50 protein-coding genes and 1 pseudogene (1 of these 51 running past the window's edge) are annotated in these 55,826 nt (G+C 71.0%); 24 read left to right on the top strand and 27 right to left on the bottom strand.

The genetic code is table 11. The features are described from left to right. Both ACTOQ3_RS10020 and ACTOQ3_RS10025 read left to right on the top strand, forming a co-directional pair. Positions 1–431 carry the 3' portion of a VOC family protein gene (locus ACTOQ3_RS10020; protein ID WP_440083067.1) on the top strand. The gene continues 58 nt to the left of window position 1, outside the view, so the window shows 431 of its 489 coding nt (coding positions 59–489); the start codon falls outside the window, past its left edge; its stop codon occupies positions 429–431. A 223-nt stretch (positions 432–654) separates the two neighbouring features. Then, a complete protein-coding gene (locus ACTOQ3_RS10025; protein WP_350972642.1) occupies positions 655–849 on the top strand; it encodes a DUF3046 domain-containing protein in 195 nt (64 codons plus the stop codon). 82 nt (positions 850–931) lie between these two features. On the opposite strand, the gene ACTOQ3_RS10030 is transcribed toward ACTOQ3_RS10025, so the two are convergent. Beyond that, positions 932–1,210, bottom strand: coding sequence for a hypothetical protein (locus tag ACTOQ3_RS10030; RefSeq protein ID WP_440083068.1), 279 nt, complete (start codon positions 1,208–1,210; stop codon positions 932–934). Between the two features lie 335 nt (positions 1,211–1,545). Between ACTOQ3_RS10030 and recA the strand changes: the two genes are divergently transcribed. From recA to rny, 3 genes are all read left to right on the top strand, one after another. Next, the gene (recA, locus tag ACTOQ3_RS10035) at positions 1,546–2,688 is read left to right on the top strand and encodes a recombinase RecA (RefSeq protein ID WP_440083069.1); all 1,143 of its coding nucleotides are present in this window, start codon (positions 1,546–1,548) and stop codon (positions 2,686–2,688) included. Positions 2,689–2,702: 14 nt separating this feature from the next. Beyond that, the gene (gene recX, locus ACTOQ3_RS10040; protein ID WP_440083070.1) at positions 2,703–3,623 is read left to right on the top strand and encodes a recombination regulator RecX; all 921 of its coding nucleotides are present in this window, start codon (positions 2,703–2,705) and stop codon (positions 3,621–3,623) included. A gap of 287 nt (positions 3,624–3,910) precedes the next feature. Next, on the top strand, positions 3,911–5,524 hold the full coding sequence (rny, locus tag ACTOQ3_RS10045) for a ribonuclease Y (protein ID WP_440083071.1): 1,614 nt from the start codon (positions 3,911–3,913) through the stop codon (positions 5,522–5,524). Between the two features lie 126 nt (positions 5,525–5,650). On the opposite strand, the gene ACTOQ3_RS10050 is transcribed toward rny, so the two are convergent. The 6 genes from ACTOQ3_RS10050 to ACTOQ3_RS10075 form a co-directional block, all read right to left on the bottom strand. Next, positions 5,651–7,528: a S9 family peptidase gene (locus tag ACTOQ3_RS10050; protein ID WP_440083072.1), complete on the bottom strand. Its 1,878-nt coding sequence runs from the start codon at positions 7,526–7,528 to the stop codon at positions 5,651–5,653. A 224-nt stretch (positions 7,529–7,752) separates the two neighbouring features. Continuing rightward, positions 7,753–8,703 carry an amino acid ABC transporter permease gene (locus tag ACTOQ3_RS10055; RefSeq protein ID WP_440083073.1) on the bottom strand — a complete coding sequence of 317 codons (951 nt, stop codon included), beginning with the start codon at positions 8,701–8,703 and terminating at the stop codon, positions 7,753–7,755. Further along, positions 8,700–9,368, bottom strand: a complete 669-nt coding sequence (locus ACTOQ3_RS10060) for an amino acid ABC transporter permease (protein WP_344749856.1) — start codon at positions 9,366–9,368, stop codon at positions 8,700–8,702. Before ACTOQ3_RS10060 ends, ACTOQ3_RS10055 begins: the two co-directional genes overlap by 4 nt. 61 nt (positions 9,369–9,429) lie before the next feature. Next, positions 9,430–10,251, bottom strand: coding sequence for a glutamate ABC transporter substrate-binding protein (locus tag ACTOQ3_RS10065; protein ID WP_440083074.1), 822 nt, complete (start codon positions 10,249–10,251; stop codon positions 9,430–9,432). A 50-nt stretch (positions 10,252–10,301) separates the two neighbouring features. Continuing rightward, a complete protein-coding gene (locus ACTOQ3_RS10070) occupies positions 10,302–11,057 on the bottom strand; it encodes an amino acid ABC transporter ATP-binding protein (RefSeq protein WP_440083075.1) in 756 nt (251 codons plus the stop codon). Positions 11,058–11,137: 80 nt separating this feature from the next. Continuing rightward, entirely contained in the window at positions 11,138–11,818 is a 681-nt protein-coding gene (locus ACTOQ3_RS10075; RefSeq protein ID WP_440083178.1) for a Uma2 family endonuclease, read from the bottom strand. Between the two features lie 172 nt (positions 11,819–11,990). On the opposite strand from ACTOQ3_RS10075, the gene miaB reads away from it, so the two are divergent. The 4 genes from miaB (at position 11,991) to ACTOQ3_RS10095 (ending at position 15,836) form a co-directional block, all read left to right on the top strand. Continuing rightward, positions 11,991–13,484 carry a tRNA (N6-isopentenyl adenosine(37)-C2)-methylthiotransferase MiaB gene (gene miaB / locus ACTOQ3_RS10080; RefSeq protein ID WP_440083076.1) on the top strand — a complete coding sequence of 498 codons (1,494 nt, stop codon included), beginning with the start codon at positions 11,991–11,993 and terminating at the stop codon, positions 13,482–13,484. A 331-nt stretch (positions 13,485–13,815) separates the two neighbouring features. Then, positions 13,816–14,361, top strand: coding sequence for a hypothetical protein (locus tag ACTOQ3_RS10085; RefSeq protein ID WP_440083077.1), 546 nt, complete (start codon positions 13,816–13,818; stop codon positions 14,359–14,361). Positions 14,362–14,560: 199 nt separating this feature from the next. Further along, positions 14,561–15,223, top strand: a complete 663-nt coding sequence (locus ACTOQ3_RS10090; RefSeq protein ID WP_440083078.1) for a hypothetical protein — start codon at positions 14,561–14,563, stop codon at positions 15,221–15,223. A gap of 133 nt (positions 15,224–15,356) precedes the next feature. Next, positions 15,357–15,836 (top strand): methylated-DNA--[protein]-cysteine S-methyltransferase, encoded by a 480-nt coding sequence (locus ACTOQ3_RS10095; RefSeq protein WP_440083079.1) that lies wholly within the window; start codon positions 15,357–15,359, stop codon positions 15,834–15,836. Between the two features lie 42 nt (positions 15,837–15,878). Here the strand turns inward: ACTOQ3_RS10095 and ACTOQ3_RS10100 are convergent, their stop codons facing one another. After that, positions 15,879–16,304, bottom strand: coding sequence for an Rv0909 family putative TA system antitoxin (locus ACTOQ3_RS10100; RefSeq protein ID WP_440083080.1), 426 nt, complete (start codon positions 16,302–16,304; stop codon positions 15,879–15,881). A 73-nt stretch (positions 16,305–16,377) separates the two neighbouring features. Here ACTOQ3_RS10100 and miaA point away from each other — a divergent pair, with 73 nt between their 5' ends. From miaA to ACTOQ3_RS10125, 5 genes are all read left to right on the top strand, one after another. After that, entirely contained in the window at positions 16,378–17,283 is a 906-nt protein-coding gene (gene miaA / locus ACTOQ3_RS10105) for a tRNA (adenosine(37)-N6)-dimethylallyltransferase MiaA (protein WP_440083081.1), read from the top strand. A gap of 72 nt (positions 17,284–17,355) precedes the next feature. Further along, entirely contained in the window at positions 17,356–18,162 is an 807-nt protein-coding gene (gene dapF / locus ACTOQ3_RS10110; RefSeq protein WP_440083082.1) for a diaminopimelate epimerase, read from the top strand. 83 nt (positions 18,163–18,245) lie between these two features. Beyond that, entirely contained in the window at positions 18,246–20,522 is a 2,277-nt protein-coding gene (locus ACTOQ3_RS10115; RefSeq protein ID WP_440083083.1) for a tetratricopeptide repeat protein, read from the top strand. Positions 20,523–20,753: 231 nt separating this feature from the next. Then, entirely contained in the window at positions 20,754–21,512 is a 759-nt protein-coding gene (locus ACTOQ3_RS10120; protein ID WP_440083084.1) for an SDR family NAD(P)-dependent oxidoreductase, read from the top strand. 203 nt (positions 21,513–21,715) lie between these two features. Continuing rightward, positions 21,716–22,396 (top strand): HNH endonuclease family protein, encoded by a 681-nt coding sequence (locus ACTOQ3_RS10125; RefSeq protein WP_440083085.1) that lies wholly within the window; start codon positions 21,716–21,718, stop codon positions 22,394–22,396. On the opposite strand, the gene ACTOQ3_RS10130 is transcribed toward ACTOQ3_RS10125, so the two are convergent. The 3 genes from ACTOQ3_RS10130 to ACTOQ3_RS10140 all read right to left on the bottom strand — a co-directional run bounded on the left by ACTOQ3_RS10130 (position 22,397) and on the right by ACTOQ3_RS10140 (position 24,544). Further along, on the bottom strand, positions 22,397–22,801 hold the full coding sequence (locus tag ACTOQ3_RS10130) for a PepSY domain-containing protein (protein WP_440083086.1): 405 nt from the start codon (positions 22,799–22,801) through the stop codon (positions 22,397–22,399). 117 nt (positions 22,802–22,918) lie between these two features. After that, the gene (locus ACTOQ3_RS10135) at positions 22,919–23,524 is read right to left on the bottom strand and encodes a hypothetical protein (RefSeq protein WP_440083087.1); all 606 of its coding nucleotides are present in this window, start codon (positions 23,522–23,524) and stop codon (positions 22,919–22,921) included. Between the two features lie 153 nt (positions 23,525–23,677). Continuing rightward, positions 23,678–24,544, bottom strand: coding sequence for an STAS domain-containing protein (locus ACTOQ3_RS10140; RefSeq protein ID WP_440083088.1), 867 nt, complete (start codon positions 24,542–24,544; stop codon positions 23,678–23,680). Between the two features lie 84 nt (positions 24,545–24,628). On the opposite strand from ACTOQ3_RS10140, the gene ACTOQ3_RS10145 reads away from it, so the two are divergent. Further along, the gene (locus ACTOQ3_RS10145) at positions 24,629–25,636 is read left to right on the top strand and encodes a chemotaxis protein CheB (protein ID WP_440083089.1); all 1,008 of its coding nucleotides are present in this window, start codon (positions 24,629–24,631) and stop codon (positions 25,634–25,636) included. A 31-nt stretch (positions 25,637–25,667) separates the two neighbouring features. Continuing rightward, on the top strand, positions 25,668–27,530 hold the full coding sequence (locus ACTOQ3_RS10150; RefSeq protein WP_440083090.1) for a CheR family methyltransferase: 1,863 nt from the start codon (positions 25,668–25,670) through the stop codon (positions 27,528–27,530). Positions 27,531–27,554: 24 nt separating this feature from the next. Here ACTOQ3_RS10150 and ACTOQ3_RS10155 read toward each other — a convergent pair whose 3' ends face one another. Together ACTOQ3_RS10155 and ACTOQ3_RS10160 are read right to left on the bottom strand one after the other, a co-directional pair. Then, the gene (locus tag ACTOQ3_RS10155) at positions 27,555–28,814 is read right to left on the bottom strand and encodes a HAMP domain-containing sensor histidine kinase (RefSeq protein WP_440083091.1); all 1,260 of its coding nucleotides are present in this window, start codon (positions 28,812–28,814) and stop codon (positions 27,555–27,557) included. After that, positions 28,811–29,494: a response regulator transcription factor gene (locus tag ACTOQ3_RS10160; protein WP_440083092.1), complete on the bottom strand. Its 684-nt coding sequence runs from the start codon at positions 29,492–29,494 to the stop codon at positions 28,811–28,813. The genes ACTOQ3_RS10155 and ACTOQ3_RS10160 overlap by 4 nt, the downstream gene beginning before the upstream one ends. Positions 29,495–29,587: 93 nt before the next feature. Between ACTOQ3_RS10160 and ACTOQ3_RS10165 the strand changes: the two genes are divergently transcribed. Beyond that, entirely contained in the window at positions 29,588–30,124 is a 537-nt protein-coding gene (locus tag ACTOQ3_RS10165; protein WP_440083093.1) for a hypothetical protein, read from the top strand. Between the two features lie 159 nt (positions 30,125–30,283). On the opposite strand, the gene ACTOQ3_RS10170 is transcribed toward ACTOQ3_RS10165, so the two are convergent. Continuing rightward, entirely contained in the window at positions 30,284–31,363 is a 1,080-nt protein-coding gene (locus tag ACTOQ3_RS10170; protein WP_440083094.1) for a CU044_5270 family protein, read from the bottom strand. After that, the gene (locus ACTOQ3_RS10175) at positions 31,360–31,959 is read right to left on the bottom strand and encodes an RNA polymerase sigma factor (RefSeq protein ID WP_440083095.1); all 600 of its coding nucleotides are present in this window, start codon (positions 31,957–31,959) and stop codon (positions 31,360–31,362) included. The genes ACTOQ3_RS10170 and ACTOQ3_RS10175 overlap by 4 nt, the downstream gene beginning before the upstream one ends. Before the next feature lie 201 nt (positions 31,960–32,160). Here ACTOQ3_RS10175 and ACTOQ3_RS10180 point away from each other — a divergent pair, with 201 nt between their 5' ends. Next, a complete protein-coding gene (locus ACTOQ3_RS10180; protein ID WP_440083096.1) occupies positions 32,161–33,090 on the top strand; it encodes an SPFH domain-containing protein in 930 nt (309 codons plus the stop codon). A 157-nt stretch (positions 33,091–33,247) separates the two neighbouring features. Here the strand turns inward: ACTOQ3_RS10180 and ACTOQ3_RS10185 are convergent, their stop codons facing one another. The 6 genes from ACTOQ3_RS10185 to aceB form a co-directional block, all read right to left on the bottom strand. Beyond that, positions 33,248–34,018, bottom strand: a complete 771-nt coding sequence (locus tag ACTOQ3_RS10185) for an IclR family transcriptional regulator (protein WP_440083097.1) — start codon at positions 34,016–34,018, stop codon at positions 33,248–33,250. 115 nt (positions 34,019–34,133) lie between these two features. Beyond that, positions 34,134–35,381 (bottom strand): (Fe-S)-binding protein, encoded by a 1,248-nt coding sequence (locus tag ACTOQ3_RS10190; RefSeq protein ID WP_440083098.1) that lies wholly within the window; start codon positions 35,379–35,381, stop codon positions 34,134–34,136. 1 nt (position 35,382) lies between these two features. Continuing rightward, positions 35,383–36,699, bottom strand: coding sequence for an FAD-binding oxidoreductase (locus tag ACTOQ3_RS10195; RefSeq protein WP_440083099.1), 1,317 nt, complete (start codon positions 36,697–36,699; stop codon positions 35,383–35,385). Continuing rightward, complete coding sequence (locus tag ACTOQ3_RS10200; protein WP_440083100.1) at positions 36,699–38,156, bottom strand: FAD-binding oxidoreductase; 1,458 nt, start codon at positions 38,154–38,156, stop codon at positions 36,699–36,701. Before ACTOQ3_RS10200 ends, ACTOQ3_RS10195 begins: the two co-directional genes overlap by 1 nt. An 82-nt stretch (positions 38,157–38,238) precedes the next feature. Then, positions 38,239–38,874: a DUF1016 N-terminal domain-containing protein gene (locus tag ACTOQ3_RS10205; RefSeq protein ID WP_440083101.1), complete on the bottom strand. Its 636-nt coding sequence runs from the start codon at positions 38,872–38,874 to the stop codon at positions 38,239–38,241. Positions 38,875–38,983: 109 nt separating this feature from the next. Further along, positions 38,984–40,570, bottom strand: coding sequence for a malate synthase A (aceB, locus tag ACTOQ3_RS10210; protein WP_440083102.1), 1,587 nt, complete (start codon positions 40,568–40,570; stop codon positions 38,984–38,986). Positions 40,571–40,814: 244 nt separating this feature from the next. Here aceB and ACTOQ3_RS10215 point away from each other — a divergent pair, with 244 nt between their 5' ends. Further along, entirely contained in the window at positions 40,815–41,498 is a 684-nt protein-coding gene (locus ACTOQ3_RS10215; RefSeq protein ID WP_440083103.1) for a DUF4097 family beta strand repeat-containing protein, read from the top strand. Between the two features lie 250 nt (positions 41,499–41,748). Then, positions 41,749–43,119 carry a GTPase HflX gene (hflX, locus tag ACTOQ3_RS10220; RefSeq protein ID WP_440083179.1) on the top strand — a complete coding sequence of 457 codons (1,371 nt, stop codon included), beginning with the start codon at positions 41,749–41,751 and terminating at the stop codon, positions 43,117–43,119. A gap of 52 nt (positions 43,120–43,171) precedes the next feature. Here the strand turns inward: hflX and ACTOQ3_RS10225 are convergent, their stop codons facing one another. Genes ACTOQ3_RS10225 through ACTOQ3_RS10250 form a run of 6 tightly spaced genes read right to left on the bottom strand, consistent with a single transcriptional unit; the run spans position 43,172 to position 49,084 of the window. Further along, positions 43,172–44,752, bottom strand: coding sequence for a SpoIIE family protein phosphatase (locus ACTOQ3_RS10225; RefSeq protein WP_440083104.1), 1,581 nt, complete (start codon positions 44,750–44,752; stop codon positions 43,172–43,174). Then, on the bottom strand, positions 44,745–46,427 hold the full coding sequence (locus ACTOQ3_RS10230) for an ATP-binding response regulator (protein ID WP_440083105.1): 1,683 nt from the start codon (positions 46,425–46,427) through the stop codon (positions 44,745–44,747). Before ACTOQ3_RS10230 ends, ACTOQ3_RS10225 begins: the two co-directional genes overlap by 8 nt. Beyond that, a complete protein-coding gene (locus tag ACTOQ3_RS10235; RefSeq protein ID WP_440083106.1) occupies positions 46,424–47,434 on the bottom strand; it encodes an ATP-binding protein in 1,011 nt (336 codons plus the stop codon). Before ACTOQ3_RS10235 ends, ACTOQ3_RS10230 begins: the two co-directional genes overlap by 4 nt. Then, positions 47,422–47,823: an anti-sigma regulatory factor gene (locus ACTOQ3_RS10240; protein WP_362677378.1), complete on the bottom strand. Its 402-nt coding sequence runs from the start codon at positions 47,821–47,823 to the stop codon at positions 47,422–47,424. The genes ACTOQ3_RS10235 and ACTOQ3_RS10240 overlap by 13 nt, the downstream gene beginning before the upstream one ends. Beyond that, complete coding sequence (locus ACTOQ3_RS10245) at positions 47,820–48,200, bottom strand: STAS domain-containing protein (protein ID WP_440083107.1); 381 nt, start codon at positions 48,198–48,200, stop codon at positions 47,820–47,822. Before ACTOQ3_RS10245 ends, ACTOQ3_RS10240 begins: the two co-directional genes overlap by 4 nt. After that, on the bottom strand, positions 48,200–49,084 hold the full coding sequence (locus ACTOQ3_RS10250) for an STAS domain-containing protein (RefSeq protein WP_440083108.1): 885 nt from the start codon (positions 49,082–49,084) through the stop codon (positions 48,200–48,202). The genes ACTOQ3_RS10245 and ACTOQ3_RS10250 overlap by 1 nt, the downstream gene beginning before the upstream one ends. 833 nt (positions 49,085–49,917) lie before the next feature. On the opposite strand from ACTOQ3_RS10250, the gene hutI reads away from it, so the two are divergent. The 4 genes and pseudogenes from hutI to ACTOQ3_RS10270 form a co-directional block, all read left to right on the top strand. After that, positions 49,918–51,126 (top strand): imidazolonepropionase, encoded by a 1,209-nt coding sequence (gene hutI / locus ACTOQ3_RS10255; protein WP_350974555.1) that lies wholly within the window; start codon positions 49,918–49,920, stop codon positions 51,124–51,126. 191 nt (positions 51,127–51,317) lie between these two features. After that, positions 51,318–52,187, top strand: a complete 870-nt coding sequence (locus tag ACTOQ3_RS10260) for a DegV family protein (protein ID WP_440083109.1) — start codon at positions 51,318–51,320, stop codon at positions 52,185–52,187. A 169-nt stretch (positions 52,188–52,356) separates the two neighbouring features. Further along, positions 52,357–53,232, top strand: coding sequence for a helix-hairpin-helix domain-containing protein (locus ACTOQ3_RS10265; protein ID WP_440083110.1), 876 nt, complete (start codon positions 52,357–52,359; stop codon positions 53,230–53,232). Between the two features lie 808 nt (positions 53,233–54,040). Further along, positions 54,041–55,402: pseudogene (locus ACTOQ3_RS10270) on the top strand (ComEC/Rec2 family competence protein); the annotation flags it as partial. Positions 55,403–55,826 lie beyond the last annotated feature (424 nt).

Below are 55,826 nucleotides of genomic sequence, written 5' to 3' on the forward strand. Positions count from 1 at the left end.
TCAGGGCGCACCGCCCGCCGAGCAGCGCGAGGGGGCTGCACCACTTCGCGCTGATCTCCTCCGACGTCGAGACGACGATCGCGTTCTACCAGGACCTTCTGGAGTTCCCGCTGACGGAGATCTTCGAGAACCGCGACTACCGGGGGTCCAACCACTTCTTCTTCGACATCGGCAACGGCAACCTGCTCGCCTTCTTCGACTTCCCCGGTCTGGAGCTCGGCCCCTACAAGGAGGTCCTCGGCGGGCTCCACCACGTCGCCATCTCCGTCGATCCCTCCACGTGGGAGCGCCTGCGGGGCAAGCTGGAGGCGGCGGGCGTTCCGCACCAGGTCGAGAGCGGTGCGTCGATCTACTTCGCCGATCCCGACGGGGCCCGCCTGGAACTGCTCGCCGACCCCCTCGGCGAGATGTACGGCTCCCGCGTGCTCTGACGACCCCTCTCCCGCCTCCGGCCGCCCACGCCTTCCCCCTCGTCCTCGCCTGCGACGCTCCTCCCGCCTGTCCCCGTCTCGTCTGCCCTTCCCCGTCTCGTCCGCTCCGTCTCCGGCTCGTCCCCGTCCGGCGAAGGCCGGGAGAGCGGGACGCGGGCGCCTTGCGGCCCGGCGGCGCGCCGGGGTGGGCCGCGGCACGCCGGAGGGCATCCATACTTGAGGCATGCGCCTATCGGATTTCTGGAAGCGGATGAAGTCACACTTCGGCGACCAGTACGCCGAGTCGTGGGCCCGCGACTACGTCATCGCCGATCTCGGCGGCCGGACCGTGATCCAGGCGCTGGCCGAGGGGGTCGGCGCCAAGGAGGTCTGGCACGCCGTGTGCGGGGTGACCGACGTCGCTCCCAGGCTTCGCTGAGAGCCGGTAAGCACGCGGCCCGGTGAGCGGGCCGGAGACACGCGGCCCGGTAAGCGGAAGCCGGAGAGCGTTAAGGGCCCGCTCAGGACGGTTCCGTGAGCGGGGCGAGGAGCTTCTCCACCGAATCGGCCGCCCGCGCGGGATCGTCGGTGCTCTCCTCACCGTCCGGTGCCCACAGAAACAGCCAGCCGTCCCTGACCGGGGTGGCGAAGACGATGGTCTGCCGACGGCTGTCCGGATGCCACACCCACAGCACCGGGGCGGCGCCTCCGAGGGTGCGGCTCGCCAGCCCTCGTTGTCGCAGCTCGGCGGCGAGGGAATCGAGATGGGCTAGACGTTGCTGCGTGAACGTGTTGGGCACGTCGGACACCTCGGGTCGTTTCCCCTCAGGATCACTCCAGGTCAACCCGGTTACAACAGGTCCTGGGCAATTCTTGGAAATGTCGCCTCCCGGATGGGGTCCGCACCTCCCGGAGCTGTGGCCCGCCGGCCTGCCCGGCCGTGCCTGGTCGTGCGCGGGGGGACTCCGCGGCGGTTCGTGACTCCCGCAACGTATGGTGCCAACGGGCGGCGATCGAACAGTCGTTCGGCTATATTGAACAAGCCACCACTCTTGGCGTGCCCTCCCGAAATTGTCGGCGGCACCCCGTAGCTTTCTGGCAACCGATCCAACCCGCGACCCTTCAGGGGGCACCCATGGCAGCTAACGACCGCGAGAAGGCGCTTGAGACCGCACTCGCTCAGATCGAGCGGCAGTTCGGCAAGGGCTCGATCATGCGCCTGGGCGACGAGACCCGGGCGCCCATCGAGGTGGTTCCCACCGGCTCCATCGCGCTCGACGTGGCCCTCGGCATCGGCGGCTTCCCGCGCGGCCGCATCGTCGAGGTCTACGGTCCCGAGTCCTCGGGCAAGACCACGGTCGCCCTGCACGCGGTGGCCAACGCCCAGCGTGGTGGCGGCATCGCCGCGTTCATCGACGCCGAGCACGCGCTCGACCCGGAGTACGCCCAGAAGCTGGGCGTCGACACCGACGCGCTGCTCGTCTCCCAGCCCGACACCGGTGAGCAGGCGCTGGAGATCGCCGACATGCTGATCCGGTCCGGCGCCGTCGACCTGCTGGTCATCGACTCGGTCGCGGCCCTGGTGCCCAAGGCCGAGATCGAGGGCGAGATGGGCGACAGCCACGTCGGCCTGCAGGCCCGTCTGATGTCCCAGGCGCTGCGCAAGGTCGCCGGCGCGCTCAACAACACCGGCACCACCGCGATCTTCATCAACCAGCTCCGTGAGAAGATCGGCGTCATGTTCGGCTCGCCCGAGACCACGACCGGTGGAAAGGCGCTGAAGTTCTACGCCTCGGTCCGCCTCGACATCCGCCGCATCGAGACGCTGAAGGACGGCACCGAGGCGGTCGGCAACCGCACCCGGGTGAAGGTCGTCAAGAACAAGATGGCCCCGCCCTTCCGCGTGGCCGACTTCGACATCCTCTACGGCGTCGGCATCTCCCGCGAGGGCGGCCTGATCGACATGGGTGTCGAGCACGGCTTCGTCCGCAAGTCCGGCGCCTGGTACACCTACGAGGGTGACCAGCTCGGTCAGGGCAAGGAGAACGCGCGAAACTTCCTCAAGAGCCACCCGGACATGGCGAACGAGATCGAGAAGAAGATCAAGGAGAAGCTCGGCGTCGGCCCGCGCGTCGACAGCCCGGCCGCCCCGTCGCCCGTCCCCGCGGCTTCGGCCCCTGCCGCCGCGTCCGGTCGCGCGTCCGCTGCCGCTTCGGCTCCCGCCGCGTCCGGTCGCGGTTCCAAGGCCGCCGCCGCCCCCAAGCCGGGTGACGCCTGAATCCGGGCTGATCGATGACCACGGGACCTGACTCCGGTCCGGCCGGCGAGGCCGGGCCGAGAGACTGGGGAGCCTGGCCCGACGAACCTCGGGAGGGTTCACCGGGCCGGCGCGGCCGCGACCACGACCACGGTTCGTCCGCCTCGGAGGGAGGCTTTCGCGAGGAAGCCACGGACCCGGCGAGTGACGGGCCGCGAGGCCGGAAGAAACGTGCCTCACGGCGTGGGCGGCGGTCCGGGAGCGCCACCCCGGGCTTTCTTTCCGACCGATCCGACCGATCCGACGGGTCCGATGGACCTGACGGAATTTACGGATCCGGCAGGTCCGGCGCACGCGGCAGGTTCAGTGGACGTGACGGGTCCGGTGGAGGTGACGGGTCCGACGGGCCGGCCGAGGGGTCTCGGGCGAGCCGGGGGGCCGGATCCGATCCGCAGGCGGTTGCGCGGGGCATCTGCCTGCGGCTGCTGACCATGGCGCCGCGCACCCGGGCCCAGCTCGCGGAGGCGCTGCGCAAGCGCGAGGTGCCCCAGGAGGCGGCGGACGCCGTGCTGGAGCGCTTCTCCGAGGTCGGGCTCATCGACGACGAGGCGTTCGCCGCGGCATGGGTGAGCTCGCGTCACGCCGGGCGGGGTCTCGCCAGAAAGGCCCTCGCCTCGGAGCTCCGCCACCGAGGGGTGGACGAGGAGACCGTGAAGGAAGCGGTGGATCGGCTCGATCCCGAGGAGGAGGCGGAGACCGCTCGTCGCCTCGTGCGTCGCAAACTCTCCTCGACCCGGGGTCTGGAGCCCGCGGTCAGGACCCGCAGGCTTGCCGGCATGCTCGCCCGCAAGGGATACGGCCCCGGCCTGGCATTTCGCGTGATCCGTGAAGTGCTGGAGGACGAAGGGGCGGAAACATCGCCATTCGCGGAGGATCAGGGCTATCCACTCGACTAGTCCAAAGCAGCTTTGACAGCGGGTCTTTGCTTGCTCGTTACCTCTCTGACGCTTAATCTCAACGACAGTGAGGAGTTACTCCGCGCAGCGCGGATTGTCATAGCGGTGTAATACGGACAAGCAGGCTTGGCGGATGAGGACGGGACGACGGACCGGCGGGAACAGCCGGTGGGTGATCCCCTCTGGGTTCACTTCTGTCCCGACGGTGCCGTCTCTTGAGCTTTCCGTGCCGTGCGTGTGACCCCTCGTGTGCCTGATATTTGCGACGCGAGGAAGGTGAGGCGCGCATGGATCCGGTCGTGGTCGTCATGTTGGTAGTGGCGGTTATGGCTCTCGCCGTGATGACAGCCGTGCTGGTCGTGTTGCTGCGTCGTGTCGGTGGAGCCGGGGGCCCGAAGGGGCCCACGCCTGAGCAGGAGGCCGAGGTTCAGGCCCAGCTGGAGGAGGCCAGGCGCGAGGCCGCCGACATCCGGGCGAAGGCCCAGGACGACGCCGGAGAGCTGCTGCGCAAGTCGGAGGCGGCGATCGAGGCGGCGGCCGAGATGCGCAAGGAGGCCGAGGCCGAGGGCAAGATCCTGAAGTACGAGCTCAAGGAGCTCCGGTCCGACCTCGAACGCAGGGAGAACCGGCTGGCGGAGCGCGAGCAGCGTCTCGACGAGGAGGCCAGGCGCCAGGCCGACCGGGCCCGCAAGCTCGCCGAGACGGAGACCGAGCTGGCCGACCGTCGCGAGGATCTCGAACGGGTCGCCGAGGAGCGCAAGACCATCCTGGAACGGGTGTCCGGGTTCACCAGCGACCAGGCCAGGGCCGAGCTGGTCAGGGAGATCGAGAACCAGGCGAAGCGCGAGGCCGCGCTGATCATCAGGGAGATCGAGGGAGAGGCACGCAAGGAGGGCGAGAAGCGCGCCACCAAAATCGTCACGCTGGCGGTCCAGCGGGTGGCCACCGAGCAGACCGCCGAGTCCGTGGTGAGCGTCCTGCACCTGCCCGGTGACGAGATGAAGGGGCGCATCATCGGCCGCGAGGGCCGCAACATCCGGGCCTTCGAGTCGACCACCGGCGTCAATCTGATCATCGACGACACGCCGGAAGCCGTGTTGTTGTCGTGTTTCGACCCGGTCCGCCGCGAGACCGCGCGGCTCACCCTGGAGAAGCTCGTCCTCGACGGCCGCATCCATCCGCAGCGCATCGAGGAGGCCCACGAGCGCAGCAAGGCCGAGGTTCAGGAGCTGTGCGTGCGTGCGGGCGAGGACGCCCTGGTGGAACTCGGCATCACCGACATGCATCCCGAACTCGTCACCCTCCTCGGCCAGCTCCGTTACCGCACCTCCTACGGCCAGAACGTGCTCGGCCACCTCATCGAATCGGCCCACATCGCCGGCATCATGGCGGCCGAGCTGCGGCTCGACACGACGCTGCTCAAGCGCTGCACGCTCCTGCACGACATCGGCAAGGCCCTCACCCACGAGGTCGAGGGCAGCCACGCGCTCATCGGTGCCGAGATCGCCAGACGATACGGCGAGCACGAGGACGTCGTCCACGCCATCGAGGCCCATCACAACGAGGTCGAGGTCAAGACCGTCGAGGCCGTCCTCACCCAGGCCGCCGACGCGATCAGCGGCAGCCGTCCCGGAGCCCGCCGCGAGTCGCTGGAGGCCTACGTCAAGCGACTGGAGCGCCTTGAGGAGATCGCCACCTCCTACGAGGGCGTCGAGAAGGTCTTCGCCATGCAGGCGGGCCGGGAGATCAGGGTCATGGTGAAGCCAGACGCGGTCGACGACATCCAGGCCCAGGTGATCGCCCGCGACGTCGCCAAGCAGGTCGAGGAGGAGCTCACCTACCCCGGCCAGATCCGCATCACGGTCGTCCGCGAATCGCGGGCCACCGAGTTCGCCCGCTGACCCCGCCCAACCCGCCGACCCCGGCCAACCAGCCCAACCCGCCGAGCCCGCCCAACCGGGGGAGCACGTCGATCCGCCCGGTTCGCCGACCCGCCCGGCAACCCGCCGGTCCACCTGACCTCTCGCTCAGGAATGGAAGATCTGCTGGTAGAAGGCGAGCTCTGTGGCCAGGGCCGCGCTACGGGTCTCGGCGCGGCGGAAGCCGTGGGCCTCCCCCTCGAACGTGAGGTAGGTGCAGGGAACGCCGCGTTCGGCGAGCGCGTCGGCGAAGGCCTGTGACTGCGCCGGGGGGACCACCGGGTCGGACAGGCCCTGGAGGAGCAGCATGGGGCAGCTCACCCCCGCCACCCGGCCGAGGGGTTCGCGCGAGGCGTACAGGGCGGGGTCCTCCGGGCCGATCAGCCACTCGACGTAGCGCGACTCGAAGTCGTGGGTGGTCGCGCTGAAGTTGGCGAGCCCGCTCACGCCGTAGTAGGAGACGCCTCCGGCGAACGCGTCGGACGCGCAGCAGGCCGCCATGACCGTCCAGCCGCCCGCGCTACCGCCCCGGATCGCGATCCGCGCCGGGTCGCCCAGCCCTTCCGCGGCCAGCCACTCGGCCGCGGCGATCGCGTCCTCGACGTCGACCACGCCCCACTGACCGCGCAGCCGCTCGCGGTAGACGCGGCCGTAGCCGGTGGAGCCGCCGTAGTTGACGTCGAGCACGCCGATGCCCCTGCTGGTGAGGAACGTCTTCTCCATATCGAGCGCGCCGACGCTGTTCCCGGTCGGCCCGCCGTGCACGAACACGACGTACGGCGCGGGGCCCTCGCCGCGCGCCACGGGGTTGGACGGGGGGTAGAGGAACGCGTGCACCTCGCGCCCGAACCGGCTCTCGAACTCCACGGGCCTGGCGCGCGGCAGGTAGCCGGGGTCGGGCAGCTCGTTGACGTCCCGGCGGAGCTCCTCCACCCGTCCGGTCACGGTGTCGATCCGGACGATCGACCGGGGCAGCGCGGGGCCGTAACCGATCCCGACCACGGCGCGCCCGTCGGTGGCCAGCACCACCTCCCAGCCGTCGTAGGGCACGTCCAGGTCGCTCAGCACGCCACTGTCCGGGTCGAGGACCCCCAGTCGCAGGTCGCCCCGCCCGTGCAGGACCGCGAGGCTCCCGTCGTCCATCGGCGCGTACGGCACCGCGCCGAGCTGCCACAGCGGCCCCGCGAACTCCTGCTCCGCCGGGTGGAGCGCCTTCGCCGAGGCGCCGTGTATCCCGACCAGGTAGAGGTTCCACCAGCCCGACCAGTCGGAGACCAGATAGAGGTGCTGCTCGTCACGCCACCGCGGGGCGAGCACCGATTCCGAGACGCCGCCCTTGACCTTCCAGGACGTGCCGTCGGCGAGCCGGGAGATCCACAGCTCGGTGCCGTTCCACGGCATCCGGGGGTGGTCCCAGCAGACGAAGGCCAGGTGCTCGCCGTCGGGGGAGACGGCGGGGGAGGCGTAGAAGTCGTGCCCGCCGGCCCGCTCGCGCGGCTCGCCCTCGCCGGACAGCGGGATGGACACGATCGACCGGCTCACCCGGCCGCCGTCGTGGCGCTCCCTGACGCACCAGATCTGCCCGTCGTGAAGGACCAGGTCCGCGTAGCGCAGGGCCGTCGGCTCCTCGGGCTCCGGCGTGAGCGGCCTGGGCTCGCCACCGGTGGGCAGCAGGTAGAGGCGCTGGTCGACGAAGTTGGCGAACACCACGCCCTCGCCGGGCACCACCGCGTACGACCGCCCGCCGTACTCGTGGACCCTGGTCCTGGCGCTCCACGGTGCGCTCAGCAGCTCGCGCTGGGCACCGTCGGCGCTCCGGTGCACGATGGTGGTCCGCCCGCCCTCGGCGGGACGGTCCTCGGTCCACCAGACCTCCTCGCCGAGCACCGTCGGGTATCCGAGGCGCAGCCCGGAACGGGCCACGTCGGAGGTGGAGACCGGCGACGGCCAGGTGGCGTACGGCAGGACGACCTGCTCGGGGGACATGGCGCAATCCTGCCCGATAACCCGCCGCGTGTCGCCGGTATCACGCTCGCGTCACCCGAGATATGCCGCCGGTGAACCGTGCGAGCCGTGAGATCGGGGGGAATGATGAGGTGAGGGCCGTTGGTCCGGTCTCCGCCATAAGCCGCCCTGCGGATGTTTTCACCCGCCCGGCACGCGGAAGGGCGGCCACCGGATCCGGTGACCGCCCTTCGGCTGCCGTGCTTCTACGGTGCGGGGGTGGTGGGGGTTCCGAGGCCGCCCTCGACCGCCGTCGGCGAGTCGGGCCGGGCGATCGGCTTGGCCGCGGTCTTCCTGCTGCGCCGGCTCCGCCTCTCCAGCCAGGTGGCGACGGCGCCCACCATCACGTTGATGATGATGTAGATGATCGCGATGACGATCACGGCGGGAATGATGTTGTTGAAGTTGGAGGGCAGCACGCGCGCCCCCGCGTTCAGCAGGTCCTCGAACGACACGATGAAGCCCAAAGCGGTGTCCTTCAGGAGCACCACCAGCTGCGCCACGATCGCCGGCATCATGACCGTGACCGCCTGCGGCAGCAGGATCATCCGCATCACCTGGCCCGGACGCAGGCCGACCGCGAGCGCGGCCTCGCTCTGCCCCCGGGGGATGGACAGGATGCCCGCCCGCACGATCTCCGCCAGCACCGAGCCGTTGTACAGGACCAGGCCGATCACCACCGCCCAGAAGGGCGTCACGGTGAGCCCGAAGACCGCGCTCCCGCCGAACATCACCGCGAAGATCATGATCAGCAGTGGGATCGCCCGGAAGAACTCGACGACCGCACCCGAGGCGCGGCGGATCCAGGCGTTCGCCGAGAGCCGGCCGATGCCGAAGACGAACCCGAACGGCACCGCGATCAGCGCGGCCACCGCGGCGGCGCTGAGCGTGTTGACCAGGCCGGGCAGGATCAGGTTGACCCACACGTCGCCGCGCAGGAACGGCGTCCACAACTCGGCGCTGAGCTGGTTCTTCTCGCCGAGCTTGGTCACCATCACGTACACCGCGAACAGCACGGCGAGGATGACCAGCACGGTGAGCACGTTGTTGCGTATCCGGGCCTTGGGGCCGGGAATGTCGTACAGGACGCTGACGCGCTCGGAACTCTCGACGCGCCGCTTGCGCGCCGGAGGCCGCTCGGTGGTGACCGCGGTCATCGGACCACCGCCAGGCGCTTGGCCAGCCAGCCGAACAGCAGTCCGGTCGGCAGGGTCAGGATCAGGAAGCCCAGCGCGAACCCGGCGAAGATCTGGATGACCGCGTCGCCGTGCGCCTCGAACAGCGTCTTCATGGTCAGGGACGCCTCACCCACCCCGATGGCCGCGGCGATCGTGGTGTTCTTGGTCAACGCGATCAGGATGCTGCCCAGCGGGGCGATCACCGCGCGGAACGCCTGGGGCAGCACGATCAGCCTCAGGTTCTGGCCGAACGTGAGCCCGATGGCGCGGGCCGCCTCCGCCTGACCGACCGGGACCGTGTTGATCCCGGCCCGGATCGCCTCGCAGACGAACGCCGCCGTGTAGGCGGACAGGCCGATGATGGAGAGCCACAGGTAGTTGGTGGACAGGCTCTCGGAGAACGAGACGTCCAGGACGAGGCCGAGGCCCAGCCCGCAGAACACGATCACCAGGGTGAGCGGGGTGTTCCGCAGGACGTTCACGTAGGTCGTACCGATCCCGCGCAGGATCGGCAGCGGGCTGACCCGCATGCCCGCGAGGATCGTCCCGAGCACGAGCGCCACCAGCCCACTGGCGAGGGTGAGCCGGATGGTCAACCAGAAAGCGCCCAGAATGACCGGGAATTCATCGAAGAGTGCCTGCACTCATCCCTCCAGAGGTCACAGAGCCGGGGCGCTTGCACGCCCCGGCCGAGGTGTGACCGAATCAGTAGCGCTCGACAGTCGGCGGGGTGGTGAAGAACTTCCCGAACTCGCCGAAGTTGGCGTCGATGGCCTTCTTCCAGGCGCCGTCCTTGAACATCTTCTCGACGGCCGCGTTGACCTTCTCGCGGGTCTCCTTGTCCTCCAGCTTCAGGCCGATGCCGTACTTCTCCTCGGAGAAGGGCTTGCCGACGAGGCGGAACTTGCCGGGGGACTGGGTGGCGAAGCCGGCCAGGATCGTCGCGTCGGTGGAGATCGCGTCGACCTGCTTGTTCTCCAGCAGCGGCAGGCAGGCGCCGTAGCCCTGCTGCTCGGTGAGGAAGCCGCTCTTCCACTCGTCGCCGAACTTCTCGACAAGGCGGGCGGGCGAGGAGGAGCCCTGGGCGCCGCAGACCTTCTTGGTCTTGAGGTCCTCGACGCTGTTGATCGTGGTGTCGTCCGCCCGGGTCAGGATGTCCTGGCCGGTGACCAGGTACGGGCCGGCGAAGGAGACCTTCTTCTTGCGGTCGTCGGTGATCGAGTAGGTCGCGATCACGGCGTTGACCTGGCCCTGCTGGATGAAAGATTCGCGGTTGGCCGAGATGGCCTCCTTGAACTCAATCTTGTCGTCCGTGTAGCCGAGCTCCTTGGCGACATACCGGGCAACGTCGACGTCGAATCCCTTGAAGGAGCCGTCGGGCTGCTTCTGCCCGAGACCGGGCTGGTCGACCTTGATGCCCACGACGAACTTGTCGCTTCCGCCGCCGGCGTCGTCGCCGCACGCGGTCAGACCGGCCATCGCCGCCGCGGCTGCGATCACCACGGCTCCAATACGACGTACACGCATTCTTGCTACCTCGTCTTTCATCAGGGACATATCAGGGATGAGCAGAGCCGTCAGTGAGTGAGGATCTTGGAGAGGAAGTCCTTGGCCCGGCCGGTCCTGGCGTTGGTGAAGAACTCCTCGGGGGTGTTCTCCTCCACGATCTGGCCCTCGGCCATGAACACCACGCGGTTCGCCGCGCGGCGGGCGAAGCCCATCTCGTGGGTGACGACCATCATCGTCATGCCCTCCTGGGCGAGGCCGATCATGACGTCGAGCACCTCCTGGACCATCTCCGGGTCGAGCGCCGAGGTCGGCTCGTCGAACAGGATCATCTTGGGGTCCATGGCCAGGGCGCGGGCGATCGCCACGCGCTGCTGCTGGCCTCCCGAGAGCTGCGCGGGGTACTTCGACGCCTGGGCGCCGATGCCGACCCGCTCCAGCAACTCCATGCCCCGCCGCTCCGCTTCGGCCTTCGCGATGCCGCGAACCTTGATCGGCCCGAGGGTGACGTTCTCGAGGATCGTCTTGTGCGCGAACAGGTTGAAGGACTGGAAAACCATCCCGACCTCGGACCTGAGCTTGGCCAGGGTCTTGCCCTCGACCGCGAGCGGCTGCCCGTCGAAGGTGATGGTTCCCTCGTCGATCGCCTCCAGCCGGTTGATCGTCCGGCAGAGGGTCGACTTGCCGCCGCCCGACGGGCCGATGACGACGAGGACCTCGCCGCGGGAGATCGTCAGATTGATGTCCCGAAGGACGTGCAGGCTGCCGAAGTGCTTGTTGACGCCTTCGAGCACGACCAGAGGAGTCTTGTCCCCGTTCTCCGTCATGGTGGACAACGTAATTCTGTAAAGGGCACCTGGGGCTAACCCTGCGGTACCGATCAGATCACGGCCTGCTCACGCCTTGATCATCGGACCCTGCCCAGCGTAGCCGGGTCGAGGGTGAGTTTGAAGGGTTCTGTCAGTTCCACGGTCGTCCCGGCGGAGACGCGGTGGATGAGCTGGTACTCGCCGTTCTCGTCGAGCGCGTGCGTGAAGATCACCGGGAGCTCGTCGGATCCCTGCCCTCGGAATGACTTCATCTCGACCCGCCAGAAGTAGGGAATGCCCGCCTCTGCGTATTTCGCGTGCTTGATGATCCGATCCGTGGCCGTGGTGGACCTGGAGACTATCTCCACCACCAGGTGGACCCACTCGGGCTGTGCGACCTCCGCGCCCTCTTCGAAAGGCGCCGCCTCCACCACCATCAGATCGGGAATGACGCCGGGCTTGCGATCCAGGAGAAGGCCTGTCGCGGTAACGGGGATCAAATCCTCCGGCGTCACCGTCTCCAGATAGGTCTGGAGACGGTCTCCGATGCGCTGGTGTCTGAATGGTGGGGCGGGGGACACGATGAGGCTCCCGTCGATGAGCTCGTAGCGACCGCCGTCGTCTCGCGAGTTGAGCTCGGACCATTCGTCGAGGCTGAGTTCGCCGGGAGTCTCCCAGAAGGCCGTCTTCGGCGCCGCTGTTTTCTTGCGGGGCTTCTTGGAGGGCTTTTTGACGGGCTTCTTGGCCTTCACCGGGGCCTCCGAGGTCTGCACGAGCATCGCCACCGTGGCTCACCACTCTCAGCTGTCGGTCGAGTCCTAATTCTCGCATGCGGCTTTGGAGCCCCAGCTTAGCGAGAGGATTGACGCTGCGTGATCAATCGATTACCTGGAGTTCGACGGGTTGGGGGCGTACCTGAAGGTTCGGCGGAGCGCCTACCCTTGTCGTGAGATGACTGCCACCGTGGAGAGCGCCCGCACGTACGAGGTCCGTACCTATGGGTGCCAGATGAACGTGCACGACTCCGAGCGCCTGTCGGGCCTCCTGGAGGACGCCGGATACGTCCCGGCCGTCCAGGGGGAGACGGCCGACGTGGTCGTGTTCAACACCTGTGCCGTACGGGAGAACGCCGACAACAAGCTCTACGGCAACCTCGGCCACCTGCGCCCCTCGAAGGTGGGCAACCCCGGCATGCAGATCGCCGTGGGCGGCTGCCTGGCGCAGAAGGACCAGGGGGAGATCGTCCGCAGGGCGCCGTGGGTGGACGTGGTGTTCGGCACCCACAACATCGGCTCGCTGCCGGTGCTGCTGGAGCGGGCGCGCGTCCAGCAGGAGGCCCAGGTCGAGATCAAGGAATCCCTGGAGACCTTCCCGAGCACGCTGCCGACCAAGCGCGAGTCCGCCTACGCCGCCTGGGTGTCGGTCTCCGTGGGGTGCAACAACACCTGCACGTTCTGCATCGTGCCCGCCCTGCGCGGCAAGGAGAAGGACCGCCGCCCCGGCGACGTTCTCAACGAGGTGCGCACCCTGGTCGACCAGGGCGTGCTGGAGATCACCCTCCTCGGCCAGAACGTCAACACGTACGGCGTGGAGTTCGGCGACCGGCTGGCCTTCGGCAAGCTGCTGCGGGCCTGCGGCGACGTCGAGGGCCTGGAGCGGGTCCGCTTCACCAGCCCGCACCCGGCGGCGTTCACCGACGACGTCATCGCGGCGATGGCCGAGACGCCCAACGTGATGCACCAGCTCCACATGCCGCTGCAGTCGGGCTCGGACCGGGTCCTCAAGGCCATGCGCCGCTCCTACCGGGCCGAGCGCTACCTGGGCATCATCGAGCGGGTCCGCGCGGCCATGCCCGACGCGGCGATCTCCACCGACATCATCGTGGGCTTCCCCGGCGAGACCGAGGAGGACTTCCAGGCCACCCTCGACGTGGTGCGCGAGTCGCGGTTCGCCAACGCCTTCACGTTCCAGTACTCCATCCGGCCCGGTACGCCCGCCGCCACCATGGACCACCAGGTTCCCAAGGAGGTCGTGCAGGAGCGCTACGAGCGGCTCGTCGCCCTGCAGACCGAGATCTCCTGGGCGGAGAACAAGAAGCAGGTCGGCCGGACGCTCGAGGTGCTGGTCGCCGAGGGCGAGGGCCGCAAGGACGAGGCGACCCACCGCATGTCCGGGCGGGCCCCCGACAACCGCCTGGTGCACTTCGCCCCCGGTGCCGAGACCCCGCGTCCGGGTGACGTGGTGAGTGCCGAGGTCACGTACGCGGCACCGCACCACCTGGTCGCCGACGGCCCCGCGCTGAGGCTCCGCCGTACCCGCGCGGGCGACGCCTGGGAGGCCCGCCAGGGCGCCCCGGCCGGAGCCGGTTCCGGGGTCATGCTGGGCATGCCCTCGATCGGCCGTCCCGCCCCGCTCCCGGAGACCTCGGGCTGCTCCGTCTCCTGAGGTTCCGTCCTTCGGGTGCCGCGCCGGAAGCACCTCTCCCGGTTTCTCCCTTCGGGCGAGGTCTTCCGGCGTCTTTTTCGAAGGCGCTCCTCCGCATGGCGCGGGCCCATGATCGAATCATCGGAATCCCCGGCGGCGACGGCGATTCCGGCGACACCGCCGTCCCTGCCAGGGGGTATGCGCACGGGGTTGCCGCGGCTTCCTCAAAGAATGATATTTCGTGATTCGCCTGTGATTGATGTGCGAGCATTTCCCTCCTGTGACTACTGTGGTTCGGCACCCTCGGAAGCCGTGGAGGTTTCCCCCCGAGAGCCGCAGGGAGTTCTTCCTCATGCACGTCCCTCCATCCCCGGGCAGTCCCGGAGAGCCAGAGATCCTCGTCGGCCCCGCCGATGGGCCCAAGAAGCCTCGCAAGCGCAAGCCCCAGCGGATGAACGGCCTGGCCATAGCCGTCTTCTCCGTCCTCGCCGCCGCCCTCCTGGGCGGGGGCGCCGTCTTCGCCTTCATGAACGCCGGGGGCGACGGCCCCCGGGTGCCGCCGGCGCCGGACAGCGCCCAGGAGGCGTCCCAGGAGCCCGCACCGGACCAGAGCCCGCCGCAGGCCACGAAGCAGAAGCCGGAGAAGGAGGCGGACGCCGCCTCCGGAGCCGGTGACACGTCCACCGGAGGCGGCGACACCGACTCCGACTCCGACTCCGGTGCCGGTGCAGGTGCCGGCGGGGCGGACGAGAGCGATCCCGGAGCCGAGTCGGCCGCCGGGAAGCCCTCGAAGGACGAACCGTCGAAGCAGCCGCAGAGCAGTCAGCGGCCGCAGGACTCCGGCACCGACGACCCCGCCGGCTACGTACATCCCCAGGGGCCCGTCGGCGGCTACTGACCGGGATCGGAAAGCCGGACGTCTCCGGTCCGCCGGACCCGTTCGGCGCGCGGGGCACGGTGAGTGGATCACCGTGCCCCGCCGCGTTCCGGTACCCCGCAAGCCGTTGTCCCGCACGGCCGTTCTCGCTGTGAGCCGCGAGACGGCGGGGCGGTTCCCGGAGAGGGCTCCGCCGGCAGGGCTCCGTTAGTCTGGCGAGGTGCTTGTCGCCGCGGCCGTGTGCCCGCATCCCCCGCTGCTGGTCCCCGAGCTGGCCGGGACCGCGGCCGCAGAGCTCGACGACCTCAGGGCGGCCTGCGCGGCCGCGATCGGGGCGTTGCGCGACGCCGACGAGATCGTGGTGGTGGGAGGCGCGGACCGGACCGCGGCGTACGGCGCGGACGCCGCCGGGAGCCTCGCGCCCTGGGGTGTCGACGTCCGGAGCGGCGAGGGGGAGCCCGTCCTGCCGCTGTCCCTGACGATCGGCCGCCGGCTCCTCGAAGGAGAGCACCTGACGGCCTCGGGATTCCACGCGATCTCCTTCGACGCGGCTCCGGGGGAGTGCGCGGCTTTGGGGGAGCGGCTGGCGGCCACGGCCGGTCGCGTGGCGATGCTCGTCATGGCCGACGGCTCGGCCCGCCTCACCGAGAAGTCCCCCGGATACCTGGACCCTCGCGCGAAACCGTACGACAGGACGATCGTCGAGGCGCTCGCCCGCGGCGAGGTCCCGGCGCTCGACCCCGGCGAGGCCGCCGAGCTGTGGGTCGCGGGTCGCGCGGCCCTGCAGGTCCTCGGCGGGTGCGGGAGCGCCCTGCGCGGTGAGATCCTCTACGACGGAGCGCCCTACGGCGTCGGCTACTTCGCCGCCCGCTGGACGGAGTGACCCCGCCCGCAGTGGTTACGGTGGCGGGAGAGGACGGTGCCCGGGGCGCCGGGGACGACGAGTTCGCGAAGGGGGCACGAGGCCGATGGCGGGGAGCGTGGCGTTCGGGAGCGTTCCGACACCGCTGGGGGACATGGCCGTCGCTGTGACCGAGGACGGTGTGGCGAGTGTGGGCTGGGAGGAGCCGTCCCGGTTCAGGGCCCGCCTGCTCGAACGGCTGGGGCTGGAGGAGGCGGACGACCCAGGCATGACGGCGGCCGTGCTCGGCGAGCTGGGCGACTACTACGCGGGCAGGCTGAGGGTCTTCGGGGTTCCGGTGGACTGGCGGCTGACCTCGCCGGTGCAGCGCAGGGTGCTCGGCACGCTCTACGAGACGGTTCCGTACGGCAAGGTGGTGACCTACGGGGAGCTGGCGGCCCGCAGCGGGACGGGTGTGCCGGCGCGGGCCATCGGGTCGATCATGGGAGCCAACCCGGTCCCCGTCATCGTGCCGTGCCACCGGGTGGTCGCCGGGAACGGGCTCGGCGGGTTCAGCGGAGGCGACGGCGTGGAGTCGAAGCGCCGGCTGCTCACCCTGGAGGGCTACCTGCAGCCGATGCTCGACTGGGACTGACCGGGACCGGGGCCGGGACCTGTGATCGGCCTCGCCGGCCGCCTAAGGCCCGTAGGGCGGCGGCGTGGTGCCGGGCTGGCCGGGACCGGACGTGTCGTCGTCGCGTCCGGTAGGCGTGGCGCGGCCGGGCGCGGGCGTGGTGCCGGGCCGGCCGGGATCCGATGTGCCGTCGTCGCGTCCGGTAGGCGTGGCGCGGCCGGGTTCGGGTGTCGTGCCGGGCCGGCCGGGACCGGACGTGCTGTCGTCCCGCCCGGGCGCGGGTGTCGTGCCCGGGGGTCTGGTGTCCGGTTCGTTGATCTTGTCGGCCATCTTCCTGGCCTTCTGCGCGGCGGTGTCGATGCGCCGGGCGTGTTTTCCGCCCAGCTTCTCCTTGGCGATCCGTTCCGCCTTGTCGATGCCCTGTTTGGCGAGTTCTTCGGTCTTGGCGCCGCCGCCCAGCATGTGCTTGACCTTGTCGAGGATCGACATGGTGAATCCCCCAATTCCGATGCGAGGACGCATCGTTTCTCATCCATACCCGGGGAGTTGGCAGACTTACCCCGTGCCTCAGCTACCCGTCATCGCCGTCGTCGGCCCGACCGCGGCCGGAAAGTCCGACCTGGCCGTGGATCTCGCCCTCGAACTGGGGGGCGAGGTGATCAATACCGACTCCATGCAGCTTTACCAAGGAATGGACATCGGGACGGCGAAACTCTCCGTGGCGGAGCGCAGGGGGGTGCCTCACCACCTGCTGGACATCTGGGACGTGACCAGGGCGGCCAGCGTGGCCGAGTACCAGTCGCTGGCCCGGCCGATCATCGACGGCCTGCGGGCCAAGGGGATCGTGCCGGTCCTGGTGGGCGGATCCGGGCTGTACGTGCGGGCCGCCCTGGACGACCTGGAGTTCCCCGGAACCGACCCGGAGGTCCGCGCCCGGCTGGAGGCCGAACTCGACCTGCGCGGCCCCGGCCCGCTGTACGAGCGGCTCCGCGAGCGCGACCCGAAGGCCGCCGAGACCATCCTCCCGGGCAACGGGCGCAGGATCGTCCGGGCCCTGGAGGTCATCGAGATCTCCGGCCGGCCGTTCTCGGCCACGATGCCGTCGTACGACGCCGTCTACGACAGCGTCCAGCTGGGGGTGGAGGTGCCCAGGGAGGTGCTGGACGCCCGGGTCGAGGCACGGGTCGAGCACATGTGGCGGGCCGGGCTGGTGGACGAGGTCAGGGAACTGGCCGCGCGCGGGCTCGCCGGAGGCCGTACGGCCAGCCGCGCCCTCGGGTACGCGCAGGTGCTGAGATTCCTCGGCGGTGAGTGCACCGAGGAGGAGGCGAAGCAGGAGACGGTACGGGCGACGCGCAGGTTCGTCCGCCGTCAGGAGTCGTGGTTCCGCCGCGATCCCCGCGTGGTCTGGCTGCCCCAGCGGGAACCGGACCTCCTGGGCCGCGCGCTCGCCGCGATCCGCGGTTGACCGCTCCCCGGACCGGAGACCGGCCGGGGCGGGGCGGCGGGGGCGGACGCGTGCCTGGATAGAGTTGGTCACATGCGATTCGCGAAGGGACACAGCACCGAGAACGACTTCGTCATCCTCCCCGACCCGGACGGTGAGCTGGAGTTGCCCGCGACGCTCGTGGTGGCGTTGTGCGACCGGCGCGCGGGGATCGGCGCGGACGGCGTGCTGCGCGTGACGCGGACGAAGCTCTGCCCGGAGGTGTCCGGCCAGGCGGGCGAGGCCGAGTGGTTCATGGACTACCGCAACGCCGACGGCGGCGTCGCCGAGATGTGCGGCAACGGGGTGCGGCTCTTCGCCCGCTACCTGGTCGACACGGGTCTCGCCGCGCCGGGGGAGTTCGGCGTCGCGACCAGGGGGGGCGTCAAGCGGGTGCGGCTCGCGGAGACGGGTGACGTGACCGTCGACATGGGCCCGCCCCGGGTGCTGGGGTCGAGCCGCGCGACCGTCGCGGGCCACGAGTACGAGGGTCTCCACGTCGACATGGGCAACCCCCACCTGGCCTGCGTCACCGGCGACCCGGTGGCCCAGCTCGACCTGAGCCACCAGCCCGCGTTCGACCCCGAGGTGTTCCCCGCCGGGGTCAACATCGAGCTGCTCAATCCGGTGGGCGCGCGCCGGGTCGTCATGCGGGTCTTCGAGCGCGGCTCGGGCGAGACCAGGTCCTGCGGCACCGGCGCCGTCGCCTCGGCCGTGGCCGCCGCGCGGCTGGCCGGTGAGACCAGCGGCACCTGGGCGGTGGAGGTGCTCGGCGGCACCGTCACCGTCACCCTCGACGAGCGCACCAGCTACCTGGCGGGTCCCGCCGTCCTCGTCGCGTCCGGTGAGGTCACGCTCTGAGGCGTGCGCGCCACCTGCCGCTTCGCCCTGGTGTTCGCCAAGCCGTTTGGGGCATGCTCGCCGACCTGGCAGACTGACGTCTCATGGACGTGGACATCTGGGCCTGGGTGGGCGACACCCAGCGGCAACTGCATGAAGCAGGTAACACCGGTCTGGCTATGGCGATCGGAGACGTGCCCGCGCAGGCGCTGGAAGGCCGATACGCGCAGCTCGACGTGCTCGCGCCCGCCATCGCGCAGCAGGCGGAGAACCTGCGGCTGCCCTGGCTGGAGTTCTACGCCCGCTACTGGCACCTGGTCGGCCGCGTCGGCAACCGCGCGCAGGGGACGGTCGCGATCGCCGACGCCGAGACACTGGTGGAGTTCACCAAGCGGGAGGACGTGCGAGAGTGCCCGGCCGTGCCCGGTGCCGTCGTGGCGCTGGCCATCGCGCAGGCGAACGCCGACGGTCCCGGTTACGCCGCCGAGCGGCTGGCCGCGCTCTCGGCGCTGGACGTCGAGCCGGACTCGCTGGCCTTCGCCTCCGTCGCCGAGCACTACGTCGCGGCGCTGGTCGACGCGGGCCGTGTCGACGAGGCGATCTCGCACGCCGAGACCGCGGTGGCGGCGCTGGGCGGCGCGGGCCGCGAGGCGAGCTGGGAGCTGGGGGCCGCCTCGGCCCGCGCGCTGCTGGCCGCCGGCCGCGCCGAGGACGCGCTCACCGCGCTCGACGCCGCGACCGGTTTCAAGCCCGACGACCCGGTGGCCAAGGAGCACCGCGAGGGAGTGCTCCGCGCGCTCGTGCTCGCCACCCTCGACCGGGTGCAGGAGTCCGTCGACGCCCTGCCCGACCTCGACGTGGTGGGCGACCACCCCCGCGTCTGGGTGGAGTGGTCGTACGCCGTCCGCGCGCTCGCCGGAACGGCGCAGATCACCAACACCTGGCAGCTGGGCCGGGTGCTCAAGCAGTGGATCGACTACTTCGCCATGATGGGCGGCTACCGCGCCCGGGTCGAGCTGTCGCTCGTCGCAGGGCACCTGGCGGTCGCACGCCAGGGACTCTGGCAGGCGCGCCTCCTGGCCGACCTCGCGGAGTCGGCGGCCGGCGAGCTCAGGAACCCCGGCGACATCGCCGAGCGGGTCGCCGAGCTGCGCACCGCCGCGGACGAGGCCACCCCGCTTCCGGCTCCGGGCCCCGAGGCCGAGCTGGTCGGTTCCTTCGACGCCGCCGACGGCTTCAACGCCGACCCGGAGCGCTGGGTGGGCTGGCTGACCCCGCTGTCCGGCCGTGACGTGGAGGCCACCCGGCGCCACACCACCACGCTGGGCTTCCTCGGTTACCCGGCCAGGGGCGCCGACATCTACTGGACCATGCTGGTCGAGTCCGGCGACATCGAGAACGCCGACCCGCAGGACGCCGCGTACCTCAGTGGCCTGCTGATTGAGGCGCGTCAGGACGAGCGCCTGGAGCAGATGGCCGAGCGGCTGCCCGACGTGCAGCGCCACCTCGCCCTGGGCCGCCTGTACACCGCGCGGGAGCGCTGGGAGCAGGCGGCGGCCGAGGGCGAGGCGGCGTTCGCCGCGGGCGGCGGCATCGAGGCGGCCCGCCTGTGGTCGGCCGCGGTGCAGCAGCTCGGCGACAACGCCAAGGGTGCGGGCATCCTGCGCGACCTCCTCGACTCCGGGGAGATCGAGCAGCAGGACGTCTGGCGGATGGTCGTCATGGCGACGGCCGCCGAAGACTGGGAGACCGTCCGTCTGGGCGCCGCCAAGATCGGGATGCCGCTGCAGTCGAGCGAGGGGCCGATCGAGGAGGAGATGGGCCTGGTGCGCATCATCCTTCCCGCCCCCGACGGCAGCCAGCGCCAGGTCCTGAGCGTGCGCACCGGCCCCGCGACGGCGCGCCTGGCCATCCCCCAGCCTCCCGGCATGGAGTACAACGCGGGTGACCTGGTCGTCTTCGAGCCGCAGCTGCTCGAGCCGATCCCGGAGAGCGCCGAGGAGCAGGAGAACTTCGTCCCGCCCTTCGCCGCGGTCAGCATGCTCCGTCCGGGCGGCTACACCAGCTGGTTCTTCGACGGCGCCGCTCCCAGTCAGGCCGACTGGACGGAGTTCAACGACGTCATGGCCGAGCGTGGCTGGCCGATGTGGGTCTACAGCGACGACAACTACACCGTGAACCACCCGACCTCGGGCGAGCCGCTGCCCGGAGTGTTCGGCTGGATCGCGGTCCCGCCGGACGTCAGCCCGGTCGAGCTCGACGCGCTTCTGGACGACGCCACCGAGCGCTGGGTGCACCCGCTGGCCTGGCTCGACCTGGCCAAGGCCGTCGACGTCGAGGTGGAGCGGCACGAGAGGATCACCAAGGAGTACGGCCTGTAGGACGGCTCGCCACGGCCGCGCCCGGCGGCCCGTGGCGTCGTCCGGTCTCCGAAAGGGGGAGGCGGCTCCTCCCTGACCACCTCGGAGCCCGGGAAGCCGTACCGTCCGGACCGCTCGGACCATCGGCTGCACAGGACAACGCGTCGCCCGTGAGGAGACTCCTCACGGGCGATTCTCGTCGTGGTCACTAGAATCTCATTCGGCGCATTGGGCGGACGAAGGAGAATCCGGATGCTGGAACGGTTCCGGCTGGACGGCAAGGTCGCGATCGTCACCGGGGCGTCCTCCGGACTGGGGGTCGCGTTCGCGAGGGGCCTGGCCGAGGCGGGCGCGGACATCGTGATCGGTGCCCGCAGGAAGGACCGCCTTGAGGAGACCCGCACCCTGGTCGAGGAGACCGGCAGGCGATGTGTGGCCCTCGTCACCGACGTGACCAGGCCGGAGGACTGCCAGGCGCTGGCCGAGGCGGCGGTGGCCGAGCTGGGCGCGGTGGACGTCCTGATCAACAACGCGGGTGTGGGCTCGGCGGTCCCGGCGCTGAAGGAGACGCCCGAGCAGTTCCGGCAGGTCGTGGACGTCAACCTGCACGGCACCTACTGGATGGCGCAGGCCTGCGCCAGGCTCATGCGGCCGGGCTCCTCGATCGTCAACGTCGGGAGCATCCTGGGCGAGACGACCGCCGGGCTGCCGCAGGCCGCCTACAGCGCCTCCAAGGCGGGGGTCGTCGGCCTCACGCGCGATCTCGCCCAGCAGTGGACGGGACGGCGCGGCATCCGGGTCAACTGCCTTGAGCCGGGTTTCTTCGCCTCGGAGATGACCGACCAGTACGCCGAGGGCTATCTGACCTGGCACCTTGAGCACCGGGTGCTGATGAAGCGCCCCGGCGATCCGGCCGAGCTCGTCGCCGCCGCGATCTTCCTCGCCTCGGACGCCGCCTCGTACGTCACCGGTGCGGTGATCCCGGTCGACGGCGGGATCCTGATCACCTGATCTCCGGGGGTGGTCACCTGGTCCGGTGATCGTGGCGCGCATGTGAGGGTATTTGCGCAGGTCATATGAGGGATGTCGTTAAGGCGTGGATTGATGCGCCGGAAATTCTCGCGTCCCCCCAAAGACTGCTTGAGGCTTTTAAGATTGAGGACGTTATCTGAGGTAATTTGCCGCTTCAGAGAGTGATGCACGTGAGAGGTGGCATGGTGCGGACTGCGCTGGTACGAGGTGTGGTCGTCGCGACGATCGCGTTCACGGTGGCGGGCTGCGGCCCGGTGCCGGGCGGAGGTGTGGACGACGGGGCGCAGTCCTCCGGCGGGGGGAAATCCGCGTCCGAGGCGCTCAAGGATCTGAAGAAATTGCAGGTCAAGGGGCGCGCCTCGATGACCGGGTTCGACCGCGACGAATTCGGTTCCGCGTGGTCGGACGTCGACGGGAACGGCTGTGACACCCGCAACGACATTCTCATTCGCGACCTGAAGGAAGAGGTCTTCAAGAAGGGCGAGGACGGCTGCGTCGTGCAGTCCGGAATTCTCGAGGATCCGTACAGCGGCAAGACCATCAAGTTCGAGCGCGGGACGCGGACCAGCATGGCGGTGCAGATCGACCACGTGGTCGCGCTCGCCGACGCCTGGCAGAAGGGCGCCCAGCAGTTGTCCGAGTCCAAGCGGAAGGAACTCGCCAACGACCCGCTGAACCTGCTGGCCGTGGACGGGCCGCTGAACAGCCAGAAGGGCGCCGGAGACGCGGCGACCTGGCTGCCGCCGCGCCGCGCCTACCGGTGCCCCTACGTCGAGCGCCAGATCAGGGTGAAGGTCAGATACGACCTGTGGGTGACGTCCGGCGAGAAGGACGCCATGGAGTCCGTCCTCAAGTCCTGCTGATCAGTCGTCGTAGTCGCGCTTCAACTTGATGATCTTTCCGGTCTTCGCCGACACGTAGACGTCGTACTCCCAGGCGCCTCTGTGCAGCTCGACCTTCCAGGCCCGCCGGCCGTGCTCCCACTCGCGCTCGACCTTGCTGACGCGCGCGCCGGGAACGCGCTTCTTGGCGATCTGCACGGCCTCGCGGGAGGAGATGCCCGCCGAGGTGGTGACCGGTGCGGCGGCCGTGCCCGTGGCGCCGGTCACGGTCGCACCGGTCGCACCGGTCGCACCGGTCGTACCGGTGCCGGCCGCGGTGGCGGTGATCGCCGCGCTGTCCGTCTGCGCGGCGAGAGCGATGCCGCCTCCACCGGTCAGGAGGGCGGCGGCGAGGGTTCCGACAGTAATCCTGGCAATTCGTGTCATATGCCAAGATTTTCGGAGACTTTGCTAGGGGCGCGCTAAGGGACCGTTAACCAAAGGCGAGTTCGGCCCGCCGCTGAATTCCGGCGCGTTTTCTTACGCCACTTCGGGCACACCGCATCAGGGGCCGGTTCGCTCAGGGTCGTCTTTTCGAAGATCCCCGGGGTCGTCTTTCCGGAGATCGGGGCCCGCCCGCTCGGCCATGGACGCCCGGTGCTCGTCGGCTGCGGCCTGGCGGCGATGCGTCAGCGCCTGGAGCCGGTGGGTCTCCGCGTCCCCGCTCCCCGCCGCCGCGGCCCGGTCGTGGCTCGCGGCCGCGTTCCGGTGGGCCTGGGCCGCCGACCGGTATCCGGCCGTCGCGCGCTCCCTGGCCTGGTCGGCCCGCAGGCGCGCCTTTCCCAAGTGGGCGCCGGCCTGGTCCGTCCGCTCGGCGCGCGACGAGAGCGACTCTGGGGGTGGGAGTGAGCCGGAGGACGAGGGAAGCGCGGGGGACGACGGGGACGGCGGGGACGGGGGTGACGGGGGTGACGGGGAGGCGCGTGATACCGGCGCGGTCTCACCGCGGGCGAGTTCGTGCCGGCGCTCGGCGGCCTGCCCGGCCCGCTCGCCGGCCTGGGCGATGCGCTCGCGCGTGCGCTCGCTCCACTCCCTGCGGGCCTCGCGGCGCTCGTCCTGTGGTTCGTCGTGGGCGTCTGAGCTGTCGTGGATCTCGGGATCACCCGCCATACGGCTTGCCCTTCGTGGAGCCGCGCTAGCGGCTCAGCGGAATTCCCCTCCCTCAGGGAAGCGGAAAAGTCACGACATCATGCTTTCCGGCATGGCCGCGGATAACCGCGAAGGCGCCTGATCATCCGCTCGGCGACCCGGCCGCGGTGCGCCTCAGCCGGATCCTGCGGGGAAGGAGGCGGCGAGTTCGCGCGCCCGATCCGCCTTCGCCCGCTCGGCGTGGTCGTCGCAGGCCAGCCTCACCGCGGCCCGCATCGCGAGGTGGGTGTCCAGCCCGGCCTGGAGGGCGGCCCTCCGCTCGTGGATCTCGACCAGCGTCGCGCAGGTCGTCTGCGTCCGGAGGCGGAGCGTCTCCAGGCGTGCCGCCGCCTCCCGCCTCAGGCGCGCGGCCCTCTCCAGCGCCGGGTGCGCCGCGCGTTCGGCGGGCAGGTGCCCCGGGTCCGGCTCGGCCCGGGACGCGGTGCTCTCCGTAAGGGAGGCGATGCGCCCCCGGAGCGTCGTGCTCTCCCGCTCCCAGGGGGAGGTGTGCTCCGGCGGGGTGGCGTCCCGTGGGGAGGGCTTCTCGGAATCCGGGATCCCGGCGCGCCCGGTGGCGTCCCGGTGGGTGCGGCGCCTGCCGCCGATGCGCCGCAGGACCGGGACGTGCCGCGGGGGGAGGGACGGGACTCCGGGGAAAGCGTCCATGCCGGAGGTGTCGACCAGGCCGGGGTGCTTGGGCTCCTGCGCTCCCCAGAGCACGGTGAACAGCCGGATCACGGTCGGGGAGGGGACGACGAACAGCTCTCCTCCGGCCGCGCGGAGACCCTCGTGAATCCGCTCCAGCACCCGGGCCCCGCTGACGTCGCAGAAAAGCAGCTCGCCGGCGTCCACGAGGATGTGTCGTGCGCCTCCGAGCATGAGAGATTCCAGCTCCGACTCCAGCAGCCGGTAGTTGAAGGCGTCTATCTCGCCCACCACGGCCACCAGAGCAGTATCACCATATTGGTGAATGACATACACCGACATATCCATATTGGCCATACCCTTCAAGGGTCTTTCGGAGGCCCCGCCGACAATCCTACGGTTCTCCAGTATGAATGGGTCCCGACGGGATAGAAGCTAAATGTGGCAGGTTCCAGCGGGCGTGATGTGGTGGTCGTCGCGGCTTCGGCCGGCGGTGTGGAGGCTCTGCGTGCCCTGCTCGCGCGGTTGCCCGGCGATCTCGCCGCCTCCGTCCTCGTGGTGTTGCACCTGCCCCCCCGCGCGGAGAGCAGTCTCGCGGGGATCCTCGACCGGGCCGGGCCGCTGGAGGCCACCGCCGCGGGAGACGGCGAGTCCCTGCGACACGGCCGGGTCTACGTGGCGCCTCCTGACCGCCACCTGATGGTCCGGGACGGCGCGATCAGGCTCTCGCGCGGCCCTCGCTACAACGGTCACCGGCCGGCCGCGGACCCGCTGTTCCTCAGCGCGGCGCTGGACGGGGGTCCCCGTACGCTCGCCGTCGTGCTGAGCGGCACGCTCGACGACGGCGCGAGGGGGTGCGCCGTGGTGGAGCGCCACCTCGGCGCGGTCGCCGTCCAGGATCCCCGGCAGAGCGCGTTCGACGGGATGCCCCGCGCCGCCCTGGCCGCGGCACGGAGCGCGGAGGCGTTCGCGGTGGAGGAGATCGCCGAGTGGATCGTGCGGCAGAGCCGCACGATCGTCGAGGACGAGGTCGTGAAGGATCCGGGCATCGAGAAGGAGATCGCCCTCTACCTGTTATCCGGTGAGATCGGCCCGTACGGGGGCGATCTCACAGGGTTGAGCTGCCCGGAGTGCGGCGGGCCCGTGTACGAGACGAAGAACGGCGGAGAGGCCCACTACGGCTGCCGGGTGGGACACGGGTGGTCCCCGCAGGGCATGGCCGCGAGCCAGGCCGAGGCCGTGGAGCGGGCGCTGTGGACGGCGGTCCTGCGGCTGGAGGAGCGGCTGCGCATGCTGGAGCGCATGCTGGAGCGCGCGCAGCTGCAGGGAAGGAAACACTCGTCGCAGCGCCTGCTGGAGGACGCCGAGCAGACCAGGCAGGCACTGGAGACGATGCGAATGCTACAAAGCCGCATCGACGGCACCGGGGACACCCTTGCCCTCACGTAGCGGTCGGTGACGGGCCTAGGCTGGCAGTGTGATGCCCGGCGACGAACGTGAATTCGACGATCTCCTGCTCATGTTGAAGGAGACGCGCGGCTTCGACTTCACGGGATATAAGCGCACCACCCTCATGCGCCGCATCAGCAGGCGGCTGGAGGCGCTCAAGCTCCGTGACTACGGCGAGTACCGGGACTATCTGGAGCTGGAACCCGAGGAGTTCAACCGGCTCTTCGACAGCCTGCTGATCAACGTCACCGCCTTCTTCCGCGATCCGGCCGCCTGGCAGACGCTCCGCGGGACCGTGATCCCCAGCCTGCTGGCGAGCAAGGGGCCCGGCAAGGTGATCCGGATCTGGAGCGCCGGCTGCGCGACGGGCGAGGAGGCCTACAGCCTCGCGATGGTGCTGGCCGAACAGCTCGGCATGGACGATTTCCGCGAGCGGGTGAAGATATACGCCACGGACCTCGACCAGAAGGCCCTCCAGACGGCGCGGGCGGCCGTGTACAGCGAGCGGCAGCTCGCCGAGGTGCCGGAAGATCTGCGCCAGACCTACTTCGAGCCGGTGGAGGCCGGTTTCGGGTTCCGGCGCGACCTGCGACGCCAGCTGATCTTCGGTCGCAACGATCTCACGCGCGACGCGCCGATCTCCCGGGTCGACCTCCTGCTGGCCCGCAACACGCTGATGTACTTCAACAGCGAGACCCAGCTCAGCGTCGTGCGCCGGTTCCACTTCGCGCTCTCCGACCCCGGCTACCTCTTCCTGGGCAAGGCGGAGATGCTGCTGAACCACAGCGACAGGTTCGAGCCGGTGAACCTCCGGATGAGGCTGTTCAAGAAGATCGGATCGCCGCCGCCGGGCAGCCGGACCACCTGGGCCCCCGGTGCCGGCGTGGCGCAGACCCGCCCGTACGTGCGGCACACGGTGCTGCAGGCGGCGGCGCTCGCCACCGGCCCGGTCGCGCAGATCGCGCTCGACCGCTCCAGGAACCTCGCCCTGGCGAACTCGCGCGCCGAACTGCTCTTCAACCTCAACCCCCGAGACATCGGGCGGCCGTTCCAGGACCTGGAGGTGTCCTACCGGCCGGTCGAGCTCCGCTCGGTGATCGAGCAGGTGGAGCTGGACCTGCGCGTCGCCGAGCTGCAGGACGTCACCTGGCACCGGCCGAACACGCCGGAGCCGAGCGTCTTCGACATCGCCGTCGTCCCGCTCCTGGAACCGGGCGGTGAGCTGGTCGGCGTCGGCGTCACCTTCCACGACGTGACGCGCTACCGCCAGCTCCGCGACCGGCTGGAGCAGACGAACCGGGAGCTGGAGCACGCCTACGAGGAGCTGCAGTCGACCAACGAGGAGCTGGAGACCACCAACGAGGAGCTGCAGTCCACGAACGAGGAGCTGGAGACCACCAACGAGGAGCTGCAGTCCACGAACGAGGAGCTGGAGACGATGAACGAGGAGCTGCAGTCGACCAACGACGAGCTCCAGCAGATCAACGACACCCTCAACTCCCGCAGTGACGAGCTCAAGCGGGCTACCCTCCTCGTCTCCTCGGTGGTGCGCAGCCTCGGCGACGCCGTGGCCGTGATCGACACCGACACGCGGGTGCTGGTCTGGAGCCCGGGAGCCGAGGAGCTGTGGGGGCTCCGCGCCGACGAGGCGATCGGCTGCCGGCTGGCCTCCCTCGACATCGGCCTTCCCGTCGGGGAGCTTCTGACCAGGGCTCAGCGGATGCTGGAGGCGGGGCCCGAGCCGGGGAACGGCCGCGCCGACGGTGTCACCCTGGACGGCGTGAACCGGAGGGGGCGCCCCGCCCGGCTCAACGTCGAGCTCTCCCGCCTGCACACCGACGACATGTCGCCCCATGGAGTGATCATGGTGATGAACCTCCTTCGGCAGGGGTAGGAGGCCGGCCTCCCGTCCCCGGCTTCAGGGCGTGACGGCGGGCAGGAACAGGATCACGCTCGCCCCGCCCTCGGGGGAGGCCCCCAGGGACAGCGAGCCACCCGCCGACTCCGCCGTCCGGCGGGCGATGTCGAGGCCGAGACCGGTCGACCCGGCACCGCTCTCGCCGCGCTGCGACGGGTCGGGCGTGGCGAAGCCGGGACCGGCGTCGGCGACGGTCAGCAGCGCGCCGCCGCCGGTCGCCTCCAGCCGTACGGAGAACGAGACCCCCTCCGGCGTGTGCGCGAACACGTTGCCGAGCAGGGCGTCCACGCAGGCGGCGAGGTCGTCCGCGGCGACCCCGACCGGCAGCGGGCCGGGGGCCAGCTCGAGGGTGAAGTGCCGCGACTGGTCCTCGGCGAGCACCGACCAGAACGCGACCCGCGCCCCGGTCACCGCCGCCGCGTCGCACTCGGCCCGCTCACGCCCCCGCCGCCTGGCCTCGGTGATCACCGAGGTGACGGCGCGTTCCAGGGCGTCCACCCTCGCCTCGATCCTGGCCGACTCCTCGAGATCGGCCAGCGACTCCGCCTCCAGCCTCAGCCCGGTCAGCGGGGTGCGCAGCCGGTGGGACAGGTCGGCGGCGCTCTCCCGCTCCTCCGCGAGCAGGCCGGTGATGCGCTCGGCCAGGTGGTTGAGGGCGACGCCGACCGCCTGCACCTCCGGAGGGCCGTCGGGCTCCGTCCTGGCTGACAGATCGCCCGCCGCGAGCCGGTGCGAAACCCCCGCCAGCGCGGTGATCGGCCTGATCACCGCGCGGGCCAGCCGGTCGCCGACCAGCACACCCAGCCCGACCAGGGCCAGGCCGAGCGCCGCCAGCCCGGCCCAGACCTGGGGCACGCCCCTGGTCAGGCGGCCGTCGTCCAGGAACACCCGGACCACCGCCGTACCCCCGGGTGCCCCCTGGACCGCGACCAGGATCTCCCGCCCGCCGGGGGCGGCGGCGGTGACGCTGCGACCGCGGGAGGCCAGTTCCACGGCGGCGGAGCGCGGGGCGGGATCGCCGATCACCTCGCCGCCGGGGAGGAAGACCGTGACCGGATGCTCGGCCTGCTCCGCGGTGAGCCGCAGGGTCTCGGTGTCCACCGCGCCGACCACGACCGCCACCGACTCGGCCTCGCTCTCGGCCTCGCTGACCGCCCCGCTCACCGCCACCGTGCGGACCAGCAGGGCCAGCGGGACCAGCAGCGCGATCAGCACGAGGGAGGTGGTCGCCGCGACCAGCAGGGTCAGCCAGCGCCTCATGCCGGGGCGGCCAGTCGCACGCCGACACCCCTGACGGTCTGCAGGTAGCGGGGCTCCTGGGACGTCTCGCCCAGCTTGCGGCGCAGCCAGGAGAGGTGGACGTCCACCGTCTTGTCGGCTCCCCCGTAGGGGATCTGCCAGACGTGGGTGAGCAGCTCCCGCTTGGTGACCACCTCGCCGGGCCGGGCCGCCAGGTAGTGGAGCAGGTCGAACTCCCGGGGACTCAGATCCAGCGGCGTCCCGTCCAGGGTCGCCTCCCGGGTGCGCGGGTCGATCCGCAGGCCCCCCACGGTGACCGCGCTGTCGGCGCGGCTCTCACCGGCCACCCGCCGGAGCACCGCCCGGATCCGCGCGTCGAGCTGGGCCGCGCTGAACGGCTTGACCACGTAGTCGTCGGCACCCGCGTCCAGCAACCTGACCATCTCCGCGTCGCCGTCCCGCGCGGTCGCCACGATCACCGGGACCCGGCTCACCGCGCGGAGCATCCGCAGCAGGTCCAGGCCGTCCATGTCGGGCAGACCGAGGTCGAGGACGACCAGGTCGGGGCGTTCCTCGACGGCCAGCCGCAGGCCGTCGAGAGCGGCGGGGGCGGACGACACGGCGTGGCCGCGGTCGCGCAGGCCCCGGGTGAGGGAGGTGCGGATCGCGACGTCGTCCTCGATGAGCAGCACGTTCGACATTTGCCGTCACGTTAGCCCCCTTCCGTACCGCGTCAAAAGCGGGTTAACGGCTCCTTAGCGTTGTCTTATCGTTTCCGGTGGCACAGTGAGGGCATGCGCAAGCGTCTTTCCCTGGTCGTGGCCGGGTGGCTGATCACCGGGCTCCTCGCGATCGGAGTGGGGGTGGCGGTGATCGACCGGCTCAGCGAGCCGCTGACGGACACCGGGCTCCGGCCGCTCTCCGCCGCCGAGGTCGACGAGGCGCTCGCCCTCGCCTCGTCCCTGCCCAACGCCCTTCCTTCGTCCGTTCCGCCCTCCGTTCCCTCGTCCGCTCCTCCCGCCGAGGGCACCCCGGACCCCGCCGGGCCCACTCCCGCGCCGACCGTCACCGTCACCACCACCGCCACGCCCGTCGCGGAGCCCGGCAAGAGCCGGTTGATCACCACGGTGGGCGGCAAGGTCATCGCCCGGTGCGAGAACGGCCTGGTCATCCTCCGGTCCTGGAGCCCCGCCCAGGGATTCCAGGCCGACGACGTCGAGCGCGGACCCGCGGACCGGGCCCGCGTCGAGTTCGAGTCCGAGGAGGACGAGGTCAAGGTCGAGGTCCACTGCGCGGCCGACGGATCCCCCGTCCACAGCGTTCACGCCTGACCACGAAGGGCGGGGCAGGGAACCCCGGGCCCGTCTCGCGCACCGTCCGGCCGGCAGGCGGGGCCGGAGAACCGGAGGCCCGTCTCGCGCACCGTTCGGCCGGTCAGCGGCGCCGGGAATCCCTGGCCCGCGGTGCGGGCGGGACCGGGAGGGCGGCTGTCAGCCGCATTTGTCCGCTTCCGTGATCTCCGCCTCGGGAGCCTCGTCGGCCACGGTGACCGAGAGCCGGGCGGTCGAGGCGACCAGGCTGCCCTTGGGAGACCTGGCGGCCTTCTCGTCGACCACGATCCCGCGCTCGCCGAGCAGCTCGTACGTCTTCGCGTCGAAGATCAGATCCTCCCTGACGCCGCCGACGCCGACCCGGCCGACGCCGATCCCCTGGCGTCCCGCCGCGTCCTCGGCCCGCTCGGTGACGTCGACCCCGGGGATGGTGCCCACCGCCTTGAACAGCGCCGCCCGTTGCGCCGGAGGCATGTAGGTCTCCCTGAGCATGTCGCCCGCCGCGGTGAAGGCCGCCCCGTCCTTGGAGTTGCCACCCCGGTCGCCGGTGTAGAGGTGGGCGCGCATCCCCTCGACGTCCGTGGGGAGCTTCTTGAGCGCGGCGTGGTCGGTGCGCATGTAGTCGGGGGTTTTCCCGCAGTTCACCAGCGGGAGCGTCTCGACGCCGGTCCGCTCGTACGCGCTCTCAGGGATCGGCCAGCCCGGGTAGGCCTTGGGCTCCAGGTGTTCGATCCGCACCACGCCGTTCCTCGTCCCATCGGCCGACAGCCAGATGGCCCGCTTGGTCCGGTAGAGGTAGCGGGTCCCCCCGCCGGCCTCACCCGTCTCCGCGTTCGTGGCCTCGTCGCCGTAGAAGCCGTACATCGTCTCCGACTCGACCTTGACGAACTGGTCGTCACGCGGCGCCAGGTCCGTCCGCACGGTCGCCCGCGCCGCCCTGTCGAGCACCTCGCCCGCCGAGACGGCGACGATTTTGGGCATCGTCACCACGACCTCCTCCACGGGGCCCGGCGAACCGCCGGGAGCCCGTGCCAGGGTGATCGCGGTCGCCCCCACCGCCACCGCGAGCGCCCCGGCCAGGGCCATCGCGTACGGTCCGCGCCACCGCGGCCGCCAACCCCGGGCCTGCGGCGTGGCGGCCGCGACCAGCCCCCGCCGGGCCGCCTGCCTCGCCTGGTCGTCGTACGGGGAAGCCTCGGGCCGGATGGCGGCCACCAGCTGGATCTCGTCGTCGTTCATCTGTGTGACTCCAGGGAGCGGCGGATCTTGGTCCGGGTGCGGGAGAGGCGGGACCTGACGGTCCCGATCGGGATGCCGAGCGCCTGCGCGGCCTCCTCGTAGGTCAGGTCGGCCCAAGCCACCAGCAGGAGCAGGTCCCGCTCGGCGGAGCCGAGCCCGGCCAGCGCGGCGGCGAGGGCGGGCCTGAGCCGGTCGGCGGTGACGCGCTCGGCGCTGCGGTCCTCGAACTCGGCCGCGCGCTCGGGAGCCTGCCGGGCGAGCGCCTTCAGCCTGCGGGTCTCCGACCTGCGGTGACCGGAGATCAGGTTGGAGGCGATCCCGTACAGCCAGGGTCTGGCGTCGACGCGGCCGAGGTCGTACCGGGCCCGCTTGCGGAAGGCCGCGAGGAATGTCTCGGCCGTCACGTCGTCGGCCGTGGTCACGTCGTCCAGCCGTCGCGCCACGTACCGGTGGATCTCGTCGGCGTGGCGGTCGAAGAGCCCCGCGAACCGGTCGGGGTCCGTCAGGGACTCCCCGATCAGTGTCGCGTCGGTCGTGTCGTCGGCGGGTGTGGGCGGCGGGAAGGCCCCGGTCCGTTGGGGGAGACCCAGTGTCACCACCCGCTTCGTCCAGTCATTGTCACGGTGCATCCTTACCGGAGCGCGTCCGCGCTCTCACCTCCTACTCCGCCGGTCACCTGCATCGGGTTCCATAGATGTATATGTCTCCCTTGGGCGTCGAGTCGCCGGAGGCCCCACCGTCCGTGATCGGCCGCCACTAAGCTCCGCCTTCACGAAACGGGTGCAAAGGGAGAGATGATGAGCGCTCAGAAGGCCGGTGGCGGCAGGCGGTTGTTGCTGAAGGGGTTCCTCCTCGTGGTCGCCCTGCTGGTGGTCTCCGGGTTCGCCCTCAGCGCGTGCTCGCGGGTGAGCACGCAGCCCGACGAGGTGGTCCTGCACTACGCGGGCGGCGTCTTCGAGGCCATCAAGTTCGAGAGGTGCGTCAACCCCTCCAGCGGCGCCACGCTCCTCGGCCCCGGCGACAACGGATACTCCTATCCGTTCGGCCAGCGGACCTTCGACTTCTCCGAGGCGGACGACGCCGAGTCCAAGCCGTTGTCCGTGGTCTCCAAGGACAACGTGGAGATGACCGTGTCCGGGGTGGCGACGTTCACGCTGAACACCGACTGCAGGACGCTCCAGCAGTTCCACGAGAAGATCGGGCTGAAGTTCCGCGCCTACTACGAGGAGGGCGAGACGTCCGACGGCTGGCGGCGGATGCTCAACATCTACATGCGGGTGCCGCTGGACCGCGCCATGGACGCCGCCTCGCAGGAGTTCGAGTGGCGGGGACTGTTCAACGACCCGAAGGTGAAGCAGGCCTGGGAGGCGCGGGTCGGCCAGCTCGCCAGGGAGTTCATCAAGGCGACGGCCGGGGGCGACTACTTCTGCAACCAGAACTACGGGGGCAGCGGGCAGTGCGGTGACATCTCCCTGACCATCCAGAAGCCCGAGCCGCCGGAGGCCCTGGTCGCCGCGCTGGCCTCGGAGCAGGCGGCCAAGGCGGAGAACATCGCGCAGACCCAGCGCAACGCCAAGGTCCGCACCGAGATCGAATCGATCAAGGACCTGGTCAGGGTTCTCGGCCCGCAGGGCGCCGTGCTCTGGCAGGCCATCCAGAAGGGACAGGTCAGCGTGGTGCCGGTGCCGCAGGGCAGCGACCTCAACATCACCCCTCAGGGCCGCTGACCCCGGCGCCCGGAACCCTCGCCCGGCCGTCGCCGGAAGCGGACGGCCGGGAAGTCAGGGCAGAAGGTGTGCCGGTCCCCTGAATCCTCGTCCTGCGGCTGCCACCGGATGATCCCGTGGTCGCCTCACGCCGTATCCGCCGGGGCGGGGGACCGGCTCACGACGTGCGGTCCGCCCGGTCGGGCACGACCGGGCCCAGTTCGGCGCCGAAGTCGTGCGCGATCCTGCGCATGCCCTCGGCGAGGTCCCGCCGGTCGAGCGCGGTGATGCGCTCGGCCGGTCCGGACACCGACAGCGCGGCGATCGTCCGCGCCCCGTCCCGTACGCCCACCGCCAGGCAGTGCACGCCCAGCTCCTCCTCGCCCAGGTCCATCGCGTACCCGTGCTCTCGCACCCGCTCCAGCTCGGCGAGCATGCCGGGAAGGTCGGTGATCGTGTTGGCGGTCCTGCGCGGCATGCCGGTCCGCTCGACCAGCGACGCCACCTCGGTGTCCGCCCTGCCGGCCATCAGGACCTTCCCCACGGCCGTGCTGTGCGGCAGCACCCGCCGACCGACCTCCGCGAACATCCGCAGCCGCCTCGGAGAGGGCACCTGGGCGACGTAGACCACGAAGTCACCCTCCAGCACCGCCAGGTTGGCCGTCTCGCCCGACAGCTCGACCAGCCTCGTCAGGTACGGCTGCGCCCACACGCCGACCATGCGCTCGGCCACCCCGCCGAGCCGCACCAGCGCGCCGCCCAGGGCGTAGCGGCGGTCGGACTCCTGGCGTACGTAGCCCCGGGCGAGCAGCGTGCGCAGCAGCCGGTGGATCGTCCCGTACGGCAGCCCGGTGCCGGCCGCGATCTCCGAGAGCCCGGCCTCGCCGCCCCGCTCGGCCAGCGCCTCCAGCACGTCCAGCGCCCGGTCGACCGACTGCACCGCGCTCATGCGCCCCCCTCGATCCCGCACCGGCCGGGCGGGCCGCTCACCAGGCCCCCGCTCACGGAACCTCCACTCACGAGACCCCCGCTCACCAGGCCCCCGCCGCTTGAAAGCCCCCCGCTCACGGCACCCTCGCCAGTCCGCGCAGCGAGGCGTCGAGGACCTGGGCGGTGTGCGCGACGGGGACGGGTTCGGCGCCCCGGCGGCGGATCGCCGCGGCGATCTGCATGGTGCAGCCGGGGTTGGCCGAGACCAGCAGGTCGGCGCCGGTGGCGAGCACCCGCTCCGCCTTGCGGTCACCGAGGTCCCTCGCGGTCTCCGGCTGGAACAGGTTGTAGGTCCCCGCCGAGCCGCAGCAGATCGCCGACTCGGCGATCTCCCTCAGCTCCAGGCCGGGGACGCCGTCCAGGAGCTTGCGGGGTTCCGACCGGATCCCCTGGGCGTGGGCCAGGTGGCAGGCGTCGTGGTAGGCCACGGTGAGCGGCAGCGGATGCCGCTCGGCCACCGGGCCGAGCGCGACGAGATACTCCGCCAGGTCGACGGTCCTGATCGCCCGCGCCCTGTCCGCCCAGTCGCCGCCCTCGCTCTCGAGGATCTCCGCGTAGTCCTTCATCGTCGACCCGCAGCCGGCGGCGTTGACCACGATCGTGTCGACGCCCGCCCGTTCGAAGGTGGTGATCGTCCGCTTCGCGAACCGCAGGGCCTGCCGCTCCTGGCCGGAGTGCAGCGACAGCGCCCCGCAGCAGCCCTGCGAGGGCGGGATCACCACGTCGCAGCCCTCCATCGCGAGCACCCGGGCCGTGGCCTCGTTGACCTGCGGGAAGAACTCCCCCTGCACGCAGCCGGTGAGCATCCCGACCGTGGCCCTGCGCGTCCCCCGCGCCGCGACCCGGCGCGGCAGCCGCACCCTGGCGGCGGCCGGGGGAGCGAGGTCGGCCATCGCCGCCAGGGACGGGTTGATCCGCTCCAGCCTCGGCGCGACCGCCCGCCGCAGCCCGGCGCTGAGCCGCAGCGGCAGCCGCATCGCCCGCAGCCGCCGGGGATAGGGGAACAGCTGGAAGACCAGCGCCCGCAGCGCCCTGTCGTCCGGCTCCCGCACGTGCACCCGCTCCACCTCGGCCCGGGTCTGCTCGATCAGCCGGTCGTACCTCACCCCGGACGGGCAGGCGGTCACGCACGCCATGCACCCCAGACACGCGTCGAAGTGCCCGGCCATCTCCGGCGTCAGCGGGGTGCCCTCGACGTGCTGCTTCATCAGGTGGATCCGGCCGCGCGGGGAGTCCATCTCCTCGCCCCACAGGACGTACGTCGGGCACGAGGGCAGGCAGAACCCGCAGTGCACGCAGTCGTTGATCAGCTCAGGGTCCACGTCAGATCCCTCCCGCGAACCGGCCGGGGGACATCCTCCGGCCGGGGTCGAACCGTTCCTTGACCCGTCGCATCAGCGGCAGGGCGCCCGACGGGCCCCAGCGGTCGATCCCGCGGGCGAGGGCGGCGGGCGCGGCGAGCACCGTCAGCCCGCCGCCGAGCCGCCGGAGGTCGTCGCGCACGCCCGTCACGAACCCGGCGAACTCCGCCTCTCCGACATTTTCTGGCAGGGCGACCAGCAGGACCGCGGAGGCCACCGACCCGCGCACGCGCGCGGGCAGCCCGCGGGTGGCGACCGCCCGCAGCGCCGGGTACGCGGCGGCGGGCGGGACCCGCAGCTCCAGCAGCACCTCCTCACCGGGCGGCACCGTCCACCAGGCGGGCGCCTCGGTGGTGATCCGCGCGCTCCCGTACTCGTCCATCGTCTTGCGCACGGCCTCGGCACGGGCGCCGGCCGCCACCCCCTCGACGAGCGCGGACACGGTGGGCCCGCCGGTGAGGTCCGGCCAGTCCAGCTCGACGGCGCTCGGCTCGGCCTGCGAGGCCGCGAGCTCGGCGACCAGCGCGGACAGCGCGACCGGCGCGGCCGACGCGTCCTTCGCCGTGGGAGAACCCGGCCCGATGGAGGAGGGCAGGTCCACGGTGACCCAGCGGCGGTCGGCCGGGATCGGGTGGAGGCGGAAGACGGCCTCGGTGATGACGCCGAGCGTGCCGTACGAGCCGGTGAAGAGCTTGCCCAGGTCGTAGCCCGCGACGTTCTTGACGACGTTGCCGCCCGAGGTGGCGATCGTGCCGTCGGCCAGCACGACCGTGATGCCGATCAGCAGGTCGCGGGCGGTGCCGTAGCGGAACCTGCGGGGCCCGGCGACCGCGGTGGCGAGCGTGCCGCCGACCGTGCCGGTGCCCAGGGGGGTGTCCAGGGCGAGTTCCTGCCGCGAGCGCGAGAGCGTCTCGTTGAGGACGTCGAGGGGGAGCCCCGCGCCGGCCCGCGCCACGAGGTCGCCCGAGGAGTGCTCGACCCCCGACCCGTTCCCCAGGAGCAGGCAGCAGGTGTCGATCAGCAGGTCGCACCGTTCGGGGGGATTGCCCCAGTCGAGCTTGGTGCCGTCTCCCACCGGGACCACGGCCAGGTCGTGCGCGGCCGAGACGCGCATCAGCGCGGCGACCTCCCCGGCGTTCTCCGGCAGGGCCACCCAGCGCGGCGGCACCCCGCCCACCGCGTCGTCGGCGGTCGCCTCCCTGATCGTCACGCCCGTCTCGCGCAGCGCCCTCAGTGTCTTCACCGGTGCCGTCAAAGCCGCCTCCAGCGGTGCTCCCATCAGAACTGCTCCGCCTGTCCCGACTCGACCAGCGGGTGCACGCCCTTGCGGACCCCGGGGACCTCGCCGCACAGCCGGGGGGTCGGGAAGATCTTGCCCGGGTTCGACAGGCCGCGGGGGTCGAAGGCGCAGCGCACCAGCTGCATGGTGTTGAGATCGTCCTCGGAGAACATTTTGGTCATATATCGGGACTTGTCCACGCCGACGCCGTGCTCACCGGTGATGGAGCCGCCGTGCTCGATGCACAGGTCGAGGATCCTCCCCGAGACGATCTCCGCCCTCTCCTCCGCGTCCGGCTCCGCGTCGTCGAACAGCACCAGCGGGTGCAGGTTGCCGTCACCGGCGTGGAAGACGTTCGCCACCCTGATGCCGTACTCGCGGGAGAGGGCGTCGATGCTCGCCAGCACCCCGGGCAGCGCGGTCCGGGGGACGACGCCGTCCTGGACGATGTAGGCGGGACTGATCCGGCCCACCGCGGCGAACGCCGACTTGCGGCCCCGCCAGATCGCGGCCCGCTCCGCCGGGTCGTCGGCGACCCGTATCTCGAACGCGCCGCTCTCCCGGCAGATCCGCGTCACCTCGCCGAACTGGTGCGCGACCTCCTCGGCGGGGCCGTCCAGCTCCACGATGAGCACCGCCCCCGCGCCCTCGGGATAGGCGCACGCCACGGCCGCCTCGGCCGCCTCGACGGCGAGGGCGTCCATCATCTCGATCGCGGCGGGTACGATGCCGCCGCCGATGATCGCCGACACCGCCTGCCCGCCCCGCTCGATGTCCTCGAACGCCGCGAGCAGCGTCGTGACGGACTCGGGCAGCCTGCTCAGCCGTACGACGACCTTGGTCGCGATGCCGAGGGTGCCCTCAGAGCCGACGAACGCGCCCAGCAGGTCGTAGCCGGGGTCGGTGTCCGAGAGCTCGACGATGTCGCCGTCGGGGGTGACGATCTCCAGGCCGACCACGTGGTTGACGGTGAAGCCGTACTTCAGGCAGTGCGCGCCGCCGGAGTTCTCCGCCACGTTGCCGCCGATCGTGCAGACCTGCTGGCTGGAGGGGTCGGGCGCGTAGTAGCGGCCCAGGTCGCGGACGGCCTCGGTGATCGCCAGGTTGGTGACCCCCGGCTCCACGGTGGCCCGCCGGTTCGGCAGGTCGACGGAGAGGATCCGCCGCATCTTCGAGGTCACGACCAGCACCCCGTCGGCCCGGGGCAGGGCGCCGCCCGACAGCCCCGTCCCGGCGCCCCTGGCCACGAACGGCAGGCCGTACTCGTTGCAGATCCTCACCACGGCCGCGACCTGCTCGGCGCTCTCGGGCAGCACCACGACGCCGGGGGTGACCCGGTGGTGGGTCAGCCCGTCGCACTCGTAGGTGCGCAGCCGTACGGGATCGGTGATGACCGACCCGGGGCCGAGGAGTTCCTCGAACCTGCGGGCCGGCTCGTCCAGGGTCTTCGTCGACATCGTTCCTCCTCCGGCGTGCCCGGCGGTCCGGCGCCGCCGGTGCCCGCCGGCCTCCATCGGCCGATCGAGGACGGCACCCTCGTCATCCTCGTCTCGAATTCTCGCTCAGCGCGGCGGCGCCGGCGTTCCTGCCGTGCCTGGGACCCTCGTCCACGAGACCGGCGAAGCGGGGCTCGCCGGCCGCCCGCTGCGACGCCCGGCAGTCGGGGGAGGGCGGCGTGCGGGCGGGTCCCGCCGGGGAGCGGCGGATGCGCAGGTGGAGCCGGCCCTTGATCATCGTGATCAGGACGCCCCTGGCCCATCCCTCGTCCGCGGTCTTGCGCGCGTAGAACTCCCTGGTCGCCCTGTTGTCCAGCATATCCAGCAGGACGATGTGGTGACCCCAGGGAATCGGCCGCGCCGTCTGCGGGATGGCGTCGGGCCAGGCCGCCGCGAAGGCCCTCATGTAGAGGAGGTTGGTCCGCGAGTAGCCCGTCGCCTCGGGGAACGCGCCGCGCAGGTCGGCCGAGAGCCTGGGCACCACCTTCCTTCCCCACTCGTCGTCCGGCTGCCGGTCGAGGATGTGGCGGCCGATCCGCCAGTACTGCCGGATCAGCTCGGTGTCGGTGGTGAGCAGTGCCACCCGCCCCCTGCTGCCGATGATCTCGCGCTTGACGGCGTCGAGCAGCGCTTCGTACTCGCCCTGGTCGGCTCCTTCGCCGTTCCTGTCATCGCTCATGCACGCAAAGTATCCACTCGGCCCGACGTCCGCATCCGCCCCCGGTGGCCGCTCGGAGTGAGGAATCCCCGCCAGGGGATGAGGATTCCTCACCGTCGGAATGGTCATGTCACGGCATACGCGCATACGCCGGGAGAGTAAGGAACTCCGCGAAGTCGTCGTCCAGGGCGACTTCCTTGAACAGGGCGGTGGCCTGGCCGTAGAGGGTCTCGTCGTAGCCGGGCTCCGCCTCGATCTTGGCGAGCTCCTCGTCAATGATCTTCTCGACCAGTTCCCTGGTCACCACGGCGCCGGTGTCGGCGAGCTCGATGCCGTTGTGGATCCACTGCCAGATCTGGGAACGGGAGATCTCGGCGGTCGCCGCGTCCTCCATCAGGTTGTGGATCGCCACCGCGCCCTGCCCGCCCATCCAGGCGGCCAGGTAGCGCAGCGCCACGTCCACGTTGTTGCGCAGCCCCGCCTCGGTGATGTCGCCGGGGGTCTTGGAGACCGCGAGCAGGTCGGCGGCGGAGACGGAGACGTCCTCGCGCAGGCGGTGGAGCTGGTTCGGCCGGTCGTCGAGAACGGCGTCGAAGACGTCGCGGCAGATCGGCACGAGGTCGGGGTGCGCCACCCACGAGCCGTCGAAACCGTCACCGGACTCGCGGGTCTTGTCGGCGGTGACCTTCTCCAGGGCGACCTTGTTGACCTCGGGATCGCGGCGGGAGGGGATGAACGCGGCCATCCCGCCGATGGCGTGGGCCCCGCGCCGGTGGCAGGTGCGGACCAGCAGCTCGGTGTAGGCGCGCATGAACGGGGCGGTCATCGTCACGGCGTTGCGCTCGGGCAGCAGGAACTCGCGGCCGCGGGTGCGGAACTTCTTGATCACGCTGAAGAGGTAGTCCCAGCGGCCCGCGTTGAGGCCCGCGGAGTGGTCACGGAGCTCGTAGAGGATCTCCTCCATCTCGAACGCGGCCGGGTAGGTCTCGATGAGCACCGTCGCCCGGATCGTCCCCTGGGGGATCTCGAGCAGTTCCTGGGCCCTGACGAAGACGTCGTTCCAGAGACGGGCCTCCAGATGCGACTCGATCTTCGGCAGGTAGAAGTACGGGCCCTTGCCCTTGGCCATCTGCCGCTGCGCCGAGTGGAAGAAGTAGAGGCCGAAGTCGACGAGAGAGGCGGAGAACGGCCTGCCGTCGAGGGTGAGGTGCTTCTCGTCCAGGTGCCAGCCGCGGGGACGGACCACGATGGTGGCCAGTTCGGTGTCCGGCTTGAGGGTGTAGCTCTTCTCCCCGGCGGAGAAGTCCAGGGTCCGGTCGAGCGCGTCGCGCAGGTTGAGCTGGCCGCCGATGGTGTTCTCCCAGGTGGGAGCGTTGGCGTCCTCGAAGTCCGCCAGCCAGACCTTGGCACCCGAGTTCAGCGCGTTGATCGTCATCTTCCGGTCGACGGGGCCGGTGATCTCCACGCGGCGGTCCACCAGCCCGGGCGCGGGCGGGGCGACGTGCCACTCGGACTCGCGCACGTGCCGGGTCTCGGGCAGGAAGTCGAGGGTGCCGCCCGCCGACAGCTCCGCCTGGCGGGCCTGGCGGGCCTCCAGCAACTCCAGGCGCCGGCCGTCGAACTCACGCTGGAGGGTGGCCACGAAGGCCAGTGCCTCCGGCGTGAGGATCTCGTCGAAGCGGTCCTGGATGGGGCCGCCGATCTCCACACCGTCCATGGGTCCCTCTTTCCGTGCAATTTTCCGCAGAGTGGAAAAGTAATTCTGAATTGTGGAATCGACGCTACTTGAGGGTCGGTTGTGGGTCAAAGGCAGGGTCTTCCTCAGGGCTCGCTCGGGGAGTTCCCCGATGATCTGGGAGGCGGACTCGGACAGAGTGAGGTCAGCGCCCTCGGCAGAGGGGGAGAACGGACCGGTCGCACATGGGGAGCGAGGGCTTCCCGGGAAATCGAGGATTGAGCGCATGAGGAAGAACATGCTCGTCGCCGGAGCGGTCCTGGGGTCGGTGTTCGTGCTCTCGGGATGCGACCTCGCCCTCGACTTCCGCGAGCGGCAGCAGGAGGTCGTCTCCTACGACGTCACCGCCAAGCTGACGAACCTGGACGTCGCCACCGGCTCCGGCGACATCGTGGTCACCGAGTCGGACCGGACGGCCGTCCACGTGACCGAGACCATCCACTGGCGCGGCGACAAGCCCACCCCCCGGCACCCGGTGGACGGCGGCACACTCACCCTGCGCGACGAGTGCCGCGGGAACTGCACGGTGGACTACAAGGTCGAGATCCCGCGGGGCCTCACGGCCAAGCTCGACACCGGCTCGGGCACCATCACGATGCGCGGGCTGACCGGGGAGGTGAACGCCGTGAGCGGCTCCGGCGACATCGAGGCCGGCAGCCTCACCTCCAAGCGGTTCACCGCCGAGACCGGCTCCGGCGACGTCGAGGCGAGATTCTCCGCCGCGCCCGAGGGGGTGCGGATCGAGACCGGGAGCGGCGACGTCGTCGCGTACCTTCCCCAGGGCGGCTACGACGTCACCGCCGAGACCGGCTCCGGCGACGAGGCCGTGGAGGTGACGAAGGATCCCGCCTCGCCCCGCAAGGTCACGCTGAAGACCGGCTCCGGTGACGCCCAGGTCCTGCTTCCCTGACGTCACGACCCCGGGACGTTCCCCGGAGCCCGATCGGGGCGCCTGGGCCCCGCGGGGACGAAGTGGTGATAACCAGGTGATGACGTAGGGGTTCCCATGGCACCATCGGGGGGAAGAGACCCGGGGTGTTCGGGCGTTCACTCATATGAGAAGAACGCGTAAGCACCAACCATCTGAATGGAGCGACGACATAGACACTCGTGAGCCGCTGGACATCGACCGATTCGACGACCTGCTCGACAACGGCGAGATGGATCTGGCCGAGCGCCAGGCACTCCGCCGGGTGGCGGGCCTCTCCACGGAGCTGGAAGACGTCACCGAGGTCGAATACCGCCAGCTGCGGCTTGAGCGGGTCGTCCTGGTCGGCGTCTGGACCTCCGGAACGGCGATCGACGCCGAGAACTCCCTCCTGGAGCTGAAGCTCCTCGCCGAGACCGCGGGTTCGGAAGTGCTGGAGGGGCTGATCCAGCGCCGGCAGAAACCCGACACCGCGACCTACATCGGTTCGGGCAAGGCACAGGAACTCGCCGACATCGTCTCCGCCACCGGTGCCGACACCGTGGTGTGCGACGGAGAGCTGAGCCCCGGCCAGCTCCGCCAGCTGGAGGAGATCGTCAAGGTCAAGGTCATCGACCGGACCATGCTGATCCTCGACATCTTCGCCCAGCACGCCAAGAGCCGCGAGGGCAAGGCGCAGGTCGAGCTCGCGCAGCTCAACTACCTGCTGCCGCGCCTGCGAGGCTGGGGTGGCAACCTGTCCCGCCAGGTCGGCGGTCGCGCCGCGGGCGGCGTCGGCATGGGCGGTCGTGGCCCCGGTGAGACCAAGATCGAGCTGGACCGCCGCCGGATCCGCGAGCGGATGGCCAAGCTGCGCCGCCAGATCGGCGAGATGACCACCGCCCGCGTGACCAAGCGCTCGCGGCGCCTGCAGCGCGAGGTCCCCGCCGTGGCCATCGCCGGATACACCAACGCGGGCAAGTCCTCGCTGCTGAACCGGCTGACCGGCGCGGGAGTGCTGGTCGAGGACTCCCTGTTCGCCACGCTCGACCCGACGGTCCGCAGGGCGCACACGCCCGACGGCCGCCTGTTCACGCTGGCCGACACCGTCGGGTTCGTCCGGCACCTGCCGCACCAGCTCGTCGAGGCGTTCCGCTCCACGCTGGAGGAGGTCGGCGACGCCGACCTGATCCTGCACGTGGTCGACGGCTCGCACCCCGACCCCGAGTCGCAGCTCGCCGCGGTGCGCGAGGTGATCGGTGACATCGAGGGCGCCCGCGACATCCCCGAGATCGTGGTCATCAACAAGGCCGACGCCGCCGACCCGGTGGTGCTGGCCCAGCTGACCGCGAAGGAGAGTCACACCGTCGTGGTCTCGGCCCGCACCGGTGCCGGGCTCGACGAGCTGAGGGCCGTGATCGAGCGGGAGCTGCCCCGATTCGACCAGGAGGTCAGGCTTCTCGTGCCGTACGAGCGCGGCGACCTGATCTCCCGGGCGCACAAGGAGGGTGAGGTCCTCGGCGTCGAGCACACCGGGGACGGCACGGTCCTGCACGCCAGGGTCCTGCCCGGCCTCCTCGCCGAGCTGGAGAAGACCGCCAAGCCGGTCGAGACCGCCGTCTGACCCGCGCTTCCGGCACGCCGTACCGTCCTTCGGGACGGTACGGCGAAGGGTCTCAGCGACGCGCCCCGCGGCGGAACATCACCAGCGCCACGTCGTCCTCCCTGGCGCCGAACCGCTCGATCAGCCGGTCGCAGAAGACCTCCTGGTCCTCCTCCACCCGCTCCGCCAGGTGCCGCACGATCTCCAGGCTCTCGTCGAGCAGTTTGTCGCGGTCCTCGATGAGCCCGTCGGTGAACATCAGCACCGAGCCTCCCTCGGGGATGTTCACCCGGTCGACCCGGTAGGTCTCCTCTGCCACTCCCAGCAGCAGATTGCCCAGGCGGTGATAGCCGGCCTGGTCGTCCGCGATGAAGAGGGGCGGGATGTGCCCCGCGTTCGCGATCTCCATCTCCCCGGTCGCCGGGTCGAGCAGGAGCAGGCACACGGTGGCGGTCATGCCGGGGTGGTAGCGCCGCAGCACCTCGTTGAGCAGCGCCATCGACGCGCCGAGGTCCGAGGTGCCGATGACGGAGGCGCGCAGCGCGTGGCGCAGCTCCGCCATGACGGTGGCGGCCAGCAGCGAGTGTCCCTGGACGTCGCCGATGGCGATGAGCACCCGCCGGCCCATCCGCAGGACCTCGTAGAAGTCGCCGCCGACCTCGACGTTGTCGACCGCCGGCTGGTACCGCCAGCTGATCGCGAGCCCGGGGATCTCGGGGATCCGCGTCGGCAGCAGGCTGCGCTGCAGGGTGAGGGCGATCGCGTGCTCCTCGGCGTACGCCCGCAGCGCGTCCACGGCCAGGGCGAGGGCCTGCCCGAGCTGGCGCAGCACGTTGGACTCGTCGGCGTCGAGTGGCGATGTCCCCTCCACCCCGAGGTAGACGGGAGGTCTGCCCAGCTTGGTGCGGCAGACCACGGCCGAGACGTCGCCACTGAGCGTCGCGTCGGGCATCAGCTCCATCCACTCGGCGGCCGGCACCGTGAAGACCTGCGTACCGGCGGCGGCGCCCAGGGACATCGCGCTCAACCCGGGCAGCGTGTCCGGCGCCGCGACCTTGGCGACGGAGGCCTCCGAGGGGAAGGCGGAGAACCTGCGGGTCCGGCCGTCAGGGGGCAGGGCGAGCGTGCCCGCCTGCCTCCCCATGATTCGCGAGGTTCCCTCGACGGCCGTGGCGAGGAGCTCCTCGAACGTCTCGGCGGCGTTCATCGAGAGCGTGACCTCGGTGAGGGCGGCCAGCCGCATGGCCATCAGCTCGGCCCGCTGCCGGGCGCGGTAGTAGCGCAGCGTGGCCTCGACCGTCGCGGCGAACTCGTCCGGCTCGACCGGCTCCGCCAGGTAGGCGTCGGCCCCGCGTTCGAGGCCCTGCGCCCGGTCGGCCGGGGTGATCGCCGCCCCGGAGATCTGGATGACCGGGATGGAGGACGTCGCCGGGTCCGCCTTGATCTGCTCGCAGACCTCGTAGCCGCTGATGTCGGGCAGCCGCACGTCCAGGACGACGAGGTCGGGCCGCAGCTCCCTGACCTTGACGAGCGCCTCCATGCCGCCGGTGGCCTGTACGACCTGGTGGCCCGAGCGCCGCAGCCAGCTCGACAGGATGTACAGCTTGGTCGGGGTGTCGTCCACGACGAGTACCGTCGCCCCGTTGTTACCCATTCACGGGTCCGAGGGCGCTTTCGATCGCCTCCAGGAGGGTCTCACGGCGGAGCCCCTGTTTGGAGATCATCATGTGTGCCCTCTCGGGGACATGGCGCGATGTGGCGACGGTCACGACGATCACCGGAACCTCGCGCAGCCGCTCGTCGTCCGACATCCGCAGCATCAGCGCGGTGCCGTCGAGGCGGGGCATCAGCAGGTCCACCAGCGCGAGGTCGGGCGGGGTGGCCGTCATCATCTCCAGCGCCATCAGCCCGTCGGAGGCCTCGTCGATGTGCGCGGCGAACCCGGTGAGCATCCGGCGTACGGTGGCGCGGAACTCCTCGTCGTCGTCCACGATGAGCAACCGGCCGACCACGGGAGCCCCGTCGTGCCGGTAGGGCAGCCTCAGGGTGGCCGTGGTGCCGGACCCGGCGACGCTGGCCAGGTGCAGCGCGCCGCCCAGCGCCTCCGCCAGCCGCCGGGCGTACGGCAGGCCGAGCCCGGTCCCCTTGCTCCGTACCTGGATCGGCCCGGGAACCTGGAAGAACTCCTCGAAGACGCGTTCCAGGTGCTCCTCGGGCACGCCTATTCCCGTGTCGGTCACGGTGAAGACCAGGTCGTGGGTGGCCGCGTCGAGGTTCACCTCCAGCTTGACCTCGCCGCGCTCGGTGAACTTCAGCCCGTTGGAGAGCAGGTTACGCAGGATCCGGGTGAGCATCACCTCGTCCACCAGCATCTCCTGCGGCGCCTGGGAGACCTCCACCGTGAGCGTCACCTCGTCGTTGCCGGTGGTGGGGCGCAGCGTCATGCGCAGCCGTTCGGCCAGGGCCACCAGATCGACCATGGAGGGCTGGGGGTCGAGTCTCCCCGCCTCGGCCTTCGCCATGTCGAGCAGCTCGCTCACCAGTGACAGCAGCGTCTCCGCCGAGGAGCCGATGAGGTTGATCTGGTGGAGCTGCTCGGCGGCCAGCGGATCCCCGCCCGGTCCCACCAGCAGGCGGACCAGGCCGATGATCGAGTTGAGGGGGGTGCGCAGCTCGTGGCTGACGGTGGCCCAGAACCTGTTCTTCGCGTCGCTCGCCGCCCGGAGCTGCGCGGACTTCTCGTCCAGCTCCGCGTAGAGCGCCACGACGCCGCGGTTGGTCTCCTCCAGTTCCTCGGACAGCTGGTTGTAGAGCGCCAGCACCCCCTGGTTGGTCTCCTGGAGCTCGGTGTTGAGCTGCAGGACCTCCTCCAGGGTCTCGGCGAGCTCACTGTTCTGCCTGCGCAGCTCGTCGAGGGCGGTGGTGGGTGCCGAAGCGGCGATCTTGGCGCGGATCTCCTCCGCCGAGAGTCTCGGCTTGCGGCCCTGCGGGAGCCGTTTGACCATGCTTATTCTTCCCTCGGCGGGATCGAGCTCGATGAGGTCGACGAGACGCCCCGCCAGCGTCACGCCGCCCGAGGGACGGAAGTCGGTCTTCGCCGAGAAGTCGACCGCGACGAGCAGGGCGTCCCGCTCCAGCCGGAAGGAGACGGAGATGCCGGCGCCCGCCTCGACGAACTCCCTGCCGATCTCGCTCAGCGCGGTGGCCACCCGGATCTGGTCCTGGGCCTCCAGCCCCACGCTCTCCGCCACCTCGCGGCCCAGCTTGCGCATGGCGAAGACGTCCTGGTCGTCCTGGACGTGAATCCGGACCAGCTCGTCCCCGGTCATACGCCCGGCCTGACGGCGACCACGCAGGCGTCGTCCCTGCGGGTCCCGGCATCACGCAGCAGCGTGCCGGCGACGACGGAGGGGAGGCGCGTGACGAGCCCGGGATAGGAGGTGATGTCCCAGCGTTCGGTCAGGCCGTCGGAGTGGAGCAGGACGACGCTGTGCCGGGGGAGTGCGTACTCGTACTGGCGCAGGGTCCTGGCCTTGTGCCCGGCGATGCCCGGGACGGAGATCATTCCTTGGCGGCCGTCGTTGTGGGCGATCCACGCGGAGACGTTGCCGAGGCCGGCGAAGCTCACCGTGCCCGCGGCGCCGTCGACGCGGGCCACCGCGACCGCGCCGCCCCTGGTGTGGCCGAGGCCTGCGTGGATGCGCTCCAGGACGGTGACCGGGGCGAGGTCGGCGTGCCGCAGGAACAGCCGTACCGCCTCCTGGGAGGCCTGGGCGGCCGCGGGGCCGTGGCCCAGGCCGTCACAGAGCATCACGGTCGTCGCGGTGCCCTCCTCGATGATCACGAACGCGTCGCCGCAGACGGTCTCCTCGCCGATCGGGCGGGTCAGGCCGCTCACCCGGCACGCAGGACGCGAGGCGTCCTGAGCGACGAAGTACATGCCGAGCACGGTGCCCCGGTCGGGTATCGAGTGCACCTCGTACCCGCTGGCCATCCGGGCGATGCCGCCCAGCCCGATGCCGAGCGTGCCGGTGGTGGAGTAGCCGTCGCGCAGGGCGCGCGAGACGTCCCGCATTCCCGGCCCCCGGTCGATCGCGAGGACCTCCACGGCCGAGTCCAGCTCCGGATGCGGGCGGATCAGCATCACGCCCTCGGTCGCGTGCTTGACCAGGTTCGACGCGGCCTCGCTCACCGCGACGGCGACCCGCCCGGTGTCCTCCTCGCCGAACCCGCGGATCTCCGCGAGCGTCACGGCGGTACGGCGGAGGGCGCCGATCGCGCTGGCGTCCTCGGCCCGTACCCAGGTGTCGTGCTGGGAGTGGATCAGCGTGCCCATTTCGTCACCGTGATCAATGTGCCCTCACCGGGAGTCGATTCCAGGTCGAACTCGTCGACCAGGCGGCGGGAGCCGCTGAGGCCGAGACCGAGGCCTCCGCCGGTCGTCCACCCGTCGGTCAGCGCCTGCTCGATGTCCGGGATGCCGGGCCCGTTGTCGCTGAACACCATCCGCAGGCCCCGCCGCATGCCCTTGTGGACGACCTCGACCCGTACCTGCCCGCCTCCCGCGTACACCAGGGCGTTGCGGGCCAGCTCGCTGGCCGCGGTCACCACCTTGGTCTGGTCGACCAGGGACAGGCCCACGTTCACGGCGACGGTCCTGACGTGCTGGCGGACCAGCACGACGTCGCCGTTGACGTTGATGGGCAACTCCTCCACTGTCGTCACCAGGCGGCCGTGGAGGCTTGGGAGCTCTCGATCTGGTTCAGCAGCGCGACGCCCTTCTCGAGGTTGAGCGCCGTGCGCACGCCGCCGAGGGAGAGGCCGAGCTCGACGAGGGTGATCGCCACCGCCGGGCGCATGCCGACGACGATCGTCTCGGCGTCGAGCATGCGGGAGATCGCCGCGATGGTGGCCAGCATCCGGCCGATGAAGGAGTCGACGATCTCCACGGCGGTGATGTCGATGATCACCCCGCGCGCGCCGGTCTCGACAACCTTCTCCGACAGGTCCTCCTGGAGCGCGAGCACGCTCATGTCCTGCAGGTCGATCTGGATGGAGACGATCAGGATGTCGCCGAGCTTGAGGATGGGGACGCGATCCATCAGCTCTCCACCGTCCGTACCGCGATCCGGGACTCCCCGCCCTTGACGAATTTGACCCCGCTCGCCCGCAGCGTGTGGGCCAGCGCGTCGGCGAGGGTGGCCTTGGTCACGATGTCGCCGAACTCGATGCCGAGGGTGACGATGGTGTGGGCGATCTGCGGGCGGATGCCGGAGATCACGCACTCGGCGCCCATCAGCCGGGCCGCCACCACGGTCTTGAGCAGATGCTGGGCGACCTCGGTGTCGACGGCGGGCACACCCGTGATGTCGATGACCGCGTGCTCGGAGCCGGTGTCGACGAGCGTCTGCAGCAGCTTCTCCATGACGACCTGGGTCCTGGCCGAGTCGAGCGTGCCGACCAGCGGCACCGCGACGATGCCTTCCCAGAGCTTGACCACCGGGGTGGACAGCTCGAGCAGCTGTTCCGCCTGATCGATGATGATCTTCTCCCTGGCCGCCGCGTAGCTCTCCATGGTGAAGAGCCCGAGGTCGTCGATTACCCGGGAGAACCAGATGAAACCTCGCACGGCCTCGGGAGAGCCGTCCTCCTCGACGATCTCGTAGAGCGCCTCCTTCAGGCCGAACACCATGATCGCGGTCTCGGTCGGGGTGAAACCCTGGCGGGCACGGTCCCGGGAGAGCTCGGCGAGCAGGCCGCGCAGGTCGCTGAGGTCGCCGGAGTCGTCGAACGACTGGCGCAGCGCCTGGTAGAGCTCGCCCAACTGGTCGGTGAGACCTCCGCGATCCGCCTGATTGCCGGTGCCGCCGGTGGCCGAACGGGCGATCTCAAGCCAGCGCTTGAGGACGCGCGCCTCGTGCTCCTGGAAAAGTTCTTCGATGCGACGCCGACCGGCGTCCGCGTGGACGGACAAGGCAACTCCCATGCGTACGACCTGGAGACAACTCGCACGAAAGGCTACATGGAACGTCCTGCTTACGACCTTTTTCGAGGTTGGGCAGGCCGCTCGTCATCAGAGCTTCGGAAGGGCGGGGCGACCGGGTCGAGCGGCCGGCGCGGCCGTATCACATCACGACCTTCGCGGGTGATCTCAGGGTGCCGTACCACGCGCGGAGCCCGGGGAAGATCGGGGAGGAGTGGGGGGCCGCAAGGGGACCGCAGGAGGTCGTAGGGGAGGCGTAGAGGAGAAGGGCCGAGGAGCGTGAGCCTTCCGGATGTCAGCCTAGAGTGGTGGCGAACGGCGTTTCAATGGTGAAACTTGCGCCGAGAGGCCCGATATGGCTGCACTACAAGAGGGCGAAAACGTACAAAAGCCTCAAAAGTGACAGTGGTCGCCCAAGGTTTGGATTGCTACCATAAGGCAAATCTAGCGAGATGTTATGACGCAAGTTGCTCTGGTGGCTACTGTTACGGGCGATGAAGAAGTAGTCTGAGCTGTGGAAAGTTGCTCAACGCCACGCGTGATCGTCGAGCCGACGGGTGAGGTGCGGTCGCGGAGGGGCGGCGTTCTTCCCAATTAGCCTGTACAGCGGGCCGACTTGTGAAATAACGTAACTGAACTGAAATCGCCCGATCATGATCTCGGCGATACTGTCGCCGCACAGCGGATATGCGGATGAGAGCAGGAGACCCCCCGATGCCGTCCGGACTCACAGCGGGCTTGAAGGGCACGGTGCCCGGCGACGTCCGGGGCGGCTCGCCCCGTCCGGGTGCGGTCCTCCTCCAGGTGTCTTCCCCTGAACACAAGGCGGTGATGCGATGACGGTCCGCCTCCTGACCAACATCGGCCGGCTCTGGACCGGAAACGACGTGTTCAGCAACGCGGCGATCCTCGTCCACAACGACCGGATCGCCTGGGTCGGCCGCGCCGCGGATCTTCCGCAGAGCGTGCCGGGGGTCGTCGACGACATCGTCGACGTCGACCATGTCGAGAACCTGGGCGGCGCGCTGGTCACTCCCGGCCTGATCGACGCGCACACCCATCCGGTCTACGCGGGAAACCGCTACGCCGAGATGGCGATGCGCTCCAGCGGGTCCACCCCGTCCGCGATCACCGCGGCGGGCGGCGGCATCGGCTCCACCGTGACGGTCACCCGCGGCACCGACCCCTGGACGCTCTGCAACGGCGTCCGCGAGCGGCTCCGCGACTGGCTGCTCAGCGGCACCACCACCATCGAGGCCAAGACCGGCTACCACCTCACCCGTGACGGCGAGCTGGCCGACGTGCGGCTCCTGCGCGAGCTGGAGAAAGAGCCGATGATGCCGCGGGTGCACGTGACCTTCATGGCCGCGCACGTCGTCCCGCCCGAGTATTTCGGCCGCCAGCGCGACTATGTCGAGGCCGTGGGCGCCTGGTGCGCCGACGCCGCCGCGGCGGGAGCCGACGGTGTCGACGTCTACTGCGACGAGGGCCACTTCACCGCGGAGGAGGCCCGCTGGGTCCTGGCCTCCGGACGCAACGTCGGCCTGCTGCCACGCCTGCACGCCGGCGCCTACACCCGGCGCGGCGCCGTCCAGCTCGCCGCCGAACTCGGCTGCGCCTCCGCCGACCTGCTCCACCACACCACCGACGAGGACATCGCGATACTGGCCCGCTACGGCGTCCCCGCCGTGGTCTGCCCCGGGACCGCCCTCCAGCGTGGCAGCCTGCCCCCGGTCCGCCGGATGCTCGCCCAGGGGGTCACGGTGGCGCTCGGCAGCGACCACAACCCGGGCCACTGCGGCATCACCTCGATGTCCCTGGTCATCAGCCTCGCCGTCGCGGCCTTCGGCATGAGCGTCGGCGACGCCCTCCGGGCCGCCACCCTCGGTGGTGCCACGGTCCTCGGCGCTCCCGATCGCGGCGTCCTCGCCCCCGGCCGCCTGGCCGACATCGTCCAGTGGGACGCCGACCACGAGGGCGCCTTCGCCTGGGCCTTCGGACTCAAGCCCCGCCGGGTCTGGCGCGGCGGCACCCCCGTCCAGTAGGTCTCCCCTTCCGGAGGCTTCGCCCTCGGAACCCTCGCCCGCCGGATCCTCCCCTCGAGCGGCCGTTCCCCTCACGCTCGCGGCTCCCCGCCGTTCACGAGGGCTCCTCGCCGTTCACCGGGGGAGTCGTTCACCAGGGGAGGAGCCGAGCCCGTCTCCTTCGTGTGATCTCCACCGCGTAACCTCTGGGCATGTCTCCACCGGTCGCCGTCGTCACGGACTCCACCGCCTACCTCCCTCCTGAGGAGGTCTCCCGCAGGGGAATCGTCGTGGTGCCGCTCCAGATGATCGTGGGAGGCAGACCGCTCGACGACATGCCGCGGATCGAGGGCGCGGGCATGGGCGACATGCTGCGGGAACGGGGTCAGGTGACGACCTCCATGCCCGCCCCGCGCCGTTTCACGGACGCCTACAACGAGGCGGCGGCCCGGGGCGCGACCGGCATCGTCTCCATCCACCTGTCAGCGGAGATGTCCGGCACGGTCGAGGCCGCCCGGGCGGGGGCCGAGCATTCCCCCGTCCCGGTCGACGTCGTCGACAGCAGGTCCATCGCCATGGGTCTCGGGTTCCCCGTCCTCGCCGCCGCGAGCGCCGCCGCTGCGGGCGCGACACGGGCCGAGGCGGCGGACGCCGCCCGCCGCCGCGCGGAGTCGGTGCGCAGCTTCTTCTACGTCGACACCCTGGAGTATCTCCGCAGGGGAGGCCGGATCGGCGCGGCGGAGACCCTCCTCGGCTCGGCACTGATGATCAAGCCGATTCTGCACATCTCCGACGGCGCGATCGTTCCCCTGGAGAAGGTCCGTACGGCGAGCCGTGCCATCGCCCGCCTCGAAGACCTCGCGGTCGAGGCCGCGGGTACGGGCCCGGTGGAGGTCGCCGTCCAGCACCTCGCCGCCCGGTCCCGCGCGGACGCCCTGGCCGCACGACTGCACCGGCGCATTCCCGCCCTCGCCAAGGTCATCGTCGTCGAGGTCGGCCCGGTGATCGGCGCGCACGTCGGTCCAGGCATGCTCGGCATCACCATCTCCGCGGGCGAGCCTCTGGTGTCCACCGATCCGTGAGGTCGGCCGATCCGTGTCGTCTTCGAACCCGTATGGTCTTCGGATCCATCTGATGACCCGCGCGCCGATCAGGCCGACCTGTGTCCCCGCCCTCCGCCGGTCGTCCCCTTATCCCCAGAACGAGATTCGGTGAAAGTGCGCCCGCCGCCGTCTCCGTAACGTCCTGCGGGTGCGGACCACAGGCCAGAACACCGAGCGGTTCCAAGCCGAGTCGCGACTGCGGATCCTGACCGGGAGCGGATCACCCGACCGGGTGCCCCCGCCGTGCCGTCCGGCCGGCACGCCGTGCCGGGGCAGGCATGCGCGGGCCGGCGGTCAGGGCGAGCCGGAGGACGCCGTCCACGACGGTCCCGCTGCGCGCATGCGTTCGGCGCCGATCCCTCCGTCCTTCGAGGCGCTTCGCAAGGTCGTGGCCACCGAGAAGGTCGCGCTCGGTCCTGACCGCCCGGGGCTGCGCCTCCTGCTGCTCGTCGCCCTGGTGGCCACCGTCGCGGGCGGCGTGTACGCCTGGCGGTCCCAGCCGGAGCCCGAGCCCTTGGCCCCGCCGATGCCGATCGCCGGGTCACCGCTGTCGGCGCCCGTCACCGTTTCGCGGCAGGCGTCCACGCCGGTCGCCGAGCTGACCGTTCACGTGACGGGTAAGGTCCGCCGGCCCGGGGTGGTCACGCTGCCCGGCGGTTCACGGGTCGCCGACGCGCTCCAGGAGGCCGGGGGCGTCCGTGGAGCGGCCGCCACGGGATCCCTCAACCTCGCGCGCAGGCTCGTCGACGGCGAGCAGATCGTCGTCGGCCTTTCCGGCACGGCCGCCGTCGCGGCGGCGCCCACTCCGGTGAATCCGGCAGATCCCGCCACCGCCGTCGTCGACCTCAACACCGCCACCCCCGAGCAGCTCGAGGAGCTACCGGGCGTGGGCGAGGTGCTCGCCCGGCGCATCGTCGAATACCGCGACGCGCACGGCGGCTTCCGCTCCGTCGAGCAGCTTCGCGACGTGAGCGGGATAGGTGACCGGAAGTACGCCGAGATGCGGGACAGAGCCCGTGTTTGACACCTCGGTCGCGAGGACGGTCGTGACGCGGTTCGCCACGGCCGGAGGCTCGGGTGGCTCCGCACACGCCGGCGGGTCCGAGGGGCCGGGAATCCTGGGCGGTTCAGGAAAGGGATGGCGTGCGCATGCCGCGCATCTGGTCCTGCCGGCGGCGGTCTCATGGATGACCGCACTCGTCCTGCTGGGCTGCTCAGCCGCGACCGGTGCGGTGACGGCCGGTCTCATGGCCACGGGTGCCCTGACCGTGGCCGTCCTGACCCGGGCACAGGGGGCGGCGACCCGGCGGAACGCGGCGATCGCGGTCCTGGGATGCGCCGCCGCGGTGGCGGGGTCGGTCGCCTTCCGGGTGCACGCGGTCGGTACGGGGCCGGTCGCCGAGCTCGCGGGCAGGAACGCCTCGGCGATGGCCGAGGTGGTGGTGACCGACGACCCCCGGGAGACGAACCGAAGGGGAGGGCCCTTCCCGCGGGAGAGTTTCGTGGTGCCCGCCCGGGTCGAGTCGGTCGGGACGGGAGCGGGCAGGGTGGCGCTGCGGGCTCCGGTGGTGCTGTTCGTCTCGGGCGCCGGATGGCGATCCCTGCTGCCCAGCCAGCGAGTGGAGGTCAGCGGGCGCTTCGGCCGGGCCGACCCCGGAGAGCTGCTCGCGGCGGTGGTGCTGGTCAGGGGAGCACCGCGAGTGCTGAGCGGGCCCTCCTGGGAGCAGCGCGCGGCCGGGGCACTCAGGTCGGGGTTGCGGGAGGCGGCCGACGTGTTGCCGCCGACGCAGCGCGGGCTGTTGCCCGGCCTGGTGGTCGGCGACGTGTCCCGGATGGACGAGCAGGTCAAAGCCGACTTCAAGGCGGCGGGCCTCAGCCATCTTCTCGCGGTCTCCGGCGCGAACCTCGCCGTCGTGGCGGGGGCGGCGGTCGCGCTGGCCAGGGTGGCCGGATTGCCTCTCGCGGCGCGGGCGGTGCTGGCGATGGCGGCCATGGTCGCCTTCGCGGTCGTCGCCCGGCCCTCGCCCAGCGTGCTCAGGGCCCTCCTGATGGGCGGGGTCGCCGCCCTCGCCCTCGGCACGGGCCGCTCGCGCGACGGTGTCGCGGCCCTGTCGGTGACCGTCCTGGGGCTGGTCTTCTTCGTCCCCGACCTCGCCCGCTCCTACGGCTTCGCCCTGTCGGTCTCGGCGACCGCGGGCATCCTGGTCCTCGCCCCGGGCTGGCGCGACCGGCTCTCGGCCCGTATGCCCCGATGGTTCGCCGAGGCGACCGCAGTGGCCGCCGCCGCCCAGGTCGCGGTCACCCCGGTCCTGGTTCTGATGTCGGGACAGCTCGCACCGGTGGCGATCCCGGCCAACCTGCTCGCGGGCCCGGCCGTGGCCCCCGCCACCCTGCTCGGTTTCGCGGTGGCGTTGGTCGCGCCCCTGCACATGGGGCTCGCCCAGTTGCTGGTCCGGCCGGCGGGACTGGCCACCGGATGGATCATCGAGGTGGCCGAGCACACCGCGGCGCTCCCGCTGGGCGTGATCCCGTGGCCGGGAGGCGTCACCGGGCTGCTCCTGCTGGCCGGTGCGGTGCCACTCGCCGTGCTGGTGCTGCGGCACCGGCGGCCACGCCTGATCGTCCTGGCGGCCCTCACCGGGCTGGTCCTCGCCGTGACGGTGGCCGCGCCGATCGTGGCACGCTGGCCGCCTCACGGATGGCTACTGGTGGCCTGCGACGTCGGCCAGGGAGACGCTCTGCTCGTCGCGGCGGGGCCGGGGCGGGCCGTGGTGGTGGACGCGGGGCCGGACCCGGTGCCGATGGACCGCTGCCTGCGCTCCATGGGAGTCGGGGAGGTGCCGCTGGTCGTTCTCACCCATCCGCACCTCGACCACGTGGGCGGTCTCGACGGTGTCTTTCGCGGGCGCGCCGTGGGAGCGGTGATGGTGACCCCGCACGGTGCCGGAGAGCGCGAGGGGGTGAGGCTGAGCGCCGATCTCGCCCGCCGCCACGTGGTCGAGTGGGCGGCGAGGCCCGGTGCGAGCTGGCGGTTCGGGCCCTCGGAGCTCACCGTCATCGGCCCGGTGGCCGAGGACTCCCCGCCCGGCGCGGGAGAAGGGGCGGCCGTCAACAACGCCAGCGTCGTGATGCACGTCCGCTGGGCCGCGGGGGCGGCTCTGCTCAGCGGAGACATCGAGACCGAGGCCCAGGCGGAGCTGCTCCGGCGTGGCCTGCCGCCCGCCGAGATCCTCAAGGTTCCCCACCACGGCTCGGGCAGGTACGACCCGGCCTTCCTCGCCGCCTCCGGTGCCCGCGCCGCTCTGATCAGCGTGGGGGCGGACAACGGCTACGGCCACCCCGCCCCGTCGACCCTGACCGCGCTGCACCGGCTCGGCATGCGCGCCTACCGGACGGACCTGTCGGGAGACCTCGCGGTGGTGGTCCGCGAGGGGGCTCTGGCGGTCGTCGCCAGGGGGCGCGCGGCCCCGTTGGCGGGCGGCTTGTGGCGCCCGGCCGGGATGGGCGGGGCCGGTGCGGGTCGAGTCCCGGTCCTGGCCGGGCGGTGCGGGTCAGGCCTCGGTTCCGGCGGGACGGTGCGGGCCGGACGGTGCGGGCCGGGTCCTGCTTCCGGCCGGA

Origin of the sequence: Streptosporangium sp. LJ11, assembly GCF_051918945.1 — a bacterium.
Taxonomy (GTDB): domain Bacteria; phylum Actinomycetota; class Actinomycetes; order Streptosporangiales; family Streptosporangiaceae; genus Streptosporangium.

Coding starts and splice junctions, on each gene's coding strand:
- ACTOQ3_RS10025 (WP_350972642.1), top strand. CDS start 655: ATGCGCCTATCGGATTTCTGGAAGCGGATGAAGTCACACTTCGGCGAC.
- recA (WP_440083069.1), top strand. CDS start 1,546: ATGGCAGCTAACGACCGCGAGAAGGCGCTTGAGACCGCACTCGCTCAG.
- recX (WP_440083070.1), top strand. CDS start 2,703: ATGACCACGGGACCTGACTCCGGTCCGGCCGGCGAGGCCGGGCCGAGA.
- rny (WP_440083071.1), top strand. CDS start 3,911: ATGGATCCGGTCGTGGTCGTCATGTTGGTAGTGGCGGTTATGGCTCTC.
- ACTOQ3_RS10050 (WP_440083072.1), bottom strand. CDS start 7,528: ATGTCCCCCGAGCAGGTCGTCCTGCCGTACGCCACCTGGCCGTCGCCG.
- ACTOQ3_RS10055 (WP_440083073.1), bottom strand. CDS start 8,703: ATGACCGCGGTCACCACCGAGCGGCCTCCGGCGCGCAAGCGGCGCGTC.
- ACTOQ3_RS10065 (WP_440083074.1), bottom strand. CDS start 10,251: ATGCGTGTACGTCGTATTGGAGCCGTGGTGATCGCAGCCGCGGCGGCG.
- ACTOQ3_RS10070 (WP_440083075.1), bottom strand. CDS start 11,057: ATGACGGAGAACGGGGACAAGACTCCTCTGGTCGTGCTCGAAGGCGTC.
- ACTOQ3_RS10075 (WP_440083178.1), bottom strand. CDS start 11,818: ATGCTCGTGCAGACCTCGGAGGCCCCGGTGAAGGCCAAGAAGCCCGTC.
- miaB (WP_440083076.1), top strand. CDS start 11,991: ATGACTGCCACCGTGGAGAGCGCCCGCACGTACGAGGTCCGTACCTAT.
- ACTOQ3_RS10085 (WP_440083077.1), top strand. CDS start 13,816: ATGCACGTCCCTCCATCCCCGGGCAGTCCCGGAGAGCCAGAGATCCTC.
- ACTOQ3_RS10095 (WP_440083079.1), top strand. CDS start 15,357: ATGGCCGTCGCTGTGACCGAGGACGGTGTGGCGAGTGTGGGCTGGGAG.
- ACTOQ3_RS10100 (WP_440083080.1), bottom strand. CDS start 16,304: ATGTCGATCCTCGACAAGGTCAAGCACATGCTGGGCGGCGGCGCCAAG.
- dapF (WP_440083082.1), top strand. CDS start 17,356: ATGCGATTCGCGAAGGGACACAGCACCGAGAACGACTTCGTCATCCTC.
- ACTOQ3_RS10115 (WP_440083083.1), top strand. CDS start 18,246: ATGGACGTGGACATCTGGGCCTGGGTGGGCGACACCCAGCGGCAACTG.
- ACTOQ3_RS10120 (WP_440083084.1), top strand. CDS start 20,754: ATGCTGGAACGGTTCCGGCTGGACGGCAAGGTCGCGATCGTCACCGGG.
- ACTOQ3_RS10125 (WP_440083085.1), top strand. CDS start 21,716: ATGGTGCGGACTGCGCTGGTACGAGGTGTGGTCGTCGCGACGATCGCG.
- ACTOQ3_RS10130 (WP_440083086.1), bottom strand. CDS start 22,801: ATGACACGAATTGCCAGGATTACTGTCGGAACCCTCGCCGCCGCCCTC.
- ACTOQ3_RS10135 (WP_440083087.1), bottom strand. CDS start 23,524: ATGGCGGGTGATCCCGAGATCCACGACAGCTCAGACGCCCACGACGAA.
- ACTOQ3_RS10140 (WP_440083088.1), bottom strand. CDS start 24,544: ATGGCCAATATGGATATGTCGGTGTATGTCATTCACCAATATGGTGAT.
- ACTOQ3_RS10150 (WP_440083090.1), top strand. CDS start 25,668: ATGCCCGGCGACGAACGTGAATTCGACGATCTCCTGCTCATGTTGAAG.
- ACTOQ3_RS10155 (WP_440083091.1), bottom strand. CDS start 28,814: ATGAGGCGCTGGCTGACCCTGCTGGTCGCGGCGACCACCTCCCTCGTG.
- ACTOQ3_RS10160 (WP_440083092.1), bottom strand. CDS start 29,494: ATGTCGAACGTGCTGCTCATCGAGGACGACGTCGCGATCCGCACCTCC.
- ACTOQ3_RS10165 (WP_440083093.1), top strand. CDS start 29,588: ATGCGCAAGCGTCTTTCCCTGGTCGTGGCCGGGTGGCTGATCACCGGG.
- ACTOQ3_RS10170 (WP_440083094.1), bottom strand. CDS start 31,363: ATGAACGACGACGAGATCCAGCTGGTGGCCGCCATCCGGCCCGAGGCT.
- ACTOQ3_RS10180 (WP_440083096.1), top strand. CDS start 32,161: ATGAGCGCTCAGAAGGCCGGTGGCGGCAGGCGGTTGTTGCTGAAGGGG.
- ACTOQ3_RS10185 (WP_440083097.1), bottom strand. CDS start 34,018: ATGAGCGCGGTGCAGTCGGTCGACCGGGCGCTGGACGTGCTGGAGGCG.
- ACTOQ3_RS10195 (WP_440083099.1), bottom strand. CDS start 36,699: ATGGGAGCACCGCTGGAGGCGGCTTTGACGGCACCGGTGAAGACACTG.
- ACTOQ3_RS10200 (WP_440083100.1), bottom strand. CDS start 38,156: ATGTCGACGAAGACCCTGGACGAGCCGGCCCGCAGGTTCGAGGAACTC.
- ACTOQ3_RS10205 (WP_440083101.1), bottom strand. CDS start 38,874: ATGAGCGATGACAGGAACGGCGAAGGAGCCGACCAGGGCGAGTACGAA.
- aceB (WP_440083102.1), bottom strand. CDS start 40,570: ATGGACGGTGTGGAGATCGGCGGCCCCATCCAGGACCGCTTCGACGAG.
- ACTOQ3_RS10215 (WP_440083103.1), top strand. CDS start 40,815: ATGAGGAAGAACATGCTCGTCGCCGGAGCGGTCCTGGGGTCGGTGTTC.
- hflX (WP_440083179.1), top strand. CDS start 41,749: ATGGATCTGGCCGAGCGCCAGGCACTCCGCCGGGTGGCGGGCCTCTCC.
- ACTOQ3_RS10225 (WP_440083104.1), bottom strand. CDS start 44,752: ATGGGTAACAACGGGGCGACGGTACTCGTCGTGGACGACACCCCGACC.
- ACTOQ3_RS10230 (WP_440083105.1), bottom strand. CDS start 46,427: ATGACCGGGGACGAGCTGGTCCGGATTCACGTCCAGGACGACCAGGAC.
- ACTOQ3_RS10235 (WP_440083106.1), bottom strand. CDS start 47,434: ATGGGCACGCTGATCCACTCCCAGCACGACACCTGGGTACGGGCCGAG.
- ACTOQ3_RS10245 (WP_440083107.1), bottom strand. CDS start 48,200: ATGGATCGCGTCCCCATCCTCAAGCTCGGCGACATCCTGATCGTCTCC.
- ACTOQ3_RS10250 (WP_440083108.1), bottom strand. CDS start 49,084: ATGGGAGTTGCCTTGTCCGTCCACGCGGACGCCGGTCGGCGTCGCATC.
- hutI (WP_350974555.1), top strand. CDS start 49,918: ATGACGGTCCGCCTCCTGACCAACATCGGCCGGCTCTGGACCGGAAAC.
- ACTOQ3_RS10260 (WP_440083109.1), top strand. CDS start 51,318: ATGTCTCCACCGGTCGCCGTCGTCACGGACTCCACCGCCTACCTCCCT.